The following is a 54,416-nucleotide window of genomic DNA, read 5'->3' on the forward strand; positions in this document are numbered from 1 at the left end:
GAAAATGCCTCCAGACCGTTCTGTTATCGGCAGTCCAGGCTTATCCGAAGCTTAACTGCTGCGACTTTCGCTTATTGGGAGCTTAAACGCCGCTTAAATTTGCTTATCTGCGTTAAACCGCTCTTCCGGACGCCGGACGCCGGACGCCGGACGCAACCACTTCAGTGCCGCAATTGGTATGAGAACATTACCAGAACATTACTGTCCTGTCAAGCCGGTGGCATAAGCGCGGCGATCAACCAACGGCGGCGCCGGCAGGCTGCTCGGCGCGATGGGCGGGAAATACCAGCTGTGCCTCGAAGCCATGCCCCGGCCGGCTGGCGAGCGACAGGCGGCCGGCATGCATTTCCATCAGCGACCTGGTGATGGATAGGCCGAGTCCGATGCCGCCCCTGCTCCGGGTATAGATGTTTTCCGACACGCCAAACGGCTCGACGATCGCCTTGAGGCGCTTTTCGTCGATGCCGCGGCCGGTATCGGCCACGCGAAGGACGAACTCGCCGGCATCCGTCCGCGCCGCGTCGACGGTGATGCTGCCGCCCTTGTCGGTATGCTTGATCGCATTGCTGAGCAGATTGATCAGCATCTGCTTCACGCTGCGCCGATCCGCGTATAGCCCGGCATTCGGCTCGACGAGCACCCGGAGTTCGACGCCGGCCTGCTCCAGCCCCAGCCGCAGCATGGTGCGGCATTCGTCGATGATATCGGTGAGGTCCAGCCATTCCTCCTGCAGCTTGTACTTGCCCATCTCGATGGCCGAGATGTTCAGCACGTCGTTGACGAGCTCCAGGAGGTGATGGCCGCTGCTGCTGATGTAACCCGCATATTCGCTGTAGCGCCTGTCGGAATGGGGACCGTGGATCTCCCGCTCCAGCAGATCGGCAAAACCGATGATGCTGTTCAGCGGCGTCCGCAATTCGTGACTCATATTGGCGAGGAACATGGCCTTGGCGGTGCTGGCCACGCTGGCCGCGCGCAGGGCTTCCTCCAGTTTCCGCTCCCGCTCGATACGATGCGTGATATCGCGGAAGAAGCCGACCACCGTAAGCTGCCCGTTGATCGATACCGGACGGGCGGCGATCTCGACCGGCTTTACTGTGCCGTCGGCGCTCTGGATCTCTCCCTGCGGCACGAGGATGCGCCCCGCTTCGATATGTTCGCGGAAATGACGCACGAACTTTTCGCGGCGGTCGGGCGGGTGAAGCTCGCTCTGGTGAACGCCGATCAGTTCCCGCGGGGAACAGCCGAAGAGCTCTCCGGCCGCTTCGTTGGCTTCGATCAGGCGGCCGGTTTCGGCCGAAGCGACCAGAATGGCATCGGGGCAGCCTTCCATGATCGCGCGGTATCTCTGCTCCGAGGCGGCCAGCGCCGCCTCCCGCGCCCGGTGTGCCGACATGTCGCGCACGATGGCGTAGACACAGGGAGAGTCCGAGCCCTGGCCTTTGACCAGCGTCGTCTCCGCCGGGAAGGTGCTGCCGTCGCGGCGCAGGCCCTCGACGACACGCCTGTGGTTCATGTGGCGGGCCGGCGAGGCAGAAGCAAAGAAGATGCGGACATACTCGCGGTGAACCGTCCGGAAAGCCTGCGGCAGCAGCAGATCCAGCGGCTGCCCTATGACGTCGCTCGCCTCGTACTGGAATGTGGTTTCCGCTGCCCTGTTGAAGAACAGGATGCACTGATCCTTACCGACCGCGATCACAGCATCGGGCAGATGCGCCATGACGCTGACAAAATCCTGATCCACCGTCTGCTCCTGATCTCGATAAGAATCCCACCATCGAGGACGATGCGCGTCGCTGCGCGGGAAATCTGGGGGTCGCCTGGGGCGTTGGTCACTCGCGCTGATTGTGAACAAAATCAGCGTATGACCTTAGGCATTTTCAAATCGAAAGAAAAGATAGGTGATATCGGAAACGCAGATACCAGAAAGTAATTGCGTGCCTGCTTTTAGTTAGCCGCAGTTCTTGACGTAAAAATAATATCGGCCCGCTACTGGTTGGAATATTGCCGCGCACCACTTTTAGTAGTGTTGCCTTCAGGCCGATGCTGACGGCGTCTTCTGTGGTGGTATCGAATAGGTCAGCACGGCATGGGCGACCGGATCTTGGCCGCTCCCTTCGGAGAACAGCGAGATCTCGGCGATAGCCAGGCTTTTGCCGAGCTTGAGCATGGTGGCCTCGGCCGCGAGACTGTGGACGCCGGGCTTGCGCAGGAAGTTGATGTTGAGGTTGGTGGTGACCGCGAGCGCCACCGGGCCGATCAGGCCGAGGATCAGCAGATAGGCCGCGCAGTCGGCCAGCGTCATCATGGTGGGGCCGGAAACCGTACCGCCCGGCCGCAGATGCTGCTCGCCGATCGGCATGACGAGACGCAGCATCCGCCCGTCCCACGATTCGATCTGCATATCCATCGACCGCATCTGCGGGAACTCGCGGTACAGGAATGCGGTCAGTTCGCCCTTGTCCATCTTCATGCCGCAGGCTCCTCCCCCATGCGCTCTGTTTGAGCCTGCTTAACATCCGGACCGGCAACGGAAAAGCCGCCCGGAAGGGGGCGAAATTTTTGGGCAACGAGGCTTGCAGTTACCGCCCCGGCTGGGTAGGTTTCGCGCCGCACTGATCCCAGGTAGCTCAGTGGTAGAGCAGGCGGCTGTTAACCGCCCGGTCGGGGGTTCGAATCCCTCCCTGGGAGCCATTCTCCGAAAATCAGATCAGACGAACAGGCCGAACCCCACGGTTCGCCGCCTGCTGCCGTGCGCTCAAGGGCTGATAGCAATGCGCGCGCCCCTATTCGCTCCGTGGGCGGACCACGTCGAAGTCACAGGACGGCGCACGTCATCTCGCCAAGTATTCCTCCTTCATAAAAAGACGCGGATGCACGCCTCTCCGCACACGGCGCCTCAATGCGCGCCCGAAGACCCGCCAGGCCGGTTTCGCTCCGACGACGGCCGGCACCGACAAGCAATCGCGGGATCATCACAAAGGAGGATGCAGCATGGCGCTGATCACCGGCTCAAACCGCAACGACATTCTGAACGGCACCGCCGCCGATGACGAGATGTACGGTCTGGCGGGCAACGATGTCATCCGCGGCCGTGGCGGCAACGACCGCCTGTTCGGGCAGATAAGCAACGACCGGCTGGAAGGCGGCGCCGGTGACGACCTGCTCTCGGGCGACGTCGAGCTCCGGATCTGGGGCACGTCTCCGGACGGCACTCCCCTCCTGGTCGGCGACACGCTGGACTACAATGTCGTGCGCTCGAACGATCACCTGGCCGGCGGCACGGGCAATGACATCGTCGTCGGCGACGCGGTGGGCCTCGCCGGCAATGCGCGCGGCGGCGACGATTTCATCACGGGGGGCAGCGGCGACGACTACCTCTTCGGCGATGCTGCCAACGGCGCCGTGCCGCGGCCGCCGCCGCCCGATGTCACCGAGCCGGTATACATTCCGGATGTCGGCATTACCGGCGACGCGGTGGGCGGCAACGACGTCATCAGGGGCGGCGCCGGCAACGACTTCATCTTCGGCGATGCCGCGACCTTCGGCAGCGGCTATTACGAATATCCCAGCAATGGCCGCGGCGGCAACGATACGCTCAGCGGCGGCAGCGGCGACGATGTCATCTACGGCGACGCCCGCGAGATGCAGGGAACCGCCCAGGGTGGCGACGACGTGCTGAACGGCGGCGCGGGCGATGACATCCTCTACGGCGATGCCGAGGAGATGTCCGAGGATACCATCGGCGGCCATGACATGCTCAATGGCGGCGCCGGCAACGACCAGCTCTACGGCAATTCCGGCGACGATATTCTCCATGGCGGTGCCGATGCCGATTTCGTCAGCGGAGATGCCGGCAACGACCTGGCGTTCGGCGATGCCGGCGACGACATGCTTCATGGCGGCGATGGCGATGACCAGCTCCGGGGCGGCTCCGGCAATGATGTCCTCCATGGCGGACATGGAAGCGACGACCTCCATGGCGGTCGCGGAAATGATGAATTCGTCATCGAGGATTTCTACGGCGCCGGCATGGATACGATCCTCGATTTCACCTGCGGGGATCGCATCACGATCGACACCCGGGGCTTTGTCATGGATCTCGACACCAACGACGACGGTGTGCTCGATGCCAGCGACGCCCAGGTGAACGTCACCGCTGGCAGCATGACCATCGATCTCGCTCCCGGCGCCTGGCTCACCGTGCTCGATGTCGCCAGCCTCGATATCGCGCCGATCACCGATCCCGGTACCGAAGGCTACTGGCTGACCTGAGCGATCCCGCAGCGCGGACCCGCTGCAACTGCGGCGGGTCCGCATGCCGCCCTGCAACCTCCCGCGCGGAAGGGCGCAAATTTACCCTTGTAGGTAGGCCCTCCATCTGCAACTCTGTGGGCGGAGGAAGCCATGAAGGTGCTGGTGATAGAAGATCACCCGGGCATGGCTCGGACAATCGAAGCGATCCTGGCTGCAGCCGGGCACGAGGCTGTGCTGGCCGAAAATGGCCGGATCGGCGCCGGTCTGGTGGCGGACGGCGGCTTCGACATGGTGATCACCGACATCATGATGCCCGAACAGGACGGGCTGGAGACGATCCGTCAGCTGCGCGCGGAACGGCCAGACCTCAAGGTGATCGCGATTTCGGGCAGCGATTCATTCGGCGGCCTCGATTATCTGCCGGCCGCCGAGCTGTTCGGCGCTGTGGCGACGCTGCGCAAACCCTTCCAGCCGCTCGATCTGCTCTGGCTGCTCAACGAGCACGGACCATAGACATGTGCCGGCAACCGCGCTGGCGGCGATCATTCTGGCCGTCGCCGTGCAGAGCGCGCTGGTGTTTCAAGGCTATGCCCTGCTCTTTTCCAGCGCGCCGATGGCGAGAGGCTACATGCGCCTGCGCCGGTGGTTCGAAGGCGCCTTCGCCATCGCCTTCGGCGCCGCCGGACTGAAAATCCTGACGGCGCGAATCCAGTAGATCTGCCGGTCAGTTCCTGAGGAAGAACCGCGACGGCTCTTCCTGCAGGGCGCGGCCGATCTCCGCGGCGCCGGCAGTGCCCTGCTGCAGCGCGTGTTCGAGATTCTTCGTGTATTTCTCGTTGCGCTTGGGCGGCAGGAAGGGTTCATTCGGATCCACCACCGCCTCGATCAGCGCCGGCCCTCTGATCCCGAAGGCCTCATCCACGATCTCGCCGCAGCGATGCGGATCCTCGATGCGGAAGCCGGGGAGGCCCATCGCCTCCGCCACCTTGGCGAAGTCGATCGGCTGCAGGTCGCATTCATGCTCGGGATTGCCGAGGAACATCATCTGCTCCCACTTGATCTGCCCGAGCGTGTTGTTCTTGATCACCACGATCTTGATCGGCAGCCGGTACCGCACCACGGTGGCCAGCTCGCCGAGCAGCATGGACAGCCCGCCGTCGCCGACGAAGGCCACCACCTGCCGCTTCGGAAAGGCGAGCGCGGCGGCGATCGCATAGCACAATCCGCAGGCCATCGACGCCATGGCGCCGGACACGGCGAAAAGCTGGTCCGCACGCATGTCGATGTAGCGCGCGAAGAGGCCGGTATTGTGACCGGAATCGGCGGCGATGATCGCATCGGGGGCCAGCCGCTCGCCGACGATGCGGGCGATGCGCTGCGGCTTCATCGGCGTGTCGGTGCGGGCTGCGGCGCGGTCCAGCACGCCGCGCCATTCGGCCATGCTGCGCTGGCAGGATTCGAGGAAGCTGCGGTCGGCCTGGCGCTTCAGCCGGCCGTTCAGCGCGGCCAGCGCCAGTGCCGCGTCGGCAACCAGCCCGACCTCGACGGGGAAGCGCAGGCCGATGCGCGTCGGATCGATGTCGATCTGCACGCCGCGCGCCTGCCCCCGCTTCGGGTAGTATTCGATATAGGGAAAGGTGCTGCCCGCGATCAGCAGCGTGTCGCATTCCTCGAAAGCCTCCTGCGCCGGGCGCGTGCCGAGCAGCCCGATGCCGCCAAGGCTGAGAGGATGGTCGTCGGGCACGACGCCCTTGCCGAGCAGCGCCTTGACGATCGGCGCCCCGAGCTTCTCGGCCAGCGCGATCAGTTCCTCGCGCGCGCCGAGCGCACCCTGCCCGGCAAGAATGGCGATCCGGCGCCCCTGCTTCAGCACCTGCACCGCCTGATCGAGCGCTTCCGGGGTCGGATGCATCTCCGGCGCCGCCTTGGCGAAGGAGGTGTGGTGCGCGACGTTGCGGCTGGACGGCTGGGTCGCGTTCTCGGGTTCCTCCTGCACATCCATCGGGATCGAGACCAGCGCGGCCCCACGCCGCGTCAGGGCGGTGCGGCAGGCCAGGCTGACGGTATTCTCCACATGCGCCGGCCCCATGATGCGGGCGGAATAGTCCACCACGTCCATGAACAGCCGGGTGTGATCGACATCCTGCTGCGTGAAGGTGTCGGTCAGATCGTGATAAGGCAGGCCGGTGATTGCGATGACCGGCACGCGGTCAGCCTTGGCGTCGTACAGGCCGTTGAGGAGATGCACGCCGCCGGGGCCGGTGGTTGCCAGACAGCAGCCCAGCCTGCCGGTCCAGCGCGCATAGCCGACGGCCATGAAGGCGGCGGATTCCTCATGGCGCACCTGGATGAAACGGATTTTGTCCTGCCGCTGCCGCAGGGCCTCCATGATGCCGTTGATGCCGTCTCCCGGCAGGCCGAACACGGTGTCCACCCCCCAGGCGATCAGGCTGTCGACGAGAATGTCCGCTCCGTTGCGCGCCATGACTGTCTCCGCTTCTGCGTCCGTCCCCCAGCAACCGCAGCGCGGCGAGGAAGTGCCAGAGGAGCCGCATTTTTCTGCGCCTCGGATCATCTGGACTTGCCGGATCGCGGACTAGCTCCTGCTCGGGATCTCTCGGACGGACCAGATGGCGCGCATTCTCCTGGCCAATGAATTCGGCGACGGCTTCGGCCATGCCCGCCGACTGCTTGCCGTGGCGCGCGAGCTTGCCGCCCGGGGGCATGAATGCCTGTTTGCACTGCGCGATCCCGTCGCTACCTGGCCGGTTCTGGGCGGCAGCAGCTTCCCCATCCTGCAGGCGCCCTATGTCGTCCCGCTTCAGCGCGAGGCCTGGCAGGACCGAACCATTGCCGCCTATGGCGATATCCTCGCCGGCATGGGCTTCGACGACCCGGAGCGCCTGCAGGCGATGCTGGCCGCCTGGGACAGCCTGCTGGCACTGCTGAATCCGGATCTGGTGATCGCCGATTTCGCACCACTGCTCTGCCTGACGCTGTATCCGGCCCGCGCGCTGCTGCTGCTCGGCAACGGCTTCACCCTGCCCCCGTCGCACCTGCCGCAGTTTCCGAAGCTGCGCGAGGCGGATCCGCTGGTGAGGGAAGACACGCTGCTGGCGAGCATCGCCCTCGTCCAGCGGCGGCGCGGCCAGCCCTTCCTGCCTTCGCTGCCCGCCCTGCTGTCGGCACAGGGGCATTTCATCACGACGCTGCCTGAACTGGATCCCTACGCGGTCCTGAGAGAGGGCCGGTCGGCCTCGCCCCTGCATCCGCTGCCCCCGTCCGTGCCTGTCGCCGAGGCTACCGACGACTATTTCGCCTATCTCTCGGCGAACTATGCCGGCACCGCGATGGTGATCGAAGCGCTTGCCCGCAGCGGTCTGCGCGGCAGCATCTATCTGCGCGACGCCGATGCCGCGGCGCGGGAGTCATGGCGCCGCCGCGGCCTGCAGATACATGAAAACCCCGTCGACCTGCCTGCGGCCGTCGCCGGCGCCGCGCTGACGATCCACCATGGCGGGCCGGCGACGATGGAAACCGCGCTTGCCATCGGCCGGCGGCAACTGCTGGTGCCGCGCCATTTCGAACAGACGCTCTACGCCCGGGAGGCACTGGGACTCAGGGTTGCCGTGGCCATGAAACCGCATGGCAAATTTGATCAGCGCCATGCCGCCGCCGCGCTGCGCGTCATCGCCGGTGATGCGACAGCCGCACAGGCGGCATCCGATTTCGCCGACGAACTCGCCGCGCGCGGCCCCACCCTCGCCAGCCTGCCGGCGGTGCTGGATGCCTGCGCTGCCCTGCTGCACTGACCTCAGGTCAGGATGATCAGGCCGGAATCCTGGACGTCGAGCGAGGTGATTCCAATGACCGTGAGCGAGTCGATTCCGGCGATGCTGCCGCTTCCCAGACCGAGATCGATCACCATCGACCCGCTGCTGATGTCGACCGTATCGTCGGCGGCATCCAGCAATCCGTCCCGGTTGGTATCCAGATTGCCGTTGGCAAAGTTGCCGAACAGGAAGATGTCGTCGCTGCCACGCTGGAAATCAACGATCACGTCGTTGCCGAAATTCGAGCCGATGAGATAACTGAACGTGTCGTTGCCGGCGCCGCCGCGGAAAACTTCGTTGCCGGTATGGCCCCAGAGTCCGTCATCACCGGCGCCGCCATCCAGCAGGTCATTCCCGCCGAGGCCGAAGATGTGGTCATCGCCGTCGTTGCCGAACAGCAGGTCATCCCCGGTGCTGCCGTAGAGGATGTCACCGCCGCCACCGCCATACATGGTCTTGCGTCCGGTGTCGCCCCAGAAGCCCCCGCCGTTGATCACGTCATCGCCTTCGCCGCCATAGGCGACATCGACGCCGCTGCCGGTCAGGATCGTGTCATTGCCATTCCCGCCGTAGAGCCTGTCGTAACCGGCGCCGCCATCGATGAAATCATCATCATCACCACCATCTATCTGGTCGTAGCCGTCGTCCCCGTACAGCCGGTCGCGCCCCTGATTGCCGAAGATGCGGTCGTCGCCGAGGCCGCCATGGACGGTATCGTCTCCTGGCAGGCCCCATAGCTCGTCATTGCCGGCACCACCGTCGATCAGGTCGTTGCCGTGACCGCCATTGACGAAATCGCGACCGTCGCCGCCGAACAGCGTGTCATCGCCGCCATCGCCCACAAGCTGGTCGTCGCCAGTGCCACCATCGAGATGATCGTTGCCGTTGCCGCCGAACAGCCGGTCCTTGCCGTCATTGCCGAAGAGGCGGTCATGCCCCTCGCCGCCCGAAACCGTATCGTCGCCGGCCAGGGCCCAGAGTTCGTCATTGCCGGCGCCGCCATCCACGATGTCGTTGCCGTTGCCGCCATTGATGAAGTCGCGACCATCGCCGCCGAAGAGGGAATCGTCGCCGTCCTCACCATGCAGCTGGTCATCACCGTCCAGCCCAAAGATGGTATCGGCGCCTGCCTGTCCGAATATCTGATCCGCTGCCTGACTACCGGTGAGAACCTCGTTGCCGTTCGTGCCGGTGATCAGCGCCATGTGATTCCCCCTTTGGCGTTCAGCGGATGTCGCGATCCTATTCAGCACGACCGGTGCGATGTCGTTAGAAAATCGTGACAACGCCCGTTTACAAGGCACGCGGTACAGACAGCGGCATTAGAAGTGTTGTTGTGTCACGTCACACTTAACCCGGCAGTTAAGTTTTCCCATGCTGGATCGAATTTTCGCCGCTCTGTCCGACCCGACGCGCCGTGCCATGCTTGCCCGACTGAGTGAATGCGAGAGCCTGACCGTCAGCGATCTCGCCCAGCCCTTCGACATGTCGCTACCTGCGGTGATGAAACATCTCGGCGTACTGCAGGATGCCGGCCTCGTCGCTCGCTCCAAGATCGGCCGGACAGTCGTCTGCCGGCTGAATGCCGTCCCGATCGCGCAGGCCACGGACTGGCTGAACCGCTACCGGCGGCTCTGATCCGCAGTTCCGGCCCGAGATATTGTACGGCTGCAATTTTTCCCTCCTCTTTCGTGTCGGATGTCATGGCGCTGCGGCGTCCTGACGGTAATCTCCCCGCTCGGACGGATCGAATCACCATGACTGCGCCAGCAATTCCTCCCAGGGCGACCCGCCGCGAATGGATCGGGCTGGCAGTGCTTGCCCTGCCCTGCCTGCTCTACTCCATGGATCTCACGGTGCTGATCCTGGCGGTGCCGCATCTCAGCGCGGATCTCGGGCCGACCGGCGCCCAGATGCTGTGGATCGTCGACATCTACGGCTTTCTGGTCGCCGGCTCGCTGATCACCATGGGTACGCTTGGCGACCGGATCGGCCGGCGCAAGCTGCTGATGATCGGCGCCACTGCCTTCGGCTTCGCCTCGATCTTCGCCGCCTATGCGAGCAGCGCCGAGATGCTGATTTTTGCCCGCGCCCTGCTGGGCGTCGCGGCGGCCACACTGTCGCCCTCCACGCTGTCGCTGATCCGCAACATGTTTGCCGATCCGCGGGAACGGACCTTTGCCATCGGCATCTGGATTTCGAGCTTCTCGGCCGGTGGCGCGCTCGGCCCGCTGATCGGCGGCGCACTGCTGACCTATTTCCACTGGGGCTCCGTCTTCCTGATTGCCGTTCCCGTCATGGTGCTCCTGCTCGTTCTGGCACCGATCCTGCTGCCCGAATACCGCGATCCCAATGCGGGGCGGCTCGACATTGCCAGTGCCGCGCTGTCGCTGCTTTCCGTCCTCCCGGTCATCTACGGCCTCAAATGGATTGCCGAGGATGGTCCGGGCTGGCCGCCGCTTGCGGTCATCGCCGCCGGGCTGTTCATTGGCTGGGCCTTCGTGCGGCGCCAGCGGAAGCTTGCCGATCCGCTGATCGATGTGCGGCTGTTCCGGTATCCCGCCTTCAGCGCGTCTCTGGCGATCAACATTATTGGCGTGTTCGTCGCCTTCGGCTCCTTCCTCTTCTTTGCCCAGTACCTGCAGATGGTGCTCGGCATGGGACCTCTGGAAGCCGGCCTGTGGACGGCACCGTCCGGAATCGTGTTCATCATCGGCTCCATGGTCGCGCCCGTCCTGGTGAGGCGGATCCGGCACGTCCATGTGGTTGCCGCCAGCCTCGGCATCACGGGACTCGGGTTTGCCCTGCTCGCCCTGGCCGGCGAGACCGGCGGCCTGCCGGCGCTCATGGCCGGATTTCTGGTCTTTTGCCTCGGCCTGTCGCCGGTTTTCACCCTGACGGTGGATCTGATCATGGGGGCGGCCCCGCCCGAGCGTGCCGGTGCAGCCTCCGGCCTGTCGGAAACCAGTTCGGAGTTCGGCGGCGCGCTCGGCATTGCCATCCTCGGCAGCATTCTCGCCGCGATCTACCGGAACCGGATGGAGCATGCGGTGCCGGCCGGCCTGCCGGCGGACTCGGCGGAAGCCGCACGCAGCACTCTCGGCGGCGCCCTGACGGTCGCCTCCGAACTTCCGGCCACGGCAGGCGACGCGCTCGTTGCCGCCGCCCGCAATGCCTTCACCGAAGGCTTCATCGTCGTATCGCTGATCTGCGCGCTGATCGCCGGAGCGGCAGCGTTCATGGCCATAGCGCTGCTCGGCCGCATGGGGTCGGCACGGGACGAGGCGGCAGGCACGGCCATGACGGGGGATTAGCCCAAGGTCGCCTGTTCCGGATCGACGCCGGTTCAGGTAAACTGCTGCCAATGGAGGTTGCCGGATTGTCGAATAATCCGATCAGGTTTGTGGACGAACAATATCCCGATTCCCATCGGGGCCAGCCGGGCGAAGACCGCACCAGCTGGAAGGTACTGATCGTCGATGACGAGCCGGACGTCCACTCGCTGACCAAGCTGCTGCTGCGCAATTTCCGCTATCGGGATCGCGGTCTGGAGTATCTCAGCGCCTTCAGCGCGGCCGAAGCGCAGGACCTGCTGCGCGAGCATCCCGATATTGCCCTGGTGCTGCTCGACGTGGTGATGGAGACCGAGCATGCCGGCCTGGCGCTGGTCGACTATATCCGCAATGAACTCGGCAATCGCAGCGTCCAGATTGTGATCCGGACCGGTCAGGCCGGTCAGGCCCCGCCCCTGACCGTGATTTCCAATCATGGCATCAACGACTACCGCGAGAAAACCGACCTGACGCAGCAGACGATGATCCTTACCGTGGTGAAGGCACTGCGCCTTTATGAGGATTTCCTGCCGAGCTATGTCGCGGCCGCCAAGTTCGCCAATCTTGCCGAACGGGCCCGGGCCGGGGCCGATGATCGCGAACTGCTGCGCTGCCTGCGCCAGGAACTGGAGCAGAGCGCGCCCGAGCTGCCGCCGGCACGCGCACCGGCGGAGGAACCGGATCCCCGCCTTGCCGCCCTTACCGATCGCGAGCGCGAGGTGCTCAAATGGGTCAGCCAGGGCGATTCCAACAAGGCGATCGCCCTCCGCCTCGGCGTGCAGGAAGTCACCGTGAAGGCGCATCTGCGCCAGATCTTCTCCAAGCTGCAGGTGTTCAATCGCACCCAGGCCGCGTCGCTGGCCCTGCGGCTGCTGGAGCGCGATGTCGAACTGACCGGCCGCTGAGGCTGTGACCAAATCGGTCACAGCCTGCATCCCTGCCGGTCCTTGCCGCTGCCCTGCCGAGGTCGCTACCCTTCGGCCGGTTTTCCCTGCACGTCACAAGCCCCGCCGGACATGCATTATTTCTTCTATGGCACCCTGTGCGATCCGGATATCCGCGAACGCGTTCTGGGCTACCGGCCGAGCCCGCGGCAGCTCCGGCCGGCCACGCTTTCCGGCTTCCGCCGCAAGCAGGCCAGAGGCCAGACCTATCCGGTGCTGATCCGTGCGCCGGGCAACCGTGTCGATGGCATGCTGTTCGCCGCCAGGCCGGGAGACGGCGCCCTGCTGGCAGCCTATGAGGGTAGCGAGTACTGCGCCCGCCGCCTGCCCGTCACGGCGGGCGGCACAGCCGGAACATCCGCACCGCGACGCGCCTTCGTCTTCCTTCCCGCAAACGGGCCGGACGGCCGCGCGCTGCCCGCCGCCCATGCCGACTGGACGCTCCATCGTTGGCAGCGTCGCGACAAGGCCCGCTTCATCACCGCCGTTGCAGCAGAGTAAGGGATCGAGTCATGCGTGCACCGATAGACGTGACGAAACAGCCTTATCCGGTGGAGCTGATCCGGCAGGACGCCGCCTTCCGGGGCCATCTGAAGGTCGACGAACTGCATCTGCGGCATGCCCTTTTCGCGGGCGGCATGAGCGAGGAGATCAGCCGCGAGGTGATCTGGCGCCGCGATGCCGTCACCGTGCTGCCCTATGATCCGAAGCGCGACGAAATCGTACTGATCGAGCAGTTCCGCGCCGCTGCCTTCTTCAACAACGACAACGCCTGGATGGTCGAGGTGGTGGCCGGCCTGATCGAGGATGGCGAGGATCTCGAGGATGTCTGCCGCCGCGAGCTGAAGGAGGAAAGCGGGCTGGACGCGATCGGCCCGCTCATCCCAATCAACATGGTCTATTCCACACCCGGTTTCTGCAGTGAACGGTTCCACATGTTCTGCGCCCAGGTGGATGCCTCGAACGCTGCAGGCATTCACGGCCTCAAGGACGAGCACGAGGATATTCGCGTGTTCAGCCTGCCCTTCCGGGAGGCTTTCGCGCAATGGGAGGCCGGCAAGCTGCCCAACTCGCCCACCACCATCGGCCTGCTCTGGCTCGGCCTGTACCGGAACCGGCTGCGGCAGAACTGGGCCGACCCGCGCGGGTTGCAGCCCTAACCCCCCCTCGGTATAGGATGGTGCCCGGGGGAGAGTTTCAGCCTGAGACCCATCCAATGCAGATCCGCAAAGACTTCATCGACAGCATCGGCAATACCCCTCTGATCCGCCTCCGGCGGGCGTCGGAAATGACCGGCTGCGAAATCTACGGCAAGGCCGAATTCATGAATCCCGGCGGTTCGGTCAAGGACCGCGCGGCCCTCTACATCGTCCAGGACGCGATCAAGCGCGGCGCCCTGCGCCCCGGGGGCACCATCGTCGAAGGCACCGCCGGCAATACCGGCATCGGGCTGGCGCTGGTCGGCAATGCGCTGGGCTTCAGGACCGTGATCGTGATGCCGGACACCCAGAGCCAGGAGAAGAAGGATTTTCTGCGCCTCTGCGGCGCCGACCTCCGGCTGGTGCCGGCGGTGCCCTATAAGGATCCGAACAACTACGTGAAGTACTCCGGCCGGCTGGCCGAGGAACTGGCCAAGACCGAGCCCAACGGCGCGATCTGGGCCAACCAGTTCGACAACATCGCGAACCGCGAGGCGCACTACCGCACTACCGGTCCGGAAATCTGGGAGCAGACCGACGGCAAGGTGGATGGATTCACCTGCGCGGTCGGCTCGGGCGGCACCTTTGCCGGCGTGCTGATGGCCCTGAAGGAGCGCAATCCGAAGGTCCGGGTAGCGCTGGCCGACCCGATGGGCGCGGCGCTCTACCACTATTACAAGCACGGCGAACTCAAGGCCGAGGGCAGCTCGATCACCGAGGGCATCGGCCAGGGTCGCATCACGGCCAACCTCGACGGCATCACGCCCGATGACGCCTTCCAGATTCCCGACGAGGAAGCCCTGCCTGTCGTCTTCGACCTGCTGCAGCATGAGGGCCTCGTGCTTGGCGGCTCGACCGGCATCAACGTCGCCGCGGCGATCCGGCTGGCCAGGCAGATGGGGCCGGGCCATACCATCGTGACCATCCTGGCCGATGGCGGTGCGCGCTATCAGAGCAAGCTGTTCAATCCGGAATTCCTGCGCAGCAAGAACCTGCCGGTTCCGCCCTGGATGGCCTGATCATGACTGCTCTTCTGTTTCGTGACGATTCCTACCTGACCCATTGCGATGCGGTGATTACCGCCATTGACGAGCGCGGCTTCCAGACCGATCGGACCGTCTTCTATCCCCTGGGCGGCGGTCAGCCCGGCGATATCGGCCGCTTCGTGCTGGAGAACGGCGAGACCGTCGAGATTACCGACACGGTGAAAGGCGACGGGCCGGAAGGCGTGATCCACAAGCCGGGTCATGGCAGCGCCGCGCTGAAGATCGGGCTCCATGGCAAGCTGGAAATCGACTGGGCACGGCGGCATCGCCTGATGCGCATGCATACCTGCCTGCACCTTCTCTCGGCGCTGGTACCCTTCCCGGTCACCGGCGGGCAGGTCGGCGACGGCAAGGGCCGGCTGGATTTCGACATGGCCGACAGCATCCCCGACAAGGAGACGCTGACGGCGAAGCTGAACGAGCTGATCCAGGCCGACCACAAGGTCACCGCACGCTGGATCACCGACGAGGAACTGCTCGGCAATCCCGAACTGGTGAAAACCATGGCGGTAAAACCGCCGATGGGGCTCGGCCGCGTGCGGCTGATCGAGGTGGCGGGCGTCGACCGGCCGCTCGACCTGCAGGCCTGCGGCGGCACGCATGTCGCGCGCACGGGCGAGATCGGCCCGGTGACGGTACGCAAGGTGGAAAACAAGGGGCGGCAGAACCGGCGCGTGAACATCGAGTTCGCCGCCTGACGGGTCGTCCGGACAGTCTGGGGAGCATGGAATGTCTTATGTGAATGGCGACGCGCTGGTATCGACGGAGTGGCTGGCCTCGCATCTGACAGCGCCGGATCTCCGCATCGTCGATGCCTCCTGGTATCTTCCCTTCATGCAGCGCGACGGCAAGAAGGAGTATGCCGAGCGGCATATTCCGGGCGCCGTCTATTTCGACATCGACGACATCTCCGACACGGAGAGCAGCCTGCCACATATGCTGCCCAGCCCGGAGAAATTCGCCTCGCGCATGCGCCGGCTCGGCATCGGAGACGGCAACCGCGTGGTGGTCTATGACGGTTCCGACAACCACCTTTCGGCGCCGCGCGCCTGGTGGATGTTCCGCGTCTTCGGCCATAACGATGTTGCGGTGCTGAATGGCGGCCTCAAGAAGTGGCTGGCCGAGGGCCGTCCGGTGGAGGATCTTCCGCCGCTGCCGCGCGAGCGCCACTTCACGGCGCGACGCAACGACGTTCTGGTGCGCGATGTCGACCAGGTCCGCGGCAATCTGGCCAGCCAGCGCGAACAGGTTGTCGATGCCCGCAGCAAAGGCCGCTTCGAGGGCACCGAACCGGAGCCGCGCGCGGGCCTGCGCGGCGGCCATATCCCCGGCTCGAAGAATGTGCCCGCAGGGGCTCTGACCGATCCGGAAACCGGCCTGTTCAAGGATGCGGTAGAGCTGAAGGTGCTGTTCCAGGATGCAGGCGTCAATCTCGGCCGCCCGGTGATCACGTCCTGCGGTTCCGGCGTCTCGGCCTGCGCCCTGAGCCTGGCGCTGCATCTGATCGGCCATCGCCAGGTCGCCGTCTATGACGGCTCCTGGACCGAATGGGGCGGCCGCACCGACCTGCCCGTGGAACGCTAGCGGACACGGAGCCGCCCTTGGCCGAACCGCAGGATACAGGCAGCAAGGTCGAACCGGCGATTTTCCGCCTGCCGCCTGCGCAGCAGCTGGCTGATGGCCGCTACAACGTCACCGTCGTCTATCTCGAGATGACCAAGGCGCCGGCAGACGGTCCGAACCCGCCGCCGCTGGTCCCCAAGCTTGCCCTGCTGAAGCTCGATCGGCCGACCACCGGTTATTACCGCTATCTCTACGATGCCGTGGGCCGTCCGTGGCACTGGGTCGATCGCCATCGCCTCAGCGACGTGGCACTGGGGCAGATCATCTGCGATCCGAAGGTGGAAATCTGGGTGCCCTATGTTGGCGGTGTGCCGGCCGGCTATATCGAACTTGATCGCCGCGAGGACGGCGGCGATCTGAAGCCGATCAACATCGCCTATTTCGGCCTGGTGCCGGAATTCTTCGGCCGCGGCCTCGGCACCTGGCTGCTGCGCTCGGGTATCCGGCAGGCGTTTTCCTATGGCACCCGGCGGCTGACGGTGAATACCTGCAATCTGGATCATCCGGCCGCCCTGCCGCTGTACCAGAAGCTGGGCTTCCGCCCCTACCAGACCCGCGAAGCGCTTTTCGACCCGCGGTTCTGAGCCCTACCGTGGCAGCAGGGCCGACAACGCCCGCGCCAGCGTGTTGCCGTCATAGGGCTTGTGGATGATCGGATGATGCGCCCAGTCGCGCAAAATGCCGTTCCGCCCGTAGCCCGTGGCGAAGACGAACGGAATTCCCGCCTCCTCGAGCCTTTTTGCGACCGGAAACACCAGTTCGCCGCCGAGATTGACATCGAGCACGGCCAGGTGCGGCTGACGCGCATCCAGGATGGCGAGGGCCGCGCTGACATTGCTGGCATGCCATACGGCTGCACAGCCGTGATCCAGCAGCATATCCTCGATCATGAAGGAGACGATCGCCTCGTCCTCGACAACCATGACATTCAGGCCGCGGAAAATCTCCGCAGTCTCGCCTGTACGCGGATCGGTCATACCTTCGGGGCGGCCAGAGGAATACGGATACTGCAATGCAGGCCGGCGGGATCGTAGGAAATCTCGGCGGCGCCCTTCAGTTCGGAGGCAATGCCGCGCTCGATCAGCCGTGTCCCGAAGCCCTGCTTCTCCGGGCTGGCAACTTCCGGTCCGTTGGCCTCCTGCCACTCCACATGCAGGCTGCGACTTGCTCCGGCTTCCGTTTCCCGCCAGACCACCGAGAGCGTCCCGTCCCGGCAGGACAGCGCGCCGAACTTCGAGGCATTCGAGATCAGTTCATGCAGAACCATGGCCAGAAGCACGGCCTCGCGGGGCGCAATCCGGACCGGGCCGCCATTGGTGACAATGCGCCCCTGCACAGCCGGACCAAGCGGCCTGAGCACGGTGTCCAGCACGGCCTTGAAATCGGTCGACTGCCATTGTGCCTGGGTGAGGAGATCGTGGACACGACCGAGCGCGAACAGCCGGCCGTCAAAGGCGCGCAGAACGTCACGCCCTACGCCGGCGCTGCGGATGGTCTGAATGGCAAGCGATTGAACGGTTGCGAGCATGTTCTTGACGCGATGGTTCAACTCATCCACCAGCGTCTTCTGATGCTGCTCCGCCTGCTTGCGCTCGCTGATGTCGACCAGCATGTTGACCGCGCCGCAGACTGCGCCCTGTGAGTCACGCAGCGGCTTCGGATAGGCCAGGAAAGGCACGCGGGTACCATCGGGCCGTTCGGCGATTGCCTCGCTGGCCGGCAGGCTGCAGTTCTTCTTCACCGCCAGGGCAAGCGGCGACTGGTCATGGGCCAGCGGCAGGCCGGACGGATCATACAGCCGCCAGGAGCCGCACCAGCGGGCCTCGCCCAGTCGCGGGCGACGTCCCCAGAAATCCGCGGCTGCATTGTTGAAGAAACGGATCCAGCCGTCCTGATCGGTCGCATAGACCGGTACCGGCAGCGCCTCCAGCATCGCGCGGAACTGGCCGTCGTCATGCGCCAGGCCGCCGGCCATGCGGGCGCCGAAAGCATCGGCAAAACTGGCTACACGGTCGTCGTCGGCAGCGTCATATCTGGCAGCAGTATTGCCTTGCTGGAGGATGAGCGTTTCGGAGTTACCTGACTGTTCGGAACTAACGCCTGACAGCCCCTTGGGGTTTGACGCGCAAGACACCGCGAAATTCTTCATCGTTCCCCCCGGCAGATCGACGCGAGTACTGACCGCCTGGCACGCACCTAGGTGAAGCCACTCACGCGTAAGATCAAAGGCGGTGTTATGGGACGTTCGCGCGCAATATTGTCGTGATCTTTCTGTGACCCACCCGAGTTATTCACAGGAAATTTTCACGATTCTCCTGAAGGTCAGACGCGCTGCCGACTGCGCTTGTAATGTCGTTGCGCTTTTGCCCGATTGCCGCAACCCTGCATCGAACACCAGCGCCGCTGACGGTTCGGACTGGTATCAAGATAGAGCCAGCCGCAGCCCGGCCCGGCACAGCATCCGACCCTCTGGACGCCTCCCGATACCAGCAGTTCTCCCGCGGCCTGCGCCAGACGCGCCAGCAGCATGCCGGGCTCCGCCTGCGCGTCGGGCTTTACCCAGACATAGTGCTCGCCGCTCATCGCCAGAATCAGTCGTCCCGATGGCAGCCATCGATTGACCATCTGCAGATCCTCCGGCCGCGCGGGTCGGCCAGCCGACGCCGTGATCAGCAGCCGGTAGATCGCTTCCCGCAGCACCAGCGCATCGCTCAGCGCGACTGCAGCGCGACCGGGTTGCGCCCGACCGAACGTCTCCAGCTGCGACCGCTCCGCGGCCGTGAGCAAGCCGGCGCGCTCGCCCCAGACCAGCAGGGCTTCATAGGAGACGAGGCATTCCACCGGCCCGCCCGCCGACGTGGCCCGGGCGCGCCAATCGAGCGTATTCACGAAGTCGAGTACCGGGTGGCCGCCAAGCAGGTCGAGGCTGTGGATGCGCAGCATCGAGGACATATAACCACCATACCGGTTGACTGGCTGGCGGCCAAGGCCCTAGTTTCGCGCCCCATGCAGCCTCCCGGAATTACCATGCAGGCGGAGTCTCCATCAGCCAGTTTCACGCGGGCCGGCGTGTGGCAGGGCATGAAACTGACCCTGCCGTACAGCGTCAGCGCGCTGCCGTTCGGCCTGGCCTTCGGAGCCGCGGCCGGTGCCCTGATGTCGCCGGCCGAAGCCGGCCTGATGAGTGCACTGGTCTTTGCCGGCGCGGCCCAGTTCGCGGTCCTGTCGATGTGGACCGCGCCGCTGCCACTGGCGGCTCTGGTCATCACCGCCTTCCTGGTGAACGCCCGCCACATCGTCATGGGCGCGACGCTGCATCCCTATTTTGCCCCCCTGCCACGGCGCTGGGTGCTGGCGATCGCCGGCGGCATGACCGATGCGGGCTGGGCCATCACCCTGCAGACGATGATGCGCGGCAGCCGGGACCTGGGTGTCCTGCTCGGCACCATCATCATGCAATGGCCGGTCTGGGTCGGCGGGACCGTGATCGGCGCGGTGATCGGCAGCAGCGGCCTGGAGCCGAAGCGCTGGGGCCTCGACGTGCTGATCGCCGGCGTCTTCATGACTTCGGTAGTCGGCCTCTATCGCGGCCGGTCGGATATCCTGCCTGGTATCGCCGCCGCGGCAGGTACGGCCGCCGCCCTGCTCTGGCTGCCTGGCAACTGGTACATTCTGATCGGCGGACTCGCCGGCGGCCTGGCCGGACTGGTGCAGCGGGATGAGTGAGCTTCTGGCCCTGGACATGACGGCGCTCGCCGCCGTGATCGGCATGGCGGTGGCGACCTATGTCACGCGTGCAGGCGGCTTCTGGCTGATGGGCCATATCACGCTCACGCCGCGGATCGAACGCTTCCTGCGCAACATGGCCAACGGCGTGCTGATCGCCATCATCACGGCAGCCGCCATGCGGGGCGACGTGGCGATGTGGATCGGCCTTGCCGCCGTGCTGGCCGTGATGCTGCTCTTCCGCCGGTCGATGACCGCCATCCTGATCGGCATGGCGATCGCCGCCGCCCTGCGACAGCTGCTGGTCTAGCGTGTGATGCCCGCCGGCAGGCCGGGCGGCGAAGACCAGTCCACCACCTCCCACGATCCGTTCTGCCGCTTCACGCGATAGCTGGTCGGTGGCGCCGGCGTCAGACGGCATTCCGGCGCGGCGATCTGCAATCCGCAATTGCGGCCGGCTATCGCGATCACTGCCTCGTCGTCACCCAGCCGTTCGACGCCGGCAACCCGGTAACTCCACCAGTAGCCCGGCCGTGTTTCGCCCGGAAACAGCCGAATTCCCGATTGCGGCGGATGCCAGACCCGCCAGCAGAGCGCATCATCGCGGCGCGCAAAGCAGGCGAGCAGGGTTTCCACTGCACAGAGCGGCGTTTCCGGCCTGCCGATGCAGCGGCTGTCGCTGCGCTCGGGCGTGCCGATGAGGCGGAACTGGTCAGGGGGATCGACGGCCGGCAGCTGCGCCATCGCATTGCCGGCAGCCAAGAGAACAAGCAAGGCGGTCAAACGCATGGCGCCCTCCCGTGCTGTACGGGAGGATCATAGCACCGGTCCAGCCGATCTCAGTGCAGAATCTGGCTGAGGAAGAGCCTGGTGCGCTCATTCTGCGGATTGGAGAAAAACTCCTCCGGCTTGTTCTGCTCGACGATCTCGCCGCGGTCCATGAAGATCACGCGATGCGCCACGGCCTTGGCGAAACCCATTTCATGGGTGACGCAGAGCATGGTCATGCCGCCCTCTTCCGCCAGTTGGATCATCACATCCAGCACTTCCTTGACCATTTCCGGGTCAAGCGCCGAGGTGGGCTCGTCGAACAGCATGATCTTCGGGTTCATGCAGAGCGAGCGTGCGATGGCGACGCGCTGCTGCTGACCGCCGGAAAGCTGGCCGGGATACTTCTTCGCCTGCTCCGGGATGCGCACGCGCTCGAGATACTTCATCGCGGTCGCCTCGGCCTCGGCCTTGGGCTTGCGCAGCACCCAGATCGGTCCCAGCGTCAGGTTCTCCAGCACGGTCAGATGCGGGAACAGGTTGAAATGCTGGAACACCATGCCGACTTCGCGGCGGATGGCCTCGATATTTTTCAGGTCGTTGGTCAGTTCGGTGCCGTCAACGACGATGCGGCCCTGCTGATGTTCCTCCAGCCGGTTGATGCAGCGGATCATGGTTGATTTGCCGGAGCCGGACGGCCCGCAGACCACGATCCGTTCGCCGCGCGCGACATTGAGGTTGATGTTCCGCAGCACGTGGAACTCGCCGTACCACTTGTTGACCTGCTGCATCTCGATGATGGGGGCAGTCATAACAGATGGATCTCCTCAGCGCTTGTGGCCGGTCGCCAGCCGGTCTTCCAGGGCGCGGCTGTACTTCGACATCGAGTAACAGAAGATGAAATAGATGGCCGACACGAAGACATAGGCCTCGATCGAGAAGCCCCGCCAGAGCGGGTCGGTCAGCGCCACCTTGGTGGATTGCATCAGATCGTAGATGCCGATGATCACCACCAGAGACGTGTCCTTGAACACGGCAATGAACAGACTGACCATCGGCGGGATCACCACTTTCAGCGCCTGCGGGAGAATGATGAAACCCATCTTCTGCCAGTAGCTCAGTCCGAGAGAATCCGCCCCTTCATACTGGCCCTTGGGAATGGCCTGCAGGCCGCCGCGCACCACCTCCGCGATATAGGCGGCGGCGAACATGATGATCGCGATCTGGGCGCGGAGCAGCTTGTCAATGGTAAAGCCTTCCGGCAGGAAGAGCGGCAGCATGACGGAAGCCATGAACAGCATGCTGATCAGCGGCACGCCGCGGATCAGCTCGATATACATGATGCAGAGCGTCTTGATCGCCGGCATCCGGGAACGCCGGCCGAGCGCGAGGAGCAGCCCGAAGGGAAACGCGAAGGCGATGCCCACCGTGGCGAGGATCAGCGTCAGCGGCAGGCCGCCCCAGTTGGTGTTCTCAACGTACTGGAGTCCCAGTACGCCGCCCCACATGAGCACGCCGACCGCGATGATCCCCACGACCCAGATCGGCAGCAGGGTTTTATTCCAGAAACGCGGCATGCAGGTCAGCACGATCAGCGCCACCAGGATGACTGCCGCAAGCGCGGGCCGCCATTGCTCGTTGAAGGGATAGAGGCCGAACAGCATCAGGCGATGCTTCTCGGCAATGAAGGCCCAGCAGGCGCCCGATGCGGCCCGGCACTCCTGCGAGGTCGCTGCTGTGAAATTGGCGCCGATCAATGCCCATTCGATGAACGGCGGCACGGTCATCAGGATCAGCCATACGGCCAGTATCGTCAGCACCGTGTTCAGCGGCGAGGAGAACAATCGTTCCCGAACCCAGGCGATCGGCCCGGTTGTGGAACGCGGCGGCGGCAGGGATTCGGTCACGCTTGCCATCTCAGCGCTCCACCAGGGCGATGTGCTTGTTGTACCAGTTCATGAAGATCGAAATCGAAATGCTGATCGTCAGATAGACCGCCATGATGATCAGAATGCCCTCGATCGCCTGTCCGGTCTGGTTCAGCGTCGTGTTCGCGATCGACACGATATCCGGGTAGCCGATTGCGACCGCCAGCGAGGAATTCTTGGTCAGATTCAGATACTGGCTGGTCATCGGCGGAATGATGATGCGCAGGGCCTGCGGCAGTACTACCAGCCGCAGGATCTGGTTGCGTCGCAGTCCCAGCGCGGCGGCGGCCTCGGTCTGGCCATGGCTGACCGCCTGGATGCCGGAACGCACCACCTCGGCGATGAAGCCGGCCGTATAGATCACCAGACCGGCAAGCAGCGCGGCGAATTCCGGCGTCAGGGTGGCGCCGCCGACATGGTTGAAACCCTGCAGCTTCGGCACATTGAGCTCGAGCGGTGCGCCGCCGATCAGCCAGCCCAGGATGGGCAGGCCGAGGATCAGCGCGATCCCGGCGCGATAGACCGGAAACGACTGGCCGGTCGCATCCTGCCGCTTTTTCGCCCAGCGCGAGACCAGAACGGCGAGAACGATGCCGAGCAGGAAGCCGATGCCGGCCAGATCGAAGGCGAAATGGTCGGTCGGCGTCGGAATCTTCACGCCGCGATTCGAGATGAACACGCCGGGTATCGGATTCAGCGCCTGACGCGGTCCCGGCAGCGTTTCAGTGATGATCGCATACCAGAAGAAAAGCTGCAGCAGCAGCGGCACGTTGCGGACGACTTCGACGTATACCGTCGCCAGCTTGTTCACCAGCCAGTTCTTCGACAGCCGGGCGATACCGATGATGGTGCCGATGATCGTGGCCAGAACGATGCCGACGACGGCAACACGCAACGTGTTCAGCACGCCGACGAGAACGGCGCGGCCGTAGGTATTCTCCGGTCCGAACGAGATCGGGCTTTCGCCGATGGCAAATCCGGATTCGCGCTCAAGGAAGCCGAAGCCCGAGGCAATGTTGCGGACGCTGAGGTTATGCAGCGTGTTGGAGACCAGGAACCAGCCGATCAGCCCGACCAGTGCCAGAGCGACCACCTGATAGACTACGGACCGGACATCCGGATCGTTCCAGTTCAGGCGCCGTGCTGGCGCGCGACCGGCTCTGTTATTCGCCATGTGCCCCCCATGGCAAAGACGACATCATCACAATTCCTCTGGCGGGAGACGGTCCGGCGGCGCCCTGTTTCGCCGCCAGACCGATGCTTCCGGGCCGATTAGCGGACCGGCCAGGCGTACATGAGGCCGCCGTTGGTCCACAGCGCGTTGACGCCGCGATCCAGCTTCAGCGGGCTCTCCTTGCCGACATTACGCTCGAAGCTTTCGCCGTAATTGCCGACCTGCTTGATGATGTTGTAGGCCCACTTCTCGTCGACGCCGAGATGCTTGCCCATGCCCGGGGTAACGCCGAGCAGACGCTTGATGTTCGGGTTGTCGCTCTTGAGCATTTCGTCGACGTTCTTCGACGTGACGCCCAGCTCCTCGGCCTCGATCATCGCATTCAGTGCCCAGCGGACGACCACCAGCCACTGGTCGTCGCCCTGACGCACCATCGGGCCGAGCGGCTCCTTGGAGATGACTTCCGGCAGGATCACATGCTCATCGGGATTGCCGAGCTGGGTCGCGCGGGTAGCCGCGAGGCCCGAAACGTCGGTGGTGTAGACGTCGCAGCGGCCGGCGGCGTAGGCGCCGACGACTTCGTCCAGTTTCTCAATGACGACCGGACGGAACTCCATCTTGTTGGCGCGGAAGTAATCGGCCAGGTTCAGCTCGGTGGTGGTGCCGGGCTGCACACAGACGGTCGCGCCGTTCAGCTCCTTGGCGCTTTTCACGCCCAGCGACTTCTTCACCATGAAGCCCTGGCCGTCATAGTAGTTGACGCCGGCGCCGATCAGGCCCAGCGAGGCGTCGCGGGTCAGGGTCTGCGTGGTGTTGCGCACCAGAACGTCCACCTCGCCCGACTGCAGCGCGGTGAAACGCTGCTGCGCGGTGGTCGGCGTGTACTTCAGCTTGCTGGCGTCGCCGAACATGGTGATCGCGATCGCCTTGCACAGGTCCACGTCGATGCCCTTCCAGACGCCCTGGCTGTCCGGCGCCGAGAAACCGGCAACGCTGCCGTTGACGCCGCACTGGACAAAGCCCTTGGCCTTAACGGCATCGAACGTTGCGCCGGCATAAGCGCCCGGCGCAGCCAATACGAGAACCGCCGCGGCTGCGGCCGTCATGAGAAATTTCATGGTGTTACCCTCTCCCTGTTGAAACTCGGCCCCTGTGACCTGAACTCTGTTATGCACAGAACCATCCGTAGAATTACCATGACGTTGCAAACACGGGCAAGACAAGGTCAGTTATCCACAGGACGAAAGCATACCGCGCCGCCTTGCCCAGAGTCACCACTATCAAGAAACGGGCCAGAGGATAGCGCAACGCACCTGCAGCAAATGTCAGCGGGTCTCCGATGACGGGGACCCACGAAAAAAGCAGCGCCACCCCGCCCCAGCGCTCGAAGCGCGTCCGCGCATTTTGCAGTTGCACAGCGTTGAATGGAAACCAGCGGCGATCCCGGAAGTGCAGCAGCCAGGCGCCGAGGCTCCAGTTGATCAGTGCACCGCCTACATTTCCCGCCGTGGCGACCAGAAAAAGTGCAACGGCAGGCGCGATTTCTGCAGCCTGGGCGGAAACCAGCGCAACCTCGGACGAGAGCGGCAGGATGGTGGCGGCCAGCAGCGACCAGAGGAACAGGCCCCACAGCCCCAGTGACAGCGCGGCAGCGGGGTCGAGGCTCACGCAGCGATCGCGTCGTCGGCCTCGCCCAGATCCCAGAACAGGCCCGCCATCATTGCCAGACCCTCACGCATCACCGGCAGCAGGATGTGCTCGTCCGGGGCATGCTGCGAGCAGGCTGCATAGGAATGCGGCACCCAGACCGTCGGCAGACCGAGCGTATCGGCAAACACGTCGTTCGGCAGCGAGCCGCCGAGATTCGGCAGCAGCGCCGGGCGACGCCCCATGGTCCGCTCGACCGAGGCCATCGCGAATTTCACATAGGCATGCTCGGGATCGAGCCTGGTTGCCTTGAAGAAACCGGCACGCGCCGGCGCAACCTGCACCATACCGAGGCCGTGGCGGTCGAGATGGCGTCGCAGGGCTGGCAGGAAATTGGTGTGATCCGGCCCCACCACGAAGCGGATCTGGCAATGGGCGCTGGCACGGCCCGGAATCGCGTTCACAGGCGCTTCCGGGTTGCCGGTCTTGAACGCCAGCACATCGAAGCTGCACCAGCCATAGACACGCTCCGCCGGAGTCAGCCCCGGCTCGCCCCACCAGGTATCGACGGTCGGACCGTCGCTGCCGCCGCCGACCTCGCAATCGGCCAGCGCGCTGCGCACGGCGGCCGGCAGTTCCTGCGGCACCCATTCGGGAATCCGGATCTGGCCGGTCGGTCCGGCGATGCTGGCGATCGCATGGGCAAGAATGATGCCGGGATCGGCCAGCAGACCGCCCCAGTTGCCCGAATGATGCGCGCCGGGCCGCAGATCGACGGTCATGTCGAAATTGAATGCGCCGCGCGCGCCGCAATACAGCGTCGGCCGCTCCGGTGACAGGCGCGGCCCGTCGGAGGCGAGAAAGAGATTGGCGCCCCATTCCTCGCGCCGGCTTCTGCAGAACTCGTCAAGCCCGGGCGAGCCGACTTCCTCGCCGGTTTCGATCAGCAGCACGACATTGAAGCCCAGCCTGCCGCCGCGCGCCTTCAGGACGGCCTCAAGGGCGGCGATGTTGACCGTATGCTGGCCCTTGTTGTCGGCGGTGCCGCGGCCGTACAGCTTCTCGCCTTCCTGGGTCAGCACCCATGGATTGAGCCCGCTCCGCCATTGCGCATCCTGCCCGCGGATCACATCGCCATGGCCATAGGAGAAGACCGTCTTGGTCGCGCCGGGCTCCCGCCGGATCGCGACCAGGAACGGGCCGCCATTGCTGGCCGGATTGGGATGAATGCTGCACTGGAAACCGAGTTTCTCCAGCGTTCCCCGCATTTCCTGTTCGAGATACTCCGCCAGCGCACCGGCGCGATCGGGATTCTGGCTCTCGGTCGGGATGGCTACCCGGCGCGCCAGGTCCGCCGCAAAGCCGCCCCCGTCGAGATAATCGGTGGCAGCACGGATGGCGGCGTCGCGGCTCATGGCTTGTCTCCTCCCCTATGGAACTCCGGGTCACAGGGTGGAAACCCCAGCCCGGCTTTGCAATAGTCTGGGCAGCATGGAGCGTGGAAAATGAAAGACGAAACCAAACTCGCCACCCTGGGCCGCGATCCCGACGGACATCACGGCGCGGTGAACATCCCTGTCTATCGCGCCTCCACCATCCTGCAGCCCGACCTCAAGACGCTGGCGGAAACCTACGCCGCGCGGGCGCGGGATGAACAGGTCACGTCCTACGGTCGCATCGGCACGCCGCTGACCTATGCCTTCGAGAATACCGTGGCGGAGATCGAAGGCGGCTATCGCGCCATCAGCTTCCCGTCGGGCGCCGCCGCCTGCTCCGGCGCGATTCTCAGCGTCGTGAAGGCCGGCGACCATATCCTCGTCACCGACAGCGCCTATGGCCCGACCCGGCATTTCTGCGACACGGTGCTGAAGCGGCTGGGTGTCGAGACGCAGTACTTCGACCCGCTGATCGGTGCCGGCCTCAGGGATATGCTGCGGCCCAATACCTCCCTCGTCTTCCTGGAATCGCCCGGCTCGCTGACCTTCGAGATCCAGGACGTGCCGGCCATCGTCGATGCCGCGCATCGCCACGGCGCCAAGGTTGCGATCGACAACACCTGGGGCACGCCGCTCTACTTCAAGAGTTTCAGCCATGGGGTCGATCTTTCGATCCATGCCGCCACGAAGTACATCGTCGGGCATTCCGATGCGATGCTGGGCGTGGTGATCGCCACGAAGGAAAGCTGGCCGATGCTGCGCGATTCCACGCGCGCGATCGGTACGAATGCCGGGCCGGACGAGATCTATCTGGGCCTGCGCGGCATCCGCACCCTGGCCGTGCGTCTGCCACGCCATATGGAAAGCGGCATCCGCGTCGCCGAATGGCTGAGAGGGCGGCCTGAGGTGGTGCGCGTGCTGCATCCAGCCCTGCCCGACGATCCGGGCCATGCGATCTGGAAGCGCGACTTCCTCGGCGCCTGCGGCCTGTTCTCCTTCGAGCTGGATCGCAAATACGGCGACGAGGCGGTGGCCGCCTTTGTCGACCATCTCGAACTCTTCGGCATCGGCTATTCCTGGGGCGGCTTCGAGAGCCTGATCACCGTGGCCAAGCCGCATGCGCTGCGGACGGCGAATCCGTGGAAAGATCGCGGCGCGCTGCTGCGCCTCCATATCGGCCTCGAGGCGACGGAAGACCTGATTGCCGACCTCAGGGCCGGTTTCGAGCGGCTGAACAAGGCGCAGGGATGATGGCCGCTCTCCGGCTCCTCTCGCCCGATGACCGGGAAAGCCTTGAAGCTTTCCTGCGCGGCCACGCGGCCGATGCCATGATCCTGCGGTCCAATCTTGCCCGGAGCGGCATCGTGGACGGCCCCGAACCTTTTCAGGGCCGCTATGCTGGCGCGTTCGATGACGGCCGCATCATCGCTGCGGCCGCGCATTACTGGAACGGCATGCTGATCCTCTGCGCTCCCGGTCGCGCGGGCGAACTGGCCGGGATCGTCACCGAAGGCCGGCGGGTTTCCGGCATCCTCGGCCCGTGGGATCAGGCCCTCGAGGCGCAGGAGGCGCTTGGGCTGGGCGGCAGCGAATGCCGTCTCCGCTCACGGGAAATCCTCATGTCCCTGTCGCTGGATGCCCTGCGCATGCCGGCCCCGCTTCTGCCCGGCCAGGCCCTGCAATGCCGTCTCGCGCAGGACGAGGACCTCGACCTGCTGGCCCAATGGCGCGCCGCTTTCCGCATGGAGAGCCTGTGCGACACGCCATCCCGGGCCCTGGTCCAGCATTGCCGGGCGGAGGTTGCACGCTGGATCGAGGAGAAAAGCCAGTTCCTGCTTTTCGACGGCGAGCGCCCCGTATCCTGTTGCAGCTTCAATGCCCGCCTCCCGGACGCCGTGCAGATCGGCAATGTCTGGACGCCGCGGGAGTTCCGCAGCCGCGGCTACGGCCGGGCGGTCGTCGCATGGGCGCTGGAGCATGCGAAACGCGAAGGTGCCTCTCTCGGAATCCTGTTCACGCCGCAGGACAATGAAGCGGCACTCACCGCCTATACGGCGCTGGGATTCTCCGCCGTGGGCGACTATGCCATGCTTCTCTACCGGTAAATCAGGAGTGATTTGTGTCGGAAATCCTTACCAGCCAGGCTGACGGCATTCTCACCATCGGCTTCAACCGTCCCGACAAGAAGAATGCGCTGACCAGCGCCATGTATGCCGCACTCGCCGATGCGCTGGAAGCCGCCGAGTCCGACGAAGCGGTGCGCGTCATTTTCTTCACCGGCAGCGGCGGCGCCTTCACCGCCGGCAACGACCTGCAGGACTTTCTCAACAATCCGCCGCAGGGCGATGACACCCCGGTGTTCCGGTTCCTGCGCGCCATCAGCACGGCATCCAAGCCGCTGATCGCGGCCGTGTCCGGCGTGGCTGTCGGCGTCGGAACAACAATGCTGCTGCATTGTGACCTGGTCTATGCCGCCGATGACGCGAAGCTGTCGCTGCCCTTTGTCAATCTCGCGCTGGTGCCGGAGGCCGCCTCTTCGCTGCTGCTGCCGGCCATGGTGGGCTATCACCGTGCGGCCGAGCTGCTTCTGCTGGGCGAGCCGTTCACCGCGGCAACCGCGAAGGAATACGGCATCGTGAATGCCGTCGTCAGCGGCGAGCAGCTGCTGGAAACGGCCATGGCCGCCGCGCGCAAGATTGCCGCCAAACCGCCGACCGCCGTACGGCTGACCAAGCAGCTGCTGCGCCAGTCGCGCGGCGACATCGCCGGCCAGATGGCGGCGGAAGGTGCGCATTTCCGAGCTCAGCTCAAATCCGCCGAGGCGCGCGAGGCGATGACCGCTTTCTTCGAGAAGCGCCCGCCGAAATTCAGCTGAGGCTGCGGCTCACGCCGCGCAGGCGCTGCACAGGCCGACGGCTTCGATCGTCTGGCGTTCGACCCTGAAGCCGAGCGCCCTGGCATCCTCGTGAATGCGCTGGCCAAGGCCGGGATCGTTGATCTCCTGCGCCGTCCCGCAGGAGCGGCAGATGAAAATCTCCTGCTGCCGCGGGTGGCCCGGCTCGGTGCAGCCGATGAAGGCGTTCAGGCTTTCCACCCGGTGGACCAGCCCCTGCTCGATGAGGAAATCCAGCGCCCGGTAGACGGTCGGCGGCGCGATCTTCTGTCCACCCTTGCCGAGCTGCGCCAGCAGGTCATAGGCGCCGACCGGCTTGTGACTCTGCCAGATCAGCTCCAGCACCTGGCGGCGGATCGGCGTCAGTTTCGCGCCGGTATCGGCGCAATGCGCCTCCGCCTTGCCCAGCGCATCGCTGATGCAGGCATCATGGTCGTGACCGGGAACGTGAGAATGGGCGTGAGCGGCGGACGTCATGATGGCCCCAGTATAGGGGGGCCGGCAGCGCCAACCAACCGCCTTACTGTCGCAGGAAATCGCGAATCAGGGCCACCTGCGCGTCCGTGTCCAGGGCCGGCGCATGGCCAATTCCGGGAATATCGACCCGTCTGGCCTTCGGCCCGCGGCGGGTCATTTCTTCGGCCGTATCGAGGGCCAGCAGGTCGGACACGGCACCGCGGATCAGCAAAGTCTTCGCCATGATCTGGTCATAGACCGGCCAGGCATCACCGGATGCACCAGCCGACTGCCGGCCGAGGACGGCAGCGATCCGCGGATCGTAATGCACAGTCAGCTTTCCGTCCGGCAGTCGCCGCGCCGAGGTTTCCGCCAGCCGGCGCCAGCCCGCATCGGACGCGATACCGAACGGCGCGTAGATGGTGCGGAAGTACTGCTCCAGCTCCGGCAGCGTGGCGAAGGCCGGCGGGTTGCCGGCATATGTCAGAATGCGCTCGACGGCGCCCGGAGCGATGGCCGGGCCGACATCGTTCAGCACCAGATGGCTGATCCGGTCTTTGAGTGCCGTCGCAGCCGCCACCATGCCGATCAGCCCTCCCATCGAGGTGCCGACCCAGCGCAGGCTGCGCAGCCGCAGCTGCTCGATCAGCTCGGCGGCCTGCCGGGCATAGAAAGGCACGGTGTATTCGGCGTCCGGCGACGGGCTCCATTCGCTCAAGCCCCGGCCGATCGTGTCGGGCGCGATCAGGCGGTAGCTGCCGGAAAGCGCCGCGCCAAGATAGGCGAAGTCATGGGCATTGCGGGCGAAACCGTGCCAGAGGATGACCGCCGGTGCGTCCTCCCTGCCCCATTCCAGGACATGCACGCTGCGTTCGCACAGGGTGAAATAACGCGAAACCGGTTCTGTCATGTGCGTAGCTGCCGCAGCTTGCCGACGATGCCCACGGGAAAGAAATAGACGCTCAGAACGAAAAGGATGCCGAGCCAGAGCAGCCAGCGATCGGCATGGAACAGTGCGGGCAGCAGTGGAATTCCGGCTGCCGCCATGGCATCCGACAGCTGGCCCATCAGCACCTGAAGGTAATTCTGCGCCAGGATGAAAATGGTCGCACCAAGCACGGCGCCATACAGCGTGCCCATGCCGCCGATCACCACCATCAGCAGGATATCGATCATGATGGCGAAGCTCAGCGTGGTGTCCGGCCCGGTATAGCGCAGCCAGATCGCCATCAGCACGCCGGCCAGGGTCGCCATGCCGGCCGAGAGGCAGTTGGCGATGGAGCGATAGACCACGACCCGATAGCCCAGCGCCTCGGCGCGGAAATCGTTCTCGCGGATCGCCTGCAGCACCCGGCCGAACGGCGAGTTCACGACCCGCAGCGCCAGCAGGAACAGGATCAGGGCCGAGAAGAAGATCAGGTAATAGGTCAGGATCCGCCCGTTGATGTTGACGCCGAGAACGGGCTCCTCGAACAGCCGGAAAGCCGGGCGCAGCATCTCGGGAATGCGGTAGGAGCGGCCGTCCTCACCGCCCGTGATCTCGTTAAGCTGCGAGGCCAGAATGGCGAAGGCAGAGGCGACCGCCAGCGTGATCATGGCAAAGAAGATTGCCCGCACACGGAGGCTGAACAGACCGATCACCAGGGCCAGCAGCATGGCCAGCACCAGAGCAGCAAGCACGCCGAGCCCCATGGCGCCCCAGGTCGGGCTGAAATTGTACATGGCGATGGCCACACCATAGCCGCCGATGCCATAGAACATCGTATGGGCAAACGAAACGATGCCGGTATAGCCGAGCAGCAGATCGTAGCTGGCCACCAGAATGATGAAGACGCAGATCTTGGCAGCCACGTTCAGCGGCTGGCTGCCCGGGAACAGGAACGGCGCGAAAGCGAGGCTGACCAGGATGACGACCAGCGCCGCCGCAAGCGGGCGCGAGCGAGGATAGTCGCCGGACAGCAGGCTGTGGATCGGGTTTCTCGGCAGCATGTCCCGCCTCCTCAACGCTTCGCCACAGGGTAAAGCCCCTGCGGCCGCCAGAGCAGGATCAGCACCATCAGCAGAATGCTCGAGCCGAGCGCCAGCTTCGGCGCCAGAAAACCGGTGTAATTGGCCACCAGCGCCACCAGGATGCTGCCGACGAAGCAGCCGCCGATCGATCCCAGGCCGCCGATGATGATGACGATGAAGATCAGGATGTTGACCTCCATCCCCATGCCCGCCGTCAGGGTCTGGCGGTAGAAGGCCCAGAGCACGCCGCCCAGACCGGCAAGCGCCGAGCCGACGATGAAGACGCCGACGAACAGCCGCCGGATGCGATAGCCAAGCGATTCGACCATCTCGGCATTCTCCACCCCGGCGCGGATGAGCAGACCGATCTTGGTGCGGTTCAGCATCAGATGCATGACCGCAAAGACTGCGATACCGACCAGAGCGGCGATGACGCGATAGCGCTCGACGGCGGCGTCACCGAACAGAAAGGCGCCGCGCAGACCTTCCGGCAGGCGGATCGGGATCGGGCTGGCGCCCCAGATTACATGGATCATCTGTTCGGCCACGATCATGCCGCCCATGGTGATCAAAATCTGCTTGAGATGCTGGCCGTAGACCGGTCGGATGACGATCCGCTCGAAGGCCCAGCCAAGGATGCCCGTAATCAGCATGGCAACCCCGGCACAGGCCAGCAGGACGAGAATGTTCAGCCAGACATTGTCCGATTCCACCCAGCCGGCGAGCGGCCCGAGGGCCACGAGGCTGAGATAGGCGCCAAAGGAAATGAATACGCCATGGCCGAAATTCAGAACGTCCATCAGGCCGAAGACCAGCGTGAGGCCCGACGCCATCAGGAAGATCATCATGCCCATGGCGAGCGCCGCCACGGTCAGCGTCACCCAGGTCGGGAAACTGCCGACCAGCGGCAGCGCGGCGACCGCGAGGATCGGCACCAGCATGGCCGGCAGCCAGTCGGTCTTCACCTTCGGCAGGGTGAGGTTTTCGGTAGCGGCTGCGGCGACGGTCATTGATGCGCATCCATGCTGAGGCCGAGCAGTTTCTGCTGCAGGGCCTTGTCCTCGGCCAGTTCCGCCATGGCACCACGATGCACGACGCGGCCGTCATCCATGACGGCGACATTGTCGCCCAGCAGCTTGGCGGCCATGAAATTCTGCTCGACCAGCAGGATGGTCACGCCGGTCGATTTCAGTTCGCGGAAGGCCGCGATCATGTTCATGATGATGGCCGGCGCCAGACCCTTGGTCGGCTCATCGATCAGCAGCAGCTGGCGCGGCTCGACAATGGCGCGCGAGATCGCCAGCATTTGCTTCTGACCACCTGAAAGCGAGCCCGCCTCCAGGGTCCAGAATTTCTCCATCGCGGGGAACAGGCCGAAAATCCACTTCAGCCGCTGGGAGTCGATCTCGCCCTCGCGGGCCGCCAGGATCATGTTTTCCCGCACCGTGAGGTCGGAGAAGATGCCCATATTCTCCGGCACATAAGCAATGCCCAGTTGCGCAATGTCCGGCGTCGGCCTGCCCGCAATGTTCTGGCCGTCGAAGATCACGCGCCCCTGGCTGGCCTTCCACAGCCCCATGATGGTCCGCAGCGTGGTGGTCTTCCCCGCCCCGTTGCGGCCGAGCAGCATGGTGAGCTGCCCCCGCGGCACGGTGAAATCGACGCCGTGCAGGATGTGATACTGGCCGATATGGGTGTGAACGCCTTCCAGGCGCAGCAGCGCGTCGCTCATGCCGCCGCCTCCGGCGCGATGCCGAGATAGGCTTCCTGCACCACCGGCGAGGAGATCACCTCGGCCGGTTCTCCATCCGCGACCAGACTGCCGTTATGGAGCACGATGATGCGGTCGGCGAGGCTGCGCACCACGTCCATCTTGTGCTCGACCAGCAGCACGGTCTTGTCGCCGCGCGCCTTGATGTCGTGGATCAGCTGCAGGACGGTCGGAACCTCGTCCACCGACATGCCGGCAGTGGGTTCGTCGAACATGAAGACATCCGGCTCCAGCGCCAGCAGCAAAGCCACTTCCAGCTTGCGCTGGTCGCCATGCGGCAAAGCCCCGGCCGTGGCATTGCGCTTGTCGAGCAGGCGCACAGAGTCCAGCAGGCTGTCGGCCTTCTCGATCAGGTCGCGGCGGTGGCTCCAGAGCTGCAACAGCTGCAGCCCAGCCCCCGCGCGGCTCTGCACGGCCAGACGGACATTCTCCATGACGGTGAGGTTGGGAAACAGGTTGGTGAGCTGGAACGCCCGGCCCATGCCGCGCTTGGTGCGGGCCGAAGCCGTCAGTCCGGTGACATCCTCGCCGCGCAGAATGACCTGCCCGGCCGTCGCCTTGAGCTGACCCGAGATCAGGTTGAAATAGGTGGTCTTGCCGGCGCCGTTCGGACCGACGATGGCGGTCAGCGTACCGGGCCGGAAGGCACAGCTGACGGCGTTGACCGCAACATGGCCGCCGAAGCGGATCGTCAGGTCACGCGTTTCCAGGCTGGGTGTCGAGCTCATCACAGAAACCGGAATGGCCGGGGACGCTGCGTCCCCGGCCGTCCTTGTCAGCGCTTGTTTCGGATCGGCAGCGGCATGTCCTGCGGCGAAATCACCTGGATCAGCTCCAGCAGGTCGTTCTCATCCTTGCCGTCCTTCTTGACCCGGAAGTGATACATCGACTGCAGGGCCTGATGATCCTCCTTGCGGAACTGCATCTTGCCCTTGGGCGTGTCGAAGCTCATGCCTTCCATGGCAGCGATCAGCTTGTCGGTATTGGTGCCGCCGGCCTTCTCGACGGCGGTCAGCACGGCCGACGCGGCGGCAAAACCACCGGCAGTGAAGAAGTCCGGCGGACTCTGGAAGCGCTTGGTATGCTCGGCCACCAGCCAGTCATTCATCGGGTTCTTCGGGAAGTCGTAGTAGTAGTACACTGCGCCTTCCATGCCCGGATACGGCCGGTAACCCTTCATCACCGGCAGGATGTTGCCGCCCGGCGCGATCTCGATGCCGAAACGCTCCGGCTTCAGGTCGGCAATCTTGGGCAGCGGATGCGGGCCCGCCCAGATGACCGAGATCACCTTCTTGCCCGGCTTGTCCTTCAGCGCGTCGAACAGGCGCTGGGCCGAGGCGGTAAAGTCGGTGGTCTGCGTCGGCGCATACTCCTCGAATACGACCTTGACGTTCGGCCGCAGCTGGGCGAGAGCATCCTTCAGCGCCTTCACGCCATCGCGGCCGAAGGCGTAGTCCTGCGCCAGCGTGGCGACATGGATTTCACCCGTACGCGGGAAAGCCGCAGCGCCGGCATAGGCGTCCTGCATCGAGTTGCGGGCGGTGCGGAAGATATACTTGTTCCACTTCTCGCCGGTGATGGCATCGGCGACCGCCGGCTCGACCAGCAGGATCTTCTTGTGCTCCTCAGCGACCGGCAGCATGGCGAGTGCGGCGCCCGAGCTGGTGGTGCCGACGGCGATATCGACATTGTCATCGGCATAGGCCTGCTCGAGCAGCGACTTGGCCAGGTCGGGCTTGAGCTGGTCGTCCTTGACGATGACCTCGATCTTGCGGCCCTGCCAGGTCATGGTGCCCTTGGTCAGGTATTCCAGGCCCATCATGAAGCCGGTCTCGGTCTGCTTTGCATAGGCCTCCAGCGGACCGGTCTTGCCGGCGATAAGCGCGATCTTCAGGTCGGCGGCCTGCGCCGACAGGGCGCTCCCGGCCAGCAATGCCGCGGCCAGCCCGGCCGCTTTCATCATGCGATGCATAACGTTTTCTCCCTTGCGATGCGGACGGCGACGGAAGTGCGAATACAGGCGCTGGTCTGCGGCATGCCTCGTCCTCCCGTCTTGCGGCCCGGGTTGCCCCCGGTGCCGGTGTCGGACCGCCGCCCGCGCTGGCCAGTCCGAACATGACACTTGATTCATGTCTCGGGTATTCGTAGCTTTGGCCTGTCAGGCCGTCAAGCGGGATTCAGTAGAACCGCAGCGCCGGGAGAGGAAACAGAGAGCTTTCGTCCATGGACCAGGTCAGTCCCGGCAAACGTCCCCTGCCGCCGCCGAAGACCGGCCGCGGCGAAACCACGCGTCGCAAGATTCTGGAAGCCGCCCAGCGAGAAATCGGCCGGCGCGGCTTCGCCGAGGCCTCTGTCGCCACCATCACCGCCGAAGCCGGCGTGGCGCAGGGCACCTTCTACATCTACTTCCGCAGCAAGGAAGACGTGATGCGCGAGCTGGTCCTGCATATGGGCCGCATGCTGCGCCATCACCTCACCGAGGCGACCGCCAAAGCAAAGGATCGCCTGGATGCCGAACGGCTTGGCCTGCGTGCCTTTCTCGGCTTCGTGCGCAAGAACCCCGATCTTTACAAGGTGGTCGAGGAATCTCAGTTCGTCGACGAGGCCGTCTACCGGCAGTACTACACCGAATTCGCCAAAGGCTACCGCATCGCTCTTGCAGCAGCGGAAAAACGCGGCGAAATCGCCCCGGGCAGCAGCAGCGTCGCCACGGAAGTGCGCGCCTGGATGCTGATGGGAATCTCGGTCTTCCTCGGTCAGCGCTACGGACTGTGGGATCCGAAAGCGCCGCTGGAGCCGATCGTGGATGCCGCCGCCGCCATGATCGCAAACGGTCTCGCGCCCGCCGCCAGACCGGCACGCCGCAAATGAGCACCGCCCTCACCCTGCTCGATTTCGACGGCGCGGTGGCACGGCTGACACTCAACCGGCCGGAACGGCACAACAGTCTCGTTCCGGAGCTGATCGCGTCGCTGCTCGACAACCTGCGAAAAGTCGCATCCCGCGAAGGCCTGCGGGCGCTCATTCTGCAGGCGGCCGGGCGCAGCTTCTCGACTGGCGGCGACGTCGAGGGCTTCCACGCCACGCCGCGCGAGAAGCGCCGTGCCTATGCGGATACGCTGGTCGGCGGCCTGAATGAAGCGATTATCGCCCTGCTGGACCTGCCGGTTCCGGTGATCGGCCGCGTGCAGGGGCCCGTTACCGGTGGCTCGCTGGGGCTGATGCTGGCCTGCGATCTCGTTGCCATGGCACCGCAGGCCTTCATCCAGCCCTACTACGTGCAGGTCGGATTCAGCCCCGATGGCGGCTGGACCGCCCTGCTCCCGGACCGGATCGGGGCGGCGAAAGCGCGGGAAATCCAGCTGCTCAACCGGCGCATCATGGCAGCCGAGGCGGTGCAGCTGGGACTGGCGACCAGCCTCGTCGAACCGGAATCGCTGGATGCGACCATCGATTCCTGGCTTACGGCTCTGACCGGCAACCGGCCCGCCGCCACGGCGCATACCAAGCGGCTGCTCTGTCCGCCCGAGCGGCGTGCGGCGGTCGTGGCCGCGCTGGATGCGGAAAAGCAGATGTTCCTCACCCTGATCGACGGCGCCGAAGCGGAGGCCGGGATGGCACAGTTCCTGCGGAAATCGGCATAACCATGCGAATGGTCTTCGATATCGCGGCGCGACGCGCCGAACTTACGCCGGATAAGGTGGCCTTCATCGAGGCCGAGACCGGAAACCGCCTGACTTATGCCCAGCTCGATGATCGTGCATCGCGCTTCGCAGCCTGGCTGCGGAAGAATGGAACCGGCCCCGGCGACAGAGTCGCCATCCTGACGCTGAACTGCGTCGCCTTCTTCGAAATCCTGTTCGCCTGCGGCAGGATCGGCGCGATCCTGACGCCGCTGAACTGGCGCCAGCCGGTCCCGGAACTGATCCCGGTCGCCCGGGATGCCACGCCGAAACTGTTGATCCATGACGCCGAGAACGCGGCCGCAGCCGCGGGACTGGGCTCGGCGCTGAACCTGCCCCTGCTTCCGCTGGCCGATTACGAGAAGGCTGTTGCGGATACGGCACCGGGGCGTTTCGACACCGTCCGATCGCCCGATCAGCCCTGGTACATGCTCTACACCTCCGGCACGACCGGAAAGCCCAAGGCCGTCATCCAGACACCGGGCATGGCCTATGCCAACGCCGTCAATATCGGCCAGGCCATCGACCTTACCTCGGTCGACACCACGCTGAATTTCCTGCCGCTCTTCCACACCGCCGGCATCAACCTGCATACCCTGCCGGTGCTGATCCATGGTGGCAGCGTGACGGTGATGAAGAAATTCGAACCCGACGTCGTCATGGCGGCGCTTCAGTCCGGCCAGTGCAGCGCCTTCTTTGGCGTGCCGGCGATCTACCAGGCGCTCAGCCTGCTCCCGGACTTCGCGACGGCGGATCTCTCCCGCGTGCGCTCATGGGGCTGCGGCGGCGCGCCGCTGCCGGCCAGCCTGATCGAACTCTTCGGCCAGCGCGGCATCAGGGTCTGCAACGGCATGGGCATGACGGAAACCGGCCCGACCGTCTTCCTGATGGACACTGCCCATGCCGCTACGAAAATCGGCTCGGTCGGCAAGCCGCAGATTCTCGCCGAGGTCCGCCTCGTCGACGACCATGGACAGGTGATTGCGACGGCCGACGAGGCCGGCGAACTGCAGATTCGCGGCCCCGGCGTTACGCCCGGCTACTGGAACAACGAGGCTGCGACCAGAGCGGCCTTTACCGACGATGGCTGGCTGAAAACCGGCGATGTCGCGCGCCGCGATGCCGACGGTTACTACTACATCGTCGATCGCATCAAGGACATGTACATCTCGGGCGGCGAGAACGTCTATCCGGCCGAGGTCGAGATCGTCATCTACCGCTTCCCCGGCGTACTGGAATGCGCCGTCGTCGGCATGCCGGACGAGAAATGGGGCGAGACCGGCTGCGCCTATATCCTTCCCCGCCCCGGCGAGACCATCGATGTCGAGGCGCTGCGCACCTTCTGCCGCGAGAACCTCGCCGCCTACAAGGTGCCGAGGCGGTTCGAAATCATCGAGGACTTTCCGCGCACGGCGGCCGGCAAGATCCAGAAGCATGTGCTTCGCCAGCGACAGGAGACAGCATGACTACCCTCAGCCTGGAGCGCCCGCTGAGCCAGTCGGAATTCGACCTGTTCGCCCGGATCAGCGGTGACAACAACCCCATCCACGTCGATGCGGAATTCTCGTCGCGCACCCGGTTCGGACGCACGGTCAGCCACGGCATGCTGCTCTACACAATTCTCTGGGGCCTCGTGCAGAAGCAGTATCCCGGAGCGAAACAGCTCAGCCAGGACCTGATGTTCCCCAATCCCGCCTATGCCGACGAGCCCCTGCGTTTCGAGATTGCCGAAACCGCAGCGAGCGGCAACGAGCGCACGCTGTCGACGCGGGCCAGCCGTATGGCCGATGGCGCCGTCGTACTCGACGGCCGGACAACCATCACCCTTTCATAGGTTTTTTCATGCAAGTCGGCAGCCGCGCCAGCGTTACCCGAAGCTTTTCCCAGGACGACATCGCCGCCTTCCACGGCCTCGCCGCAGCGGAGGACAGCACCGGCTCAGTGCCGGAACCCCTGATCGGCGCCCTGTTCTCCTATCTGCTCGGCGTCGAACTGCCCGGCTTTGGCACCAATTACCTGAAGCAGGAAATGCGCTTCCACGAACAGGCCCGGATCGGCGAGCCACTGACCGCAACAGTCGAAATCACCCGCATGCGGCCGGAGAAACATCTCGTCGACCTTGCGACCAACTGCACCGACGCCGAAGGAAAGGTAATCTGCAGCGGCCGGGCTCTGGTACTGGTGCGCGATGTCGGCGCCTGAGGCCTTTCCGCTTTTCGTCGCCGAGCGCGGCCAGGGGCGACCGCTGATCCTGCTGCATGGCTGGGCCAGTCATGGCGGCTATTTCGGACCGCAGATGGAAACGCTGGGCGAGCGCTTCCATCTTCTCTGCCCCGATCTGCCGGGTCATCGCAACAGCATCGCGTCATTGCCCAGGCTTGGCATCCCGCATCTCGCGGACAGCCTGCACCGGCTGATCTCCGAACGCAGCCTGTCGGGCGCGGTCGTCATCGGCTGGTCCATGGGCGCCATGGTCGCCTTCGACTATATTGCGCGCTACGGGCAGGCGGCGCTGTCCGGCCTCGTGATCGAGGACATGACGGCCCGCATCATCAATGACGAGAGCTGGCATCTCGGTATTCGCAACGACTTCCTGGCCGAGCACAGCGCCATGGCTCTGCAGGCGATGCGGGGCGACTGGGCCTCCTATGTCCGGAACAGCCTGCCGAAGCTGTTTGCCCGCAGCCGCTCCAGCCAGGATCCCCTCTACCGATGGGCGGAGGCGGAAATGCTGGCCAATGACGGCGCGGCGATGGCGGCCTTATGGGCCTCCATGGCGGAGCAGGACTTCCGCTGGCTGCTGCCGCAGTTGACGCTGCCCGTCCTGCTGTTGCATGGCGGCGACAGCCAGCTCTATGACCCTGCCGTGCATCATTGGATGGAAACGGTCATTCCGAACGCCCGGCGCCTCTGCCTGGAGCAGGCCGGACATAGCCCCCATCTGGAAATGCCCGACGCCTACAACGCCGCCGTCAGCGCATTTGCGGCTGCATTCTAGCCCGGCGCCACAGGCGCAGCAGCAGCGGCGAAAACCAGATCAGGATCGTGAGAGCGGCAAGCGTGCCGGCAATCGGGCGACTGACGAAGCCGATCGGATCGCCCAGCGTCTTCTGCATCGAATTGATGAAGTTCTCTTCCACCATGGGCCCGAGCACCAGGCCGAGAATGACGGGCGCGATCGGAAATCTGTTCTCCTCCATCAGGTAAGCCGCGACACCCAGCACCAGCATGGTCACCACGCCGAAAACAGTGTTATTGCTGGCAAAGGCGCCGACGATGCAGAAGAGCAGGATCACCGGCATCAGGATCGGTCGCGGCACCGACAGCAGCTGACCGGCGCATTTGATCGCGGCCCAGCCGAAGGGCAGCATCAGCAGGTTGGCCAGTATGAAGGCGATGAAGACGCCGTAGAGCATCTCCGGGTTGTTGAGGAAGATCATCGGCCCCGGCGTGAGTCCTTTCATGAACATTACGCCGATGGCAATCGCGGTGATGGAATCGCCGGGGATGCCGAAGACCAGGGCGGGAATCCAGGCGCCGCCAAGCGCCGAATTGTTGGCCGCGCCGGATTCCACCAGGCCCTCGACATGGCCAGTGCCGTATTTCTCCGGCTCGCGGGAGAATTTCTTCGAGGTCGCGTAGCTTACCCAGGCCGCAATGTCGGCGCCGGCGCCGGGCATGGCGCCGATCACCGTGCCGAGGATGCTGCCGCGCAGCAGGCCGCGCCAGTAGCGACGGATCAGTTCCGCCTGCTGCCGGAAGATGTTGCCGATCTTCTTCTGCGCGATCGTAAGAACCGCCCGCTCCGACAGGACGAATCGGATGATCTCGGGAAGGGCAAACATGCCTATCAGTGCCGGGATCAGCGGCACGCCGCCGGTCAGCTCCATACTGCCGAAGGTGAAGCGCGGATGGCCGCCGCTGGCACCAATACCGATGCAGGACAGCAGCAGGCCGAGCAGCAGCGCCACCACGCCCTTCACCGGCGCATTCGGCGAGATGAACACCGCGCAGGTCAGGCCCAGCAGGGCCATCCAGAAATATTCGAAGGACGAGAAGTTCAGGGCGAAAGCAGCCAGAACGGGGGCGCCGAGGATCAGCACCGTAACGCCGAACAACCCACCGAGCACGCTGAAGACAAGCCCAGCGCCCAGCGCAAGCTCGCCCTGCCCCTTGCGGGTCATCTGATAGGCCTCGTCGGCATAGGCGGCCGAGGCCGGCGTGCCGGGAATACGCAGAAGAGCGCCCGGAATGTCACCCGCGAAGATGGCCATGGCGGTGCAGCTGACGATCGCGGCGATCGCCGGCACCGGCTCCATGAAGAATGTCACCGGCACCAGAAGCGCCGTCGCCATGGTTGCCGAAAGGCCCGGCATGGCGCCGACGAAGAGGCCGAACAGCGACGACAGCGCAATGACCCAAAGCACGTCGGGCTGCAGGATCAGGCTCAGCGCTGGAAGCACGGCGTCCATGGAGCTACCACAGATAGGGTGTGAGCACGCCGCCCGGCAGCGGCACCAGCAGCAGGCGTGCGAACAGCAGCCAGATCACGATGACCGTGCCCAGGCTGCAGACAAGCGCCAGCCATGGCCGGACGCCGAGATAGATCATGAAGACGGTCGTGATGGCGAAGCCCGTGATATGGAAGCCCAGTATCTCGTCCAGCAGCGCATAGACGACGAGACATGACAGCATCAGCAGCAGGCCGAACCAGCGCCCGGGCTCGCGCGCCCAGGTTTCGAGCTGCAGAAACCGGCCGCCGGTAGCCTGTTTCATGCCGCGCCAGATCAGCAGAGCCGCGGAAGCAGCCAGGCCGAGAGCAAGGACCTGCGGAAAGAAGGCCGGGCCATAGGCGGTACCGGCCACCTTGGGAAATCCGGCGGCATGGAGCCAGACGAAGATGGCAAGCGCCAGCAGCGCAATGCCGAACAGGGCGTCATTCACGCGCATGGGAAAATTCCTGCCCCGCGCGCATGAGCGCACGGGGCAGAATACCTCAGGAAGACTTCGCCAGACCGATGGCCTTGAGCACCTTGCCGCTTTCGGCTTCGGATTCTTCCATGAACTTGCCGAATTCGGAGCCGGGCTTCCACATCAGGCCGAAGCCGCGATCGGTCATGAACTTGCGGAACTCATCGCTCTTGTGGATTTTCTCCATCGCTGCGATCAGCTTCGTGGTGGCTTCCTGCGGCATTCCCTTGGGACCGCCGATGCCACGCCAGGCACCGGCCAGAACGTCGACACCGACAGCTTCCTTTGCCGTCGGCACATTGGGATAGGCCGGCAGCCGTTCCGGGTTGAGCACGGCCATGGCCCTGATCTTGCCCGCATCCAGCAGCGACTTCGCTTCGGGCAGCGAACAGGGCACGATATCGGTGCCGCCCGCGACCAGTTCCTGCAACGCAGGCGCTGCGCCCTGCGACGCGATCCAGTTGAACTGGCCCGGGTCGACGCCGGCCTTCAGAAGCATGGTGCCGAATGCCATGTGCCAGGCGCCGCCGATGGCGGAACCGGAAGCCAGCTTGTAGACGCGCGGGTTGGTCTTCAGCGCCTGTACGACGTCTTTCGCGTCCTTGAATGGCGAGTCCGCCGCAACGTAGAAGGCGCCGGGATCGAAATTGTAGAGCGCGATCGGCGTATAGTCGCGTGCTCCGGACAGGTCGGACTGGCCGAGCCACCTGAAGGTCCCGATCTCGATGGTGATCACACCGATGGTGTAGCCATCGGCGGGCGCCTGCGCGATCGCCGCATGGCCGACCACGCCGCCGCCGCCTGTACGGTTAACGACATTGAAGGGCTGCTTGAATTCGTCCTGCAGCATCTTGGCGATGATGCGGCCTGTCGCGTCGGTGCCGCCGCCGGCTGCCCAGGGCACAATCACCTGTACCGGCCGTTCGGGCCATGCCGCATTTGCCGATGTTGCTGCCGCCAGAATTGCCAGGGTACCGAGCCCGGTGAATAACGCCTTCAATCCACGCATGGATGTCCTCCTGCAGGGTTGCGTTTCCTCACGCCGGCGCGTCTGTCGCGCACCGTGCAGGGTACTATCTTATATGTCAGTTGGGGAGGCAACGCCAAAGCGCAGAGGCCGCGCCCGGCCACTCACTTGTCATCCCAGGACAGGAGTATGTCGCAGATCCAGACGCGCGATCGCCTGCTCCAGAGCGCCGCGATCGGTCAGGTAATACGTCTTGTCGCGGCGGACCAACTGCCCGCCATGCAGCAGATTGGCGAGCACACGCGCGACCGTCTCGCGCGTCGTCGCGGCGCGACGGGCGATCTCATGCTGTTTAGGCATCGGGTAGATCAGCCAGCCGGACGGGTTAAGGGGATCAGGTCGCGCCAGCTTCAGCAATTCGCGATAGACACGCTGGATCGCACCCAGCGTTGCCAGATCCATGATGCGCTCATTGTTGGCGCGGATAATGGCGGTGAGCCTGCGCATCACCTTCAGACTGACGCCGGGCTCGCGCGCCAGCAGGCTCTCAAAGGCCTTCGGCGGCAGCGCGGCCAGCCGACAGGCCGTCTGCGCCATCACGCTGGCCGAGCGGCGCTCGCCGTCGATCGCTGCAATCTCGCCGAAGTAACCGCCTGCCGGCACGATGGCGTAGGAGATCTCGCGGCCGTTGCCGGAGAAATTGATCACTTCGACACTGCCCTCGACGACGAAGTAGACGTCGCGGCTGTCGCTGTTGCGATCGAGGATCTGTTCGCCGGCGGCAAACCGCCGCCACTGGCAGGCGCGCTCGACCTCAAGCCGGGCAGCCGGCGTCAGTTCGGCAAGCAGCTCGATCTTCTCAAGGCTGTCGGGTGCCGCCGGAGGCCCCTTCATCTTGCCCAGTGTCGTATTGCCGGTCGATCCGGCCATCTGATCCCCCTCGCCGACCGGCCCGGATGGGGCGCAATCCTTACCGCGCCGCAGCTCGTCCGAGCGTTGCGAACAGATTGAGCAGCATCTGCTTGCGGTCGAGATTGACCGATTCCCCCCGGTCGAGCAAGCGACCGATCTGTTCCCAGTCTTCCGCCCAGCGGTCCGGGGCCTGCCATTGGGCGAGCCTCCGCGACAGGGCGGTTTCCCCCGGAAAAATCTCCGTCCAGCCGGAACCGCCGATCTGCCCTGCGGCGGAAGCCCGGATCAGCCGGGCCAGCCACCAGCGGAACAATTCACCCATGAGTTGGAAACCGGCACCGCTGCGGTCCCGCGCCAGGGCATCACCGAAGGCATGCAGCTTGGCATGATCGGGTTTCGGCAGCTGGCCAACCATCTCCAGCAGGCCATTCAGCAGCTTCAGGCCGCCCTGGCCCGCGAGCATCACCGCCCGACCGGGCGAGCCTTCCGCCAGCACAGCCAGCCCCCGCTGCTCCGCCGCGTCCAGATCGGGCAGCAGGCGCGCGATCGTCTGCTCCATGGCATCGTTGCCAAGCGGCTTCAGCGCCAGGCGCCGGCAGCGCGAGCGGATCGTCGGCAGCAGACCGCCGGGCGCATGGCTGACCAGCAGCAGCACCGCATTGGCAGGCGGCTCCTCCAGAATTTTCAGCAGCGCATTGGCCGCATTGGTATTCATGTCATCGGCAGCGTCGACAATGCAGACGCGGTAGCCGCCTTCCGCAGCCGTCTTGCCGAAGCGGTCGATCACGGCGCGCACATCCTGCACGACGATGTCGCCGCGAAAGCGATCGCCCTTCTCGTCCCAGCTGCGCTCCACCGTAATCAGGTCGGCATGGCCGGCGCTGGCCACACGGGCGAAGACCGGATGGTCTTCGCCGATCTCGAGACTTTTGGGCAGGACCGGCGCATCGCCGAACAGACTGGGCCCTGCATCCATCTCGCCGGCGGGACCATGCGCGAGCAGGAAGCGGGCGAACCGGAATGCCAGCGTGGCTTTGCCCACGCCCTTCGGCCCGGTGATCAGCCAGGCATGGGGCAGGCGCCCGCTCGACCAGGCCTGCAGCAGGGCCTGTTCCGCTGCCTCGTGACCCATCAGAACGGGATTGTGCCGCGGCCCCCAGGAGGCGGCCTGTTGCGGATCGAAGCCACTCATCGGCTAAAGCTTAAACTCGGCGGCCACGGCCTGCCACAGGGCATCAGCCACTTTGTCGATGTCCCCGCTGGCGTCGATGAGGCGGCAGCGCTGCGGCTCGCGGGCGGCAATGTCGTGGAAGGCATCGCGCAGGGCCCGGTGAAAGGCTTCGCCCATACGCTCGTAGCGGTCCTCCGCCGCCGCCTGCCCCTGCATGCGGCTGCGTGCGCGGGCAAGGCCGACTTCGACCGGCAGATCGAGGATGAGCGTCAGATCGGGCCGGAAATCGCCGAGCACCAGCGCATACAGCTTTTCCACCGTCTCGCGCCCGGCACCACTGGCATAACCCTGATAGGCCATGGTGGAATCGGCAAAGCGGTCGGTGATCACCCAGGTGCCGCGGGTAAGCGCGGGCCGCACCAATTTTTCGACATGTTCGCGGCGGGCCGCGAAATGCAGCAGGGTTTCCGTCATGCCGTCCCAGCGGCCGGTATCGCCGCTGACCAGCAGGTTCCGGATCGCCTCGGCGCCCGGCGTGCCGCCGGGCTCGCGGGTCAGCACCGTCTCGATGCCGTGCTCCGCCAGCCGCGCCGCCAGACGCTTTACCTGAGTCGATTTGCCGGCGCCCTCACCGCCTTCGAGACTGATGAAGCGGCCGCGTACGGCGCTCACTTCTGTCCCGAGCCCCACAGCAGATAGCTGATGGCGGCGCTGATCCGGCCGGTAAAGCCGAGCTGCCCGGCATCGGCGCCGGCAACCAGCGGCACTTCCGTAATCGGCCCATCCCTGCCTTCAACGCGCAGGGTCGCCACCGGGGTCCCCTTCACGATCGGCGCCGGGATCGGGTTGTCGTAGGACACGACCACCTTCACGTTGCCGCGGGTCTGCCGCGGCATGGTGACGGTGAGGTTGCGTTCGATGACCAGCGGCATGCGGGCCAGCGTGCCGAGCCAGACATCGGCCTCATCGACAACGGCACCGGCCGAAAAGACTTTGTAATTCTCGAACTGGCTGAAGCCGAGCTCCATCAGCCGCTCTGCTTCGCGCGACCGCTCGGCCATGCTTTTCAGGCCGTTCACCACCAGGATCAGGCGGCGATCGCCGCGCTTGGCGGAAGCCGTGAGGCCATAGCCGGCCGCTTCGGTATGGCCGGTCTTCAGACCGTCTGCGCCGCCGCCCTTGTACAGAAGCGGGTTGCGGTTGCCCTGGGTGATCGGCTTCTTGGTCGCACCATCGATGCCGTAGGTGAACTCCTTCTCGGAGTAATAATGGTAGTATTGCGGAAAGCGCTCGATGATCAGCCTGGCCAGCACGGCCAGCTCGCGTGCCGTCATCACATGCTCAGGGTCAGGCCAGCCCGAGGCATTCTTGAAGACGCTCCTGGACATCCCCAGTTCGCGTGCCCGCTCGGTCATCATTTCGGCAAAGCGCTCCTCGCTGCCAGCGATGCCTTCCGCGAGCACGATGCAGGCGTCGTTGCCCGACTGGACGATGACGCCGCGCAGCAGGTCTTCGACTTTGACCCGCTCGCCGATCGGCACGAACATCTTGGAACCCTGGATGCGCCAGGCCTTCTCGCTGACGGGCAAGGTGTCCTCAAGCCGCAGCCGGCCCGCGGCAAGCTCCTCGAACACCATGAAAGCCGTCATCAGCTTGGACATCGACGAGGGCGGCATCAGCTCGTCGGCGTTCTTCTCGAACAGCACCGCGCCGGTGTCATAGTCGACCATGATCATCTGGCGGGCCGGCGTTTCCACCTGCCCCAGCTGCGCCAGAGCGGGTTGCACCAGTGAAACGAATGCCAGAACAGCCGCGAAACCGGCGGCAACGAACTTAGTCGACAATGATACGCGCATTTGTTTGTCCACTGTTGATCACCTGCTGCAGCGCCTGATCGGCGCCCGCCACCTGGTCATACGGCCCCAGGCGCACGCGGAAGAATTCCTGGTTGTTCACGAAGGTCGACGTGACACCGACCGGACCGATCAGCGACAGCCGCGCCGCCAGCCGGTGTGCATTCTCGTGCAGCGAGAAGGCGCCGACCTGCACGTAGATCTGCCCGCCCCGCGCCGGCCCCATTTCAACCGTCTGCTGCGACAGGTTGGCGACCGGCAGGGCTCCCGGCGTGGCACTGTCCGCTGCCGGCGGGTTCTGCGCAGCTAAGATCTGCATCGGCGAAGGCTGTCCCTGCGCGGGGCGGGCGACTTCCCCGCTGCTTCCCTTTGCACCGGGCGGCGGCGGCAGGGCCTCGGCCGAAACCGTCCCGCGCGGCGCTGCCGTCGGCTGCTCTTCCGCACCGGTACTGCGCGACGCCAGCATGGTCTCCCCGCCGCCCTCCAGCGGCGCCGGGCCAAGATACTGCACACGGACCCGCGCGGTGCCCTGGCGCTCATATCCGAGCAGCTGCGCGGACCGGCGCGACAGGTCGATGATGCGGTTGTTCGCGTAGGGACCGCGATCGTTCATCCGCACGACGATGGAGCGTCCGTTTTCCAGATTGGTGACGCGCACCAGCGACGGCATCGGCAGGGTCGGATGTGCGGCGGTCACTTCGTTCATGTCGAAGATTTCGCCGTTGGCCGTGCGCTTGCCGTGGAACTGCTCGCCGTACCACGACCCGATGCCGGTCTCGTCGTAATTCGGATCTTCCTTCGGGTAGTACCAGACGCCGTTGATCTGATACGGGTTCCCGACCTTGTAGATGCCGCCGCGTGAACCGGCGCCGAGCTGGACCGGATCGGTGGATCGGCCGATCGACTTGCTGGCGTGGTTGACCAGCGCGGTTTCGGCGCAGCCGGCCAGCATGCCGAGCGAAAGGATGGCCGCGGCTGTGATGCGGGCGCGACTGGACCAGGCGGACAGGTTAATCCCCCGTACCCCCCGCTTTCCCCAAGGTTTGGCGTCGGATTCTGGCAGCATAGCTATATATTGCGTGATCTTAACCATCGCCCAGCCGGTCGGCAAGTAAACTGACGGTCAGGGCGTAGTGGTGGGCGCAGTTGTAGCGGAGAATCGAACGGTAGTTGCCGTAGACGAGGAAGCTCGCTCCCTTGGGGCCATCTGGCTGCACGACGGCGCCGCTGATCTGGGCCTTGGGCAGCTCGCCGCCATCGGCACGCCGCAACCCGAGCCTGTTCCATTCGGCAATCGGCAGATCCTTCGTCATCTGGTCGATGGCGCGACAGCCCGAACGCCCTTCCCGCGCCAGTTCGCCCATGCGGGTCTGCAGTGCCGCCGGCACCTTCACTTCCCGTCCCCAGGTCTGGGCGGTCGTCCAGCCATGCTTGGCGAGGTAATTGGCGATCGAGGCGAAGACATCGCCGGTATTGCGCCAGATGTCGCGCTTGCCATCGCCGTCGAAATCTTCGGCATAGGCCAGATAGCTGCTCGGCATGAACTGCGGCTGCCCCATGGCGCCGGCCCACGACCCCTTCATCGTCGCGTAATCGATGTAGCCGCGATCCAGCATGGTGAGTGCCGAGAACAGCTCGTTGCGGAAATAGGCGGAACGGCGGCGGTCATAGGCCAGCGTCGCGAGGGAATGGAACAGCGGCACGTCGGCTCGGACGGCACCATAACGCGTCTCAATGCCCCAGATCGCCAGGATGAACCGCGGCTGCACGCCGTAGCGCTGCGCCACCTGCTGCAGGATCTCCCGATGCTCGTCACGCAGTTTCTGGCCGCGCTGGACATTCGCCGGTGTGATAACGCGATCCCGATAGGTCGAAAATGCCAGCTTGAATTCCGCCTGATTGCGATCACGCTGAATGATGCGCATCACCGGTTCGACCCCGGTCAGCGCCGTCTCGACGACGTCGGGTTTAATACCCTTCTGCAGGGCCTCGCTGCGTACTTCCGCCAGGAACGCGTCGAATCCGGCGCGGTCGAAGGCAGCCTCCTCCGTCTCGGTGCCGGGCGCCGTCTGGGCCGTCGCGCCCGCGGGCGCGATCTGCTGCTGCTCCCCGCCTGAACCAGCGCCAGACTCCTCCGGGGGAGCCGGTGAATGGCTGGCGCCACAGGCTGCAATCAGACCGAAGGCGAGCGCCACCATTCCGAGCCGCATTCGCCGCATCACCATCCTCCGGGAATCACCAATCGTCCATTGCATCGCGGGTGTTACCTCAGTGCCGTCGGAGCGGCCATGCTTCCGCTGTGACATTTGCCGCATCTGTGGTCGCAGGCAGCGGCGGCAGAATCGATGTCGTATGGCCGAGCGCCCAGTACGCCACCAGGCCGACCCATTCGTGAACGGCCCCTTCCAGCGTCAGCAGGTTGCCGAGGGGACGGAATCTGAGACCGAAGCCGCGGGGCGTCGCGGTCCGGTAGTCCACCGGATAGGGCAGCACCGGCCAGGAGACCGCATTGAAGGCATTCAGCGCCCGCGGCATATGCGCCGCCGACGTGATCATGATCCAGGTCTCGCCCGGCTGGGGATCGGCAAGAGCTTTGCCGAAAGCGGCATTTTCCGCCGTACTGCGCGAGCGGCTGTCGAACGTCACCCGGCCCGGATCGAGCCCCAGGTCCTCGAAAACGCGCGCTGCAATATCGGCTTCGTTCAGCGTGGTCTCGCCCCAGTGAATCCCGCCGCCAGTATAGATCAGGCGCGCCTGCGGGTATTTCCGCGCCAGAGCGACGAAAGCGATCAGCCGGTCGGCGGCATTGCTCAGTTCCGGGCGGTTGCGCGACTCCGCGATGACAACCTGCTCGCTGCCGCCCAGCACGACGATGCCATCGACTTGTGACGGCAGGGGCTGCTGCGGCACATGCTCTTCCAGCGGCCGCAGCACCCAGTTCGCTACCGGAAGAATGCCGATGAGCAGGAAAAACACGGTCATCGCGGCGGCAAGCCGGATGCCGAGCAGGCGCGTCCGCCGCCAGCAGGCCAGCGCCACGCCGCCAAACAGCAACGCCAATGGCAGGTTGGCCGGGCTGACCAGCCACCATAGTATTTTTCCGATATAGACGGACATGCCCCAGCCGAGTTGATTCGGATCGGGGTGACTTTGCCTCGCAGAATGGTAAATATTCGTTAACCCTCGGGAATATTGGCTGCACTAGAAAGGCCGATCATGAACGCCCCGCTTGAGCTCTCCCTGACCGGCCGCCTCGCTGCCCTGATCGCTGCCAAACCCATCGGCGAAACCGACTATCGCACTGCGGCCCTCTTCACCCTCGATGCCCTGGCCAATGCACTGGCCGGCCGCAATACGACGCCGGGCGGCATCCTGCTGGACTGGGCCGCGGCCGAACCGCTGACCACCGGCCGCGAGGCGCTGCTGCTCGGCGGCCTGACGCATATTCTCGAGGTGGACGACCTGCATCGCGCGTCCGTCGTGCATCCGGGCTGCGTCGTAGTACCCGCTGCCTATGCCCTGGCGCGCCGCCGCAACATCGGCGGCAGGGCCTTCCTTGCCGCAATCCTGCGCGGCTTCGAGGCCTGTTGCCGTGTCGGCATGGCGGTCGGGCCGGCGCATTACCGGATCTGGCACAATACCGCGACCTGCGGCCCCTTCGGCTCGGCCTATGCCGCCGGCGATCTGCTCGGCCTCGATCACGCGGCGATGACCCACGCGCTGGGCAACGCCGGCACGCAATCCTCGGGCCTGTGGCAATTCCTCGAAACCGGCGCCATGAGCAAGCATCTGCATGCCGGACGTGCCGCGGAGGCCGGTCTGCTCGCTGCCGATCTGGCCGCGCGCGGCTTCTCCGGACCGCCGAAGATCCTCGAAGGCGAGAAAGGCTTCTTCCGCGCCACATGCGCAGATCCCGTGCCCGAGCGGCTGCTCGGCGAGCCTGACGCGCCCTGGCAACTCGTCCAGACATCGATCAAGCCCTGGCCTTCCTGCCGTCACACGCATCCGACGATCGACGCAGGCCTTAAGATCGCCGCCCAGGTCGGCAACCGCAGTGTGGAGCGCATCGAGGTACAGACCTATCAGGCCGCTCTCGATGTCTGCGACCGCATCGCGCCGCAAAGCGAATACGAGGCGAAATTCTCGCTGCAGCATACCGCTGCCGCCGCCATCCACGACGGCAAGGTGGATTTCGCCAGCTTCGATGCGCCGGCCCGCGCCCGCCTCTCGGAAGCGGCGAGCCGCGTGGTCATCGCCGCGGAAGAACCGTACCGCAGCAGCTATCCGCGCGCCTGGGGCGCCCGGGTCACCGCCCGTCTGGGCGACGGTTCCAGCATCGTGGCGGAACGCACCCATGCCTTCGGCGATCCGGAAAACCCTCTGGACGATGCCGCCATGCGTGCTAAGGCCCGCATGCTGCTGGAATTCGGCGGCGTGCAGAAGCCCGACAGCTTCATCGATGCCGTTCTGGCACTTGCCGATGACGGGCCGCTGCCGGCCTTGCCCGGGTTGACGGAATGACACTCCCGGCGCGTCACCTTTTCATCCTGGCCGGTGCCGTCGCCGTGGCGGCCATGAGCATGCCTGCGCCATCCGCCTGCGCCCAGGCCAATCCGGCGTCGCGCGGCAACCAGGCCTGCTTCAACCAGAAGGAGGCGGAAGCGGAAGCGGAAGTGCGGACCGGAATCCATCTGCGGGAAATCCTGCGCCGCTGCGCAGCCGTATATCCCGAAGGACAGGCCGCGCTGGAAGACTGGTACCGCTTCGACCAGGAGAACGCCGATCGGCTGCAGGCTGCCGTCGCCACGCGCCGGCAGGCGCTGGACCGCATTCACAAAAGCAACCCGAACCGCGTGCAGTGGGAAAACGACGCGATTGTCGCTTCGATGAAGTCGATCCAGGTCAACGAGAGCGTCTGCGAGGCGACTTACGACGTGGTGGAGCGTCTGAAGACCGAGAAATGGGAAGGGTTCAGATACTACGCCAAACTGCACGCGAATCTTCTGGCCCGCGAAATTCCGCGCTGCCGGTCCTGAGATTGCCGCTTCCGAAGGGCGGTCGCTGCCGATAAGATCGCCGGACAGTTCCGTGGTTCTCACCCCGAACGTGAGGTACCAGCATGGACCGCCGCGCCGTCCTGACTGTCGCATTGCTTGCCGCAATCATGCTGCTGGCGCCGGCAGGATCACGGGCGGCCTGTCTCGGCGCCGTCTCTCAGCTTACGCCGCGCATCGTGCCGGCAGGCCTCCGGCTGGCGGCCGCTCCGCCGAACAGTGCGCGCATCACCTTCGTCGGGCATGCCACCTTTCTGATCGAGACGCCGCAGGGCGCGACCGCCGCCACCGACTACAACGACTACATCCGGCCGATGATGCGGCCCGACGTCGTGACCATGAATTACGCGCATAGCACGCACTACACCAACAATCCGGAACCGGGCATCGCCCATGTACTGCGCGGCTGGACCCATGAGGGCAAACCGGCGCGCCACAACGTTCAGTTTCGCGACCTGAAGGTGCGGAATGTGCCGACCAACCTTCGCAGTTATGACAGCGGTACCGAGTATGACGGCAACTCGATCTTCATCTTCGATGTCGCCGACCTCTGCATCGCGCATCTTGGCCACCTGCATCACAAGCTGACACCCGGTCACCTTGCCGATATCGGCAGGATCGACGTGCTTTTCGTCCCGGTCGATGGCGGCTTCACACTGAACATCGTCGAGATGCAGGAGGTGGTCGCCCAGTTGCAGGCGCCGCTGGTGATCCCGATGCATTACTTCAGCGAGGCAACGCTGGAGCGCTTCCTCGCCCGGATGCGCGACAGCCACGAGATCAGGCTCAACGACAGCGCCACAGTGGTGGTCTCCCGCGCGACCCTGCCCAAGCAGCGCACCCTGCTGGTGCTGCCGGGGCCGCACTAGCCCGAGCGCTTGACCTGCCCGGGCCGGAGCCGTATCACGACGCGCCGGCCCGGGCTTTCGCCGGACCGGCCCTGCGGACGGGTGGCCGAGTGGTTTAAGGCAGCGGTCTTGAAAACCGCCGTACCGGCAACGGTACCGTGAGTTCGAATCTCACCCCGTCCGCCAGAATCCCCTCAATGCTGCAGCACCCTGTCGACCGTCTGAAGCAGCTGGTCGCAGTTGAACGGCTTGGCGAGGATGGCCCGGGCTCCCAGCACCGAGGTTACCGCGAGCATGTGCAGGCCGAAGTCGTGCGAGCCGCCGCCTGACATCGCGATGATCGGCAGGTCTTCCGCTTGCTCATGAAGCCGGGTGATGAATTCGATGCCGTCACCGTCCGGCATGTAGACATCCGTGATCACAAGATCACAGGGGTTCTGGCCAAGGACGACCATGCCGACCTTGCCGTTCTGCGCCTCTACGACCGAATGTCCCGCGCTTTCCAGGTGATCGCGCAGCACCTCCCGGATATCGGAATCGTCGTCCACCAACAGAATTCTGGCCATCTCCCCTCCCCCAGCGCCGCCCCGGATCAGCGGGCGCGGCCTAGATATTGCGCCACGGCATATGGTGACGGGCCGACGACTTCGACCGCCTTGCGCAGCTCCTCGGGGCGAACCTCGAATTTGCTGCTCCAGTACCGCATGTCCCAGAAGCGGTCGACATCGATACGGGAGCGGTCCCGCACATAGGAGTGCTCCGCGGACGCCTGATCTCGCGGCGACGCATGACGTTGCAGCTGATGAACCATGGACACCTCGTCATGATCAGAGCGAACCGGACCACCGGCACGCGTATAACCGCGCCAGCTGTTTCCCGTTCCGTGTCAAGAGAGAGGCTGCCATGACTTTCGC

The 54,416-nt window shown here is 65.0% G+C and carries 60 protein-coding genes and 2 tRNA genes; 29 read left to right on the forward strand and 33 right to left on the reverse strand.

The features are described 5' to 3' along the window. Positions 1-235: 235 nt before the first annotated feature. Together VKZ87_RS07975 and VKZ87_RS07980 are read right to left on the reverse strand one after the other, a co-directional pair. The gene (locus VKZ87_RS07975; RefSeq protein ID WP_324220720.1) at positions 236-1,744 is read right to left on the reverse strand and encodes a PAS domain S-box protein; all 1,509 of its coding nucleotides are present in this window, start codon (positions 1,742-1,744) and stop codon (positions 236-238) included. A 291-nt stretch (positions 1,745-2,035) separates the two neighbouring features. Then, the gene (locus tag VKZ87_RS07980; protein ID WP_324220721.1) at positions 2,036-2,473 is read right to left on the reverse strand and encodes a PaaI family thioesterase; all 438 of its coding nucleotides are present in this window, start codon (positions 2,471-2,473) and stop codon (positions 2,036-2,038) included. Positions 2,474-2,619: 146 nt separating this feature from the next. Here VKZ87_RS07980 and VKZ87_RS07985 point away from each other — a divergent pair. The 4 genes from VKZ87_RS07985 to VKZ87_RS08000 all read left to right on the forward strand — a co-directional run bounded on the left by VKZ87_RS07985 (position 2,620) and on the right by VKZ87_RS08000 (position 4,972). Beyond that, positions 2,620-2,694, forward strand: a tRNA-Asn gene (locus VKZ87_RS07985). Positions 2,695-2,994: 300 nt separating this feature from the next. After that, complete coding sequence (locus tag VKZ87_RS07990) at positions 2,995-4,275, forward strand: calcium-binding protein (protein WP_324220722.1); 1,281 nt, start codon at positions 2,995-2,997, stop codon at positions 4,273-4,275. A gap of 132 nt (positions 4,276-4,407) precedes the next feature. After that, positions 4,408-4,770 (forward strand): response regulator, encoded by a 363-nt coding sequence (locus VKZ87_RS07995; protein ID WP_324220723.1) that lies wholly within the window; start codon positions 4,408-4,410, stop codon positions 4,768-4,770. Between the two features lie 4 nt (positions 4,771-4,774). Continuing rightward, a complete protein-coding gene (locus tag VKZ87_RS08000; protein ID WP_324220724.1) occupies positions 4,775-4,972 on the forward strand; it encodes a hypothetical protein in 198 nt (65 codons plus the stop codon). 9 nt (positions 4,973-4,981) lie between these two features. Here VKZ87_RS08000 and VKZ87_RS08005 read toward each other — a convergent pair whose 3' ends face one another. Further along, positions 4,982-6,742 (reverse strand): thiamine pyrophosphate-dependent enzyme, encoded by a 1,761-nt coding sequence (locus VKZ87_RS08005; RefSeq protein ID WP_324220725.1) that lies wholly within the window; start codon positions 6,740-6,742, stop codon positions 4,982-4,984. Positions 6,743-6,887: 145 nt separating this feature from the next. On the opposite strand from VKZ87_RS08005, the gene VKZ87_RS08010 reads away from it, so the two are divergent. Continuing rightward, a complete protein-coding gene (locus VKZ87_RS08010; RefSeq protein ID WP_324220726.1) occupies positions 6,888-8,069 on the forward strand; it encodes a nucleotide disphospho-sugar-binding domain-containing protein in 1,182 nt (393 codons plus the stop codon). 2 nt (positions 8,070-8,071) lie between these two features. Here VKZ87_RS08010 and VKZ87_RS08015 read toward each other — a convergent pair whose 3' ends face one another. Then, positions 8,072-9,295 carry a calcium-binding protein gene (locus VKZ87_RS08015; RefSeq protein WP_324220727.1) on the reverse strand — a complete coding sequence of 408 codons (1,224 nt, stop codon included), beginning with the start codon at positions 9,293-9,295 and terminating at the stop codon, positions 8,072-8,074. A 169-nt stretch (positions 9,296-9,464) separates the two neighbouring features. On the opposite strand from VKZ87_RS08015, the gene VKZ87_RS08020 reads away from it, so the two are divergent. The 9 genes from VKZ87_RS08020 to VKZ87_RS08060 all read left to right on the forward strand — a co-directional run bounded on the left by VKZ87_RS08020 (position 9,465) and on the right by VKZ87_RS08060 (position 16,818). Further along, positions 9,465-9,728, forward strand: a complete 264-nt coding sequence (locus VKZ87_RS08020; RefSeq protein ID WP_324220728.1) for a metalloregulator ArsR/SmtB family transcription factor — start codon at positions 9,465-9,467, stop codon at positions 9,726-9,728. A 119-nt stretch (positions 9,729-9,847) separates the two neighbouring features. Then, on the forward strand, positions 9,848-11,404 hold the full coding sequence (locus tag VKZ87_RS08025; RefSeq protein WP_324220729.1) for an MFS transporter: 1,557 nt from the start codon (positions 9,848-9,850) through the stop codon (positions 11,402-11,404). A gap of 65 nt (positions 11,405-11,469) precedes the next feature. Beyond that, positions 11,470-12,327: a response regulator transcription factor gene (locus VKZ87_RS08030; RefSeq protein WP_324220730.1), complete on the forward strand. Its 858-nt coding sequence runs from the start codon at positions 11,470-11,472 to the stop codon at positions 12,325-12,327. A 111-nt stretch (positions 12,328-12,438) separates the two neighbouring features. Next, positions 12,439-12,867 carry a gamma-glutamylcyclotransferase family protein gene (locus VKZ87_RS08035; RefSeq protein WP_324220731.1) on the forward strand — a complete coding sequence of 143 codons (429 nt, stop codon included), beginning with the start codon at positions 12,439-12,441 and terminating at the stop codon, positions 12,865-12,867. A gap of 11 nt (positions 12,868-12,878) precedes the next feature. Continuing rightward, entirely contained in the window at positions 12,879-13,526 is a 648-nt protein-coding gene (locus VKZ87_RS08040; protein ID WP_324220732.1) for an NUDIX domain-containing protein, read from the forward strand. Positions 13,527-13,582: 56 nt separating this feature from the next. Further along, the gene (locus tag VKZ87_RS08045; protein ID WP_324220733.1) at positions 13,583-14,584 is read left to right on the forward strand and encodes a cysteine synthase A; all 1,002 of its coding nucleotides are present in this window, start codon (positions 13,583-13,585) and stop codon (positions 14,582-14,584) included. A gap of 2 nt (positions 14,585-14,586) precedes the next feature. Next, on the forward strand, positions 14,587-15,309 hold the full coding sequence (locus VKZ87_RS08050) for an alanyl-tRNA editing protein (protein WP_324220734.1): 723 nt from the start codon (positions 14,587-14,589) through the stop codon (positions 15,307-15,309). Positions 15,310-15,340: 31 nt separating this feature from the next. After that, positions 15,341-16,195: a 3-mercaptopyruvate sulfurtransferase gene (gene sseA, locus VKZ87_RS08055; RefSeq protein ID WP_324220735.1), complete on the forward strand. Its 855-nt coding sequence runs from the start codon at positions 15,341-15,343 to the stop codon at positions 16,193-16,195. Positions 16,196-16,212: 17 nt separating this feature from the next. Beyond that, complete coding sequence (locus tag VKZ87_RS08060; RefSeq protein ID WP_324220736.1) at positions 16,213-16,818, forward strand: GNAT family N-acetyltransferase; 606 nt, start codon at positions 16,213-16,215, stop codon at positions 16,816-16,818. Between the two features lie 3 nt (positions 16,819-16,821). Here VKZ87_RS08060 and VKZ87_RS08065 read toward each other — a convergent pair whose 3' ends face one another. From VKZ87_RS08065 to VKZ87_RS08075, 3 genes are all read right to left on the reverse strand, one after another. Further along, positions 16,822-17,211 (reverse strand): response regulator, encoded by a 390-nt coding sequence (locus VKZ87_RS08065; RefSeq protein ID WP_324220737.1) that lies wholly within the window; start codon positions 17,209-17,211, stop codon positions 16,822-16,824. Beyond that, entirely contained in the window at positions 17,208-18,209 is a 1,002-nt protein-coding gene (locus VKZ87_RS08070; protein WP_324220738.1) for a sensor histidine kinase, read from the reverse strand. The genes VKZ87_RS08065 and VKZ87_RS08070 overlap by 4 nt, the downstream gene beginning before the upstream one ends. A gap of 347 nt (positions 18,210-18,556) precedes the next feature. After that, positions 18,557-19,186, reverse strand: a complete 630-nt coding sequence (locus tag VKZ87_RS08075; protein ID WP_324220739.1) for a CGNR zinc finger domain-containing protein — start codon at positions 19,184-19,186, stop codon at positions 18,557-18,559. 129 nt (positions 19,187-19,315) lie between these two features. Here VKZ87_RS08075 and VKZ87_RS08080 point away from each other — a divergent pair, with 129 nt between their 5' ends. Then, entirely contained in the window at positions 19,316-19,960 is a 645-nt protein-coding gene (locus VKZ87_RS08080) for an AzlC family ABC transporter permease (RefSeq protein ID WP_324220740.1), read from the forward strand. Continuing rightward, the gene (locus VKZ87_RS08085; protein WP_324220741.1) at positions 19,953-20,270 is read left to right on the forward strand and encodes an AzlD family protein; all 318 of its coding nucleotides are present in this window, start codon (positions 19,953-19,955) and stop codon (positions 20,268-20,270) included. Before VKZ87_RS08080 ends, VKZ87_RS08085 begins: the two co-directional genes overlap by 8 nt. Here VKZ87_RS08085 and VKZ87_RS08090 read toward each other — a convergent pair. The 7 genes from VKZ87_RS08090 to VKZ87_RS08120 form a co-directional block, all read right to left on the reverse strand. Then, positions 20,267-20,749 (reverse strand): hypothetical protein, encoded by a 483-nt coding sequence (locus VKZ87_RS08090; RefSeq protein WP_324220742.1) that lies wholly within the window; start codon positions 20,747-20,749, stop codon positions 20,267-20,269. The two genes, VKZ87_RS08085 and VKZ87_RS08090, sit on opposite strands and share 4 nt — an antisense overlap. A 50-nt stretch (positions 20,750-20,799) precedes the next feature. Further along, positions 20,800-21,540: an amino acid ABC transporter ATP-binding protein gene (locus VKZ87_RS08095; protein ID WP_324220743.1), complete on the reverse strand. Its 741-nt coding sequence runs from the start codon at positions 21,538-21,540 to the stop codon at positions 20,800-20,802. A gap of 15 nt (positions 21,541-21,555) precedes the next feature. Then, positions 21,556-22,644: an amino acid ABC transporter permease gene (locus VKZ87_RS08100; protein WP_324220744.1), complete on the reverse strand. Its 1,089-nt coding sequence runs from the start codon at positions 22,642-22,644 to the stop codon at positions 21,556-21,558. 1 nt (position 22,645) lies between these two features. Beyond that, complete coding sequence (locus tag VKZ87_RS08105) at positions 22,646-23,830, reverse strand: amino acid ABC transporter permease (protein ID WP_324220745.1); 1,185 nt, start codon at positions 23,828-23,830, stop codon at positions 22,646-22,648. Between the two features lie 98 nt (positions 23,831-23,928). Beyond that, positions 23,929-24,948, reverse strand: coding sequence for an amino acid ABC transporter substrate-binding protein (locus VKZ87_RS08110; protein ID WP_324220746.1), 1,020 nt, complete (start codon positions 24,946-24,948; stop codon positions 23,929-23,931). A gap of 73 nt (positions 24,949-25,021) precedes the next feature. Next, positions 25,022-25,498 (reverse strand): YqaA family protein, encoded by a 477-nt coding sequence (locus VKZ87_RS08115; protein ID WP_324220747.1) that lies wholly within the window; start codon positions 25,496-25,498, stop codon positions 25,022-25,024. After that, positions 25,495-26,892, reverse strand: coding sequence for a M20 family metallopeptidase (locus tag VKZ87_RS08120; RefSeq protein WP_324220748.1), 1,398 nt, complete (start codon positions 26,890-26,892; stop codon positions 25,495-25,497). Before VKZ87_RS08120 ends, VKZ87_RS08115 begins: the two co-directional genes overlap by 4 nt. 90 nt (positions 26,893-26,982) lie before the next feature. Between VKZ87_RS08120 and metC the strand changes: the two genes are divergently transcribed. The 3 genes from metC to VKZ87_RS08135 are packed head-to-tail and all read left to right on the forward strand — an operon-like array spanning position 26,983 to position 29,788. After that, complete coding sequence (gene metC, locus VKZ87_RS08125; protein WP_324220749.1) at positions 26,983-28,164, forward strand: cystathionine beta-lyase; 1,182 nt, start codon at positions 26,983-26,985, stop codon at positions 28,162-28,164. Further along, positions 28,161-29,018: a GNAT family N-acetyltransferase gene (locus VKZ87_RS08130; protein ID WP_324220750.1), complete on the forward strand. Its 858-nt coding sequence runs from the start codon at positions 28,161-28,163 to the stop codon at positions 29,016-29,018. The genes metC and VKZ87_RS08130 overlap by 4 nt, the downstream gene beginning before the upstream one ends. Before the next feature lie 14 nt (positions 29,019-29,032). Further along, on the forward strand, positions 29,033-29,788 hold the full coding sequence (locus tag VKZ87_RS08135; protein WP_324220751.1) for an enoyl-CoA hydratase: 756 nt from the start codon (positions 29,033-29,035) through the stop codon (positions 29,786-29,788). Between the two features lie 9 nt (positions 29,789-29,797). Here VKZ87_RS08135 and VKZ87_RS08140 read toward each other — a convergent pair whose 3' ends face one another. From VKZ87_RS08140 to VKZ87_RS08170, 7 genes are read right to left on the reverse strand one after another with little or no spacing between them, the layout of a single operon-like run. Then, on the reverse strand, positions 29,798-30,283 hold the full coding sequence (locus tag VKZ87_RS08140) for a Fur family transcriptional regulator (RefSeq protein ID WP_324220752.1): 486 nt from the start codon (positions 30,281-30,283) through the stop codon (positions 29,798-29,800). Positions 30,284-30,326: 43 nt separating this feature from the next. Next, positions 30,327-31,172, reverse strand: coding sequence for an alpha/beta hydrolase (locus VKZ87_RS08145; RefSeq protein ID WP_324220753.1), 846 nt, complete (start codon positions 31,170-31,172; stop codon positions 30,327-30,329). Next, on the reverse strand, positions 31,169-32,251 hold the full coding sequence (locus VKZ87_RS08150) for a branched-chain amino acid ABC transporter permease (RefSeq protein ID WP_324220754.1): 1,083 nt from the start codon (positions 32,249-32,251) through the stop codon (positions 31,169-31,171). The genes VKZ87_RS08145 and VKZ87_RS08150 overlap by 4 nt, the downstream gene beginning before the upstream one ends. 11 nt (positions 32,252-32,262) lie before the next feature. Continuing rightward, entirely contained in the window at positions 32,263-33,282 is a 1,020-nt protein-coding gene (locus tag VKZ87_RS08155) for a branched-chain amino acid ABC transporter permease (RefSeq protein WP_324220755.1), read from the reverse strand. Then, positions 33,279-34,004 carry an ABC transporter ATP-binding protein gene (locus tag VKZ87_RS08160; protein WP_324220756.1) on the reverse strand — a complete coding sequence of 242 codons (726 nt, stop codon included), beginning with the start codon at positions 34,002-34,004 and terminating at the stop codon, positions 33,279-33,281. The genes VKZ87_RS08155 and VKZ87_RS08160 overlap by 4 nt, the downstream gene beginning before the upstream one ends. After that, complete coding sequence (locus VKZ87_RS08165; RefSeq protein ID WP_324220757.1) at positions 34,001-34,771, reverse strand: ABC transporter ATP-binding protein; 771 nt, start codon at positions 34,769-34,771, stop codon at positions 34,001-34,003. The genes VKZ87_RS08160 and VKZ87_RS08165 overlap by 4 nt, the downstream gene beginning before the upstream one ends. Positions 34,772-34,818: 47 nt before the next feature. Continuing rightward, on the reverse strand, positions 34,819-36,015 hold the full coding sequence (locus tag VKZ87_RS08170; RefSeq protein WP_324220758.1) for a substrate-binding domain-containing protein: 1,197 nt from the start codon (positions 36,013-36,015) through the stop codon (positions 34,819-34,821). A 251-nt stretch (positions 36,016-36,266) separates the two neighbouring features. Between VKZ87_RS08170 and VKZ87_RS08175 the strand changes: the two genes are divergently transcribed. The 6 genes from VKZ87_RS08175 to VKZ87_RS08200 are packed head-to-tail and all read left to right on the forward strand — an operon-like array spanning position 36,267 to position 40,724. After that, on the forward strand, positions 36,267-36,914 hold the full coding sequence (locus tag VKZ87_RS08175; RefSeq protein WP_324220759.1) for a TetR/AcrR family transcriptional regulator: 648 nt from the start codon (positions 36,267-36,269) through the stop codon (positions 36,912-36,914). Next, entirely contained in the window at positions 36,911-37,687 is a 777-nt protein-coding gene (locus VKZ87_RS08180; RefSeq protein WP_324220760.1) for an enoyl-CoA hydratase/isomerase family protein, read from the forward strand. Before VKZ87_RS08175 ends, VKZ87_RS08180 begins: the two co-directional genes overlap by 4 nt. Before the next feature lie 2 nt (positions 37,688-37,689). Further along, on the forward strand, positions 37,690-39,192 hold the full coding sequence (locus VKZ87_RS08185) for a long-chain fatty acid--CoA ligase (RefSeq protein ID WP_324220761.1): 1,503 nt from the start codon (positions 37,690-37,692) through the stop codon (positions 39,190-39,192). After that, a complete protein-coding gene (locus VKZ87_RS08190) occupies positions 39,189-39,560 on the forward strand; it encodes a MaoC/PaaZ C-terminal domain-containing protein (protein WP_324220762.1) in 372 nt (123 codons plus the stop codon). Before VKZ87_RS08185 ends, VKZ87_RS08190 begins: the two co-directional genes overlap by 4 nt. Before the next feature lie 8 nt (positions 39,561-39,568). After that, positions 39,569-39,928 carry a hypothetical protein gene (locus tag VKZ87_RS08195; protein ID WP_324220763.1) on the forward strand — a complete coding sequence of 120 codons (360 nt, stop codon included), beginning with the start codon at positions 39,569-39,571 and terminating at the stop codon, positions 39,926-39,928. Beyond that, positions 39,915-40,724, forward strand: a complete 810-nt coding sequence (locus tag VKZ87_RS08200) for an alpha/beta fold hydrolase (protein WP_324220764.1) — start codon at positions 39,915-39,917, stop codon at positions 40,722-40,724. Before VKZ87_RS08195 ends, VKZ87_RS08200 begins: the two co-directional genes overlap by 14 nt. On the opposite strand, the gene VKZ87_RS08205 is transcribed toward VKZ87_RS08200, so the two are convergent. The 10 genes from VKZ87_RS08205 to VKZ87_RS08250 form a co-directional block, all read right to left on the reverse strand. Beyond that, positions 40,699-42,198, reverse strand: a complete 1,500-nt coding sequence (locus tag VKZ87_RS08205) for a tripartite tricarboxylate transporter permease (protein WP_324220765.1) — start codon at positions 42,196-42,198, stop codon at positions 40,699-40,701. The two genes, VKZ87_RS08200 and VKZ87_RS08205, sit on opposite strands and share 26 nt — an antisense overlap. Positions 42,199-42,202: 4 nt before the next feature. Continuing rightward, positions 42,203-42,676 carry a tripartite tricarboxylate transporter TctB family protein gene (locus VKZ87_RS08210; RefSeq protein WP_324220766.1) on the reverse strand — a complete coding sequence of 158 codons (474 nt, stop codon included), beginning with the start codon at positions 42,674-42,676 and terminating at the stop codon, positions 42,203-42,205. Positions 42,677-42,722: 46 nt separating this feature from the next. Then, complete coding sequence (locus VKZ87_RS08215; RefSeq protein WP_324220767.1) at positions 42,723-43,706, reverse strand: tripartite tricarboxylate transporter substrate binding protein; 984 nt, start codon at positions 43,704-43,706, stop codon at positions 42,723-42,725. A gap of 129 nt (positions 43,707-43,835) precedes the next feature. Continuing rightward, the gene (locus VKZ87_RS08220) at positions 43,836-44,594 is read right to left on the reverse strand and encodes a Crp/Fnr family transcriptional regulator (protein WP_324220768.1); all 759 of its coding nucleotides are present in this window, start codon (positions 44,592-44,594) and stop codon (positions 43,836-43,838) included. A 40-nt stretch (positions 44,595-44,634) separates the two neighbouring features. Further along, positions 44,635-45,768 (reverse strand): DNA polymerase III subunit delta', encoded by a 1,134-nt coding sequence (locus VKZ87_RS08225; RefSeq protein ID WP_324220769.1) that lies wholly within the window; start codon positions 45,766-45,768, stop codon positions 44,635-44,637. Positions 45,769-45,771: 3 nt separating this feature from the next. Beyond that, positions 45,772-46,419: a dTMP kinase gene (gene tmk, locus VKZ87_RS08230; RefSeq protein WP_324220770.1), complete on the reverse strand. Its 648-nt coding sequence runs from the start codon at positions 46,417-46,419 to the stop codon at positions 45,772-45,774. Next, entirely contained in the window at positions 46,416-47,603 is a 1,188-nt protein-coding gene (locus tag VKZ87_RS08235) for a D-alanyl-D-alanine carboxypeptidase family protein (protein ID WP_324220771.1), read from the reverse strand. Before VKZ87_RS08235 ends, tmk begins: the two co-directional genes overlap by 4 nt. Beyond that, positions 47,581-48,711: a septal ring lytic transglycosylase RlpA family protein gene (locus VKZ87_RS08240; protein ID WP_324220772.1), complete on the reverse strand. Its 1,131-nt coding sequence runs from the start codon at positions 48,709-48,711 to the stop codon at positions 47,581-47,583. The genes VKZ87_RS08235 and VKZ87_RS08240 overlap by 23 nt, the downstream gene beginning before the upstream one ends. Next, positions 48,686-49,810, reverse strand: a complete 1,125-nt coding sequence (locus tag VKZ87_RS08245; RefSeq protein WP_324220773.1) for a lytic murein transglycosylase — start codon at positions 49,808-49,810, stop codon at positions 48,686-48,688. The genes VKZ87_RS08240 and VKZ87_RS08245 overlap by 26 nt, the downstream gene beginning before the upstream one ends. A 58-nt stretch (positions 49,811-49,868) precedes the next feature. Then, a complete protein-coding gene (locus VKZ87_RS08250; protein ID WP_324220774.1) occupies positions 49,869-50,717 on the reverse strand; it encodes a YdcF family protein in 849 nt (282 codons plus the stop codon). Between the two features lie 99 nt (positions 50,718-50,816). Here VKZ87_RS08250 and VKZ87_RS08255 point away from each other — a divergent pair, with 99 nt between their 5' ends. The 4 genes from VKZ87_RS08255 (at position 50,817) to VKZ87_RS08270 (ending at position 53,688) form a co-directional block, all read left to right on the forward strand. Continuing rightward, positions 50,817-52,121, forward strand: a complete 1,305-nt coding sequence (locus VKZ87_RS08255; protein WP_324220775.1) for an MmgE/PrpD family protein — start codon at positions 50,817-50,819, stop codon at positions 52,119-52,121. After that, positions 52,118-52,636: a hypothetical protein gene (locus VKZ87_RS08260; protein WP_324220776.1), complete on the forward strand. Its 519-nt coding sequence runs from the start codon at positions 52,118-52,120 to the stop codon at positions 52,634-52,636. Before VKZ87_RS08255 ends, VKZ87_RS08260 begins: the two co-directional genes overlap by 4 nt. A gap of 83 nt (positions 52,637-52,719) precedes the next feature. Beyond that, a complete protein-coding gene (locus tag VKZ87_RS08265) occupies positions 52,720-53,523 on the forward strand; it encodes an MBL fold metallo-hydrolase (RefSeq protein WP_324220777.1) in 804 nt (267 codons plus the stop codon). A gap of 75 nt (positions 53,524-53,598) precedes the next feature. Beyond that, positions 53,599-53,688, forward strand: a tRNA-Ser gene (locus VKZ87_RS08270). Between the two features lie 8 nt (positions 53,689-53,696). On the opposite strand, the gene VKZ87_RS08275 is transcribed toward VKZ87_RS08270, so the two are convergent. Both VKZ87_RS08275 and VKZ87_RS08280 read right to left on the reverse strand, forming a co-directional pair. Continuing rightward, entirely contained in the window at positions 53,697-54,068 is a 372-nt protein-coding gene (locus VKZ87_RS08275) for a response regulator (protein WP_324220778.1), read from the reverse strand. Between the two features lie 26 nt (positions 54,069-54,094). Next, positions 54,095-54,250: a DUF3606 domain-containing protein gene (locus VKZ87_RS08280; protein ID WP_324220779.1), complete on the reverse strand. Its 156-nt coding sequence runs from the start codon at positions 54,248-54,250 to the stop codon at positions 54,095-54,097. Between the last annotated feature and the right edge of the window lie 166 nt (positions 54,251-54,416).

The organism is Ferrovibrio sp. (assembly GCF_035304305.1).
Lineage (GTDB): Bacteria > Pseudomonadota > Alphaproteobacteria > Ferrovibrionales > Ferrovibrionaceae > Ferrovibrio.

Bases quoted from the DNA above. Each gene is read 5' to 3' on its own strand.
- VKZ87_RS07980 (WP_324220721.1), bottom strand. From the start codon at position 2,473: ATGAAGATGGACAAGGGCGAACTGACCGCATTCCTGTACCGCGAGTTC.
- VKZ87_RS07990 (WP_324220722.1), top strand. From the start codon at position 2,995: ATGGCGCTGATCACCGGCTCAAACCGCAACGACATTCTGAACGGCACC.
- VKZ87_RS07995 (WP_324220723.1), top strand. From the start codon at position 4,408: ATGAAGGTGCTGGTGATAGAAGATCACCCGGGCATGGCTCGGACAATC.
- VKZ87_RS08005 (WP_324220725.1), bottom strand. From the start codon at position 6,742: ATGGCGCGCAACGGAGCGGACATTCTCGTCGACAGCCTGATCGCCTGG.
- VKZ87_RS08010 (WP_324220726.1), top strand. From the start codon at position 6,888: ATGGCGCGCATTCTCCTGGCCAATGAATTCGGCGACGGCTTCGGCCAT.
- VKZ87_RS08015 (WP_324220727.1), bottom strand. From the start codon at position 9,295: ATGGCGCTGATCACCGGCACGAACGGCAACGAGGTTCTCACCGGTAGT.
- VKZ87_RS08020 (WP_324220728.1), top strand. From the start codon at position 9,465: ATGCTGGATCGAATTTTCGCCGCTCTGTCCGACCCGACGCGCCGTGCC.
- VKZ87_RS08025 (WP_324220729.1), top strand. From the start codon at position 9,848: ATGACTGCGCCAGCAATTCCTCCCAGGGCGACCCGCCGCGAATGGATC.
- VKZ87_RS08035 (WP_324220731.1), top strand. From the start codon at position 12,439: ATGCATTATTTCTTCTATGGCACCCTGTGCGATCCGGATATCCGCGAA.
- VKZ87_RS08040 (WP_324220732.1), top strand. From the start codon at position 12,879: ATGCGTGCACCGATAGACGTGACGAAACAGCCTTATCCGGTGGAGCTG.
- VKZ87_RS08045 (WP_324220733.1), top strand. From the start codon at position 13,583: ATGCAGATCCGCAAAGACTTCATCGACAGCATCGGCAATACCCCTCTG.
- VKZ87_RS08050 (WP_324220734.1), top strand. From the start codon at position 14,587: ATGACTGCTCTTCTGTTTCGTGACGATTCCTACCTGACCCATTGCGAT.
- sseA (WP_324220735.1), top strand. From the start codon at position 15,341: ATGTCTTATGTGAATGGCGACGCGCTGGTATCGACGGAGTGGCTGGCC.
- VKZ87_RS08065 (WP_324220737.1), bottom strand. From the start codon at position 17,211: ATGACCGATCCGCGTACAGGCGAGACTGCGGAGATTTTCCGCGGCCTG.
- VKZ87_RS08070 (WP_324220738.1), bottom strand. From the start codon at position 18,209: ATGGCCGGCGGCCTGGCGCATGACGACGGCCAGTTCCGCGCGATGCTG.
- VKZ87_RS08075 (WP_324220739.1), bottom strand. From the start codon at position 19,186: ATGTCCTCGATGCTGCGCATCCACAGCCTCGACCTGCTTGGCGGCCAC.
- VKZ87_RS08080 (WP_324220740.1), top strand. From the start codon at position 19,316: ATGAAACTGACCCTGCCGTACAGCGTCAGCGCGCTGCCGTTCGGCCTG.
- VKZ87_RS08085 (WP_324220741.1), top strand. From the start codon at position 19,953: ATGAGTGAGCTTCTGGCCCTGGACATGACGGCGCTCGCCGCCGTGATC.
- VKZ87_RS08090 (WP_324220742.1), bottom strand. From the start codon at position 20,749: ATGCGTTTGACCGCCTTGCTTGTTCTCTTGGCTGCCGGCAATGCGATG.
- VKZ87_RS08095 (WP_324220743.1), bottom strand. From the start codon at position 21,540: ATGACTGCCCCCATCATCGAGATGCAGCAGGTCAACAAGTGGTACGGC.
- VKZ87_RS08100 (WP_324220744.1), bottom strand. From the start codon at position 22,644: ATGGCAAGCGTGACCGAATCCCTGCCGCCGCCGCGTTCCACAACCGGG.
- VKZ87_RS08105 (WP_324220745.1), bottom strand. From the start codon at position 23,830: ATGGCGAATAACAGAGCCGGTCGCGCGCCAGCACGGCGCCTGAACTGG.
- VKZ87_RS08110 (WP_324220746.1), bottom strand. From the start codon at position 24,948: ATGAAATTTCTCATGACGGCCGCAGCCGCGGCGGTTCTCGTATTGGCT.
- VKZ87_RS08120 (WP_324220748.1), bottom strand. From the start codon at position 26,892: ATGAGCCGCGACGCCGCCATCCGTGCTGCCACCGATTATCTCGACGGG.
- metC (WP_324220749.1), top strand. From the start codon at position 26,983: ATGAAAGACGAAACCAAACTCGCCACCCTGGGCCGCGATCCCGACGGA.
- VKZ87_RS08130 (WP_324220750.1), top strand. From the start codon at position 28,161: ATGATGGCCGCTCTCCGGCTCCTCTCGCCCGATGACCGGGAAAGCCTT.
- VKZ87_RS08140 (WP_324220752.1), bottom strand. From the start codon at position 30,283: ATGACGTCCGCCGCTCACGCCCATTCTCACGTTCCCGGTCACGACCAT.
- VKZ87_RS08145 (WP_324220753.1), bottom strand. From the start codon at position 31,172: ATGACAGAACCGGTTTCGCGTTATTTCACCCTGTGCGAACGCAGCGTG.
- VKZ87_RS08150 (WP_324220754.1), bottom strand. From the start codon at position 32,251: ATGCTGCCGAGAAACCCGATCCACAGCCTGCTGTCCGGCGACTATCCT.
- VKZ87_RS08155 (WP_324220755.1), bottom strand. From the start codon at position 33,282: ATGACCGTCGCCGCAGCCGCTACCGAAAACCTCACCCTGCCGAAGGTG.
- VKZ87_RS08160 (WP_324220756.1), bottom strand. From the start codon at position 34,004: ATGAGCGACGCGCTGCTGCGCCTGGAAGGCGTTCACACCCATATCGGC.
- VKZ87_RS08165 (WP_324220757.1), bottom strand. From the start codon at position 34,771: ATGAGCTCGACACCCAGCCTGGAAACGCGTGACCTGACGATCCGCTTC.
- VKZ87_RS08170 (WP_324220758.1), bottom strand. From the start codon at position 36,015: ATGCATCGCATGATGAAAGCGGCCGGGCTGGCCGCGGCATTGCTGGCC.
- VKZ87_RS08175 (WP_324220759.1), top strand. From the start codon at position 36,267: ATGGACCAGGTCAGTCCCGGCAAACGTCCCCTGCCGCCGCCGAAGACC.
- VKZ87_RS08180 (WP_324220760.1), top strand. From the start codon at position 36,911: ATGAGCACCGCCCTCACCCTGCTCGATTTCGACGGCGCGGTGGCACGG.
- VKZ87_RS08185 (WP_324220761.1), top strand. From the start codon at position 37,690: ATGCGAATGGTCTTCGATATCGCGGCGCGACGCGCCGAACTTACGCCG.
- VKZ87_RS08190 (WP_324220762.1), top strand. From the start codon at position 39,189: ATGACTACCCTCAGCCTGGAGCGCCCGCTGAGCCAGTCGGAATTCGAC.
- VKZ87_RS08195 (WP_324220763.1), top strand. From the start codon at position 39,569: ATGCAAGTCGGCAGCCGCGCCAGCGTTACCCGAAGCTTTTCCCAGGAC.
- VKZ87_RS08200 (WP_324220764.1), top strand. From the start codon at position 39,915: ATGTCGGCGCCTGAGGCCTTTCCGCTTTTCGTCGCCGAGCGCGGCCAG.
- VKZ87_RS08205 (WP_324220765.1), bottom strand. From the start codon at position 42,198: ATGGACGCCGTGCTTCCAGCGCTGAGCCTGATCCTGCAGCCCGACGTG.
- VKZ87_RS08210 (WP_324220766.1), bottom strand. From the start codon at position 42,676: ATGCGCGTGAATGACGCCCTGTTCGGCATTGCGCTGCTGGCGCTTGCC.
- VKZ87_RS08215 (WP_324220767.1), bottom strand. From the start codon at position 43,706: ATGCGTGGATTGAAGGCGTTATTCACCGGGCTCGGTACCCTGGCAATT.
- VKZ87_RS08220 (WP_324220768.1), bottom strand. From the start codon at position 44,594: ATGGCCGGATCGACCGGCAATACGACACTGGGCAAGATGAAGGGGCCT.
- VKZ87_RS08225 (WP_324220769.1), bottom strand. From the start codon at position 45,768: ATGAGTGGCTTCGATCCGCAACAGGCCGCCTCCTGGGGGCCGCGGCAC.
- VKZ87_RS08235 (WP_324220771.1), bottom strand. From the start codon at position 47,603: ATGCGCGTATCATTGTCGACTAAGTTCGTTGCCGCCGGTTTCGCGGCT.
- VKZ87_RS08245 (WP_324220773.1), bottom strand. From the start codon at position 49,810: ATGCGGCTCGGAATGGTGGCGCTCGCCTTCGGTCTGATTGCAGCCTGT.
- VKZ87_RS08250 (WP_324220774.1), bottom strand. From the start codon at position 50,717: ATGTCCGTCTATATCGGAAAAATACTATGGTGGCTGGTCAGCCCGGCC.
- VKZ87_RS08255 (WP_324220775.1), top strand. From the start codon at position 50,817: ATGAACGCCCCGCTTGAGCTCTCCCTGACCGGCCGCCTCGCTGCCCTG.
- VKZ87_RS08260 (WP_324220776.1), top strand. From the start codon at position 52,118: ATGACACTCCCGGCGCGTCACCTTTTCATCCTGGCCGGTGCCGTCGCC.
- VKZ87_RS08265 (WP_324220777.1), top strand. From the start codon at position 52,720: ATGGACCGCCGCGCCGTCCTGACTGTCGCATTGCTTGCCGCAATCATG.
- VKZ87_RS08275 (WP_324220778.1), bottom strand. From the start codon at position 54,068: ATGGCCAGAATTCTGTTGGTGGACGACGATTCCGATATCCGGGAGGTG.